This window comes from Streptomyces krungchingensis (assembly GCF_054729265.1).
In genome coordinates this window covers 1,818,124-1,875,794 of record NZ_JBPUKY010000001.1, presented here as the reverse complement: position 1 = coordinate 1,875,794, position 57,671 = coordinate 1,818,124, and the positions used below count along the sequence as shown (strand labels likewise).

The window sequence follows — 57,671 nt, the reverse complement described above, 5'->3', positions numbered from 1 at the left end:
GGTCCGACCCTGAGGTGGAGGCGGCCCGGCGCGTGCTCGCGGCCGCGGGGACCGGCGGGCGTGAGGAGGACGCCGACGCCGTCGTACGTTACTGGCCGCGTCCGGCGTCCGGCACGGAACCGGCCGCGGCCGCACACGAGTTGGCCGCGTCGGCGCTGGCCGAGCTGCGTGCCCTGATCACGCTCCCGCGGGGCGGCGCACCCGCGCGGACCGTGTGGGTGACCCGAGGCGCGGTCGCCGCCGCGGACGGGGACGAGGTGCCGGGCTTGGCCCAGTCGGTTCTGTGGGGTCTGGTGCGCAGCGCCCGCGCCGAGCACCCCGATCTGGGGCTGACTCTCGTCGACCTCGACGGCTCCGATCCCGCCGGGACGCTGCCGGCCGCCCTGGCGCGGACCGGCGAGCCCGAACTCGCCGTACGCGAAGGCGAGTTGCTCGTTCCCCGGCTGGTCCGTGCGGCCCGCCCCGAGGCGAGCGGCGCGGCCGGGGCCGTGCCCACGGACGGCACGGTGCTGATCACCGGAGGCCTGGGCGCCGTCGGCCGGCACATCGCCCGACTTCTCGCCGAACGCGGTGTCCCCCGGCTGCTGTTGACCTCGCGACGCGGTCCCGACGATCCGCGGGCGGCCGACGTCGTCGCCGAACTCCGTGCGCTCGGAGCCGAGGCCGAGGTCGCCGCGTGCGACGTCGCGGACGCGGCGGCCGTGGCCGACGTCCTGGGCCGCGTCGGTACCGAGTCGCCGCTGCGCGGCGTCGTGCACTGCGCGGGCGTCCTCGACGACGGGGTGGTCGCCGACCTCACCCCCGACCGCCTCGCGAAGGTGCTGCGCCCCAAGGCCGACGGCGCCGGCCATCTGCACCGGCTCACCGCCGACGCGCCGCTCGCCCTCTTCCTGCTGATCTCCTCCGCCGCGGGAGTCGTCGGCACCGCGGGACAGGCCAACTACGCCGCGGCCAATGTCTTCCTCGACCAACTCGCCCACCACCGGCGGGCCCTGGGCCTGCCCGGCACCTCCGTCTGCTTCGGAGCCTGGGCCGGTGAAGGCCTCGCCGCCGAGCACGCCGACCTCGCACGGATGGCCCGGACCGGCCACCGCGCCCTCACCGCCGACGCGGGACGGGAACTCGTCGAACTCGCCCTGTCCCAGGGCGCGCCCCACCTGGTCGCCTGGTCCCTGGACCTGCCCCGGCTGCGGGAGACCACGGCCGCCGCGGACAGCGCGGCGACGGCCCTGTGGCGCTCGCTGCTGCCCGCGCCCCGCCCCGGCCGCGGCGGCGAGCTCGCCGACCGCCTGGCCCGGCTGCCGGAGCCCGAACGTGCCGCCCGCGTCCTGGCCCTGGTCCGCGAGGAGGCCTCCCGCGCCCTCGGCCTGCGTGCGGCCGAGTCGGTCCGTCCCGACCAGCCACTGCGCGACCTCGGCATGGACTCGGTGACGGCGGTGGAACTCCGCAACCGGATCAGCACCCGCATCGGCGCCAGGCTCCCCGCCACCCTGGTCTTCGACCACCCCACCGCGGCCCGGCTCGCCGAACACCTGCTGGCCACCGCACTCGCGACGAGCGGGCCGGCGGCCCGGGCGACCGCGTCCGGCGCGCGGCCCGCCGGCGCGCCGACCCCCGGCTCCGACGAGCCGGTGGCCGTGGTCGCGATGGCCTGCCGCGCACCTGGCGGCGTCGACGACCCGGACGCCCTGTGGCGCCTGCTCGCCGAGGGCCGCGACGCGGTCGGCGCCTTCCCGGACGGCCGCTGGGACGTGGAGGCGCTGTACGACCCCGACCCGGACGCCCTGGGCAAGACGTACGCCCGCGAAGGCGGGTTCCTGGACGACGACGCCCTCAGGACCTTCGACGCGGCCTTCTTCGGGATCACACCGAGGGAGGCGGCAGCCATGGACCCCCAGCAGCGCGTCCTGCTGGAGACGGCATGGGAGGCGCTGGAGCGTGCCGGGATCGTGCCGGGAGAACTGGCGGGGAGCAGCACCGGTGTGTACGTCGGCATGTTCGGCAGCGACTATCTCGCGGGCTCCCGGCTCGACCAGCTCGACGGCTACGTCGGCACGGGATCCGCGCTCAGCGTGGCCTCCGGCCGGCTCGCCTACGCCCTGGGCCTGCACGGCCCCGCCCTGACGGTGGACACCGCCTGCTCGTCGTCGCTGGTGGCGCTGCACCTGGCGGCGCAGGCCCTCAGATCGGGGGAGTGCGACCTGGCGCTCGCCGGGGGCGTGACGCTCATGGTCACACCGCAGACCTTCGTGGAGTTCAGCCGGCTGCGCGGACTCTCCCCGACCGGGCGGTGCCGTTCCTTCTCCGACGACGCCGACGGCGCCGTCTGGGCCGAGGGCGCGGGCATGATCGTACTGAAGCGGCTGAGCGACGCACGGCGCGACGGCGACGAGGTGCTGGCCGTGCTGCGCGGCACCGCCGTCAACCAGGACGGCCGCAGCCAGGGGCTGTCCGCGCCGAACGGCCCCGCGCAGGAACAGGTGATCCGCCGGGCGCTGCACGCCTCGGGGCTGGAGCCCGCCGACATCGACCACGTCGAGGCACACGGAACGGGCACGACGCTGGGCGACCCGATCGAGGCGAACGCCCTGTCGCAGGTCTTCGGCAGCTCCCGCCCCGGCGGACGGCCCCTCCACGTGGGCTCGCTCAAGTCCAACATCGGTCACGCACAGGCCGCTTCGGGCGTCATCGGGCTGATGAAGGTCGTGCAGTCGCTGCGCCACCAGGTGCTCCCGCGCACCCTGCACGCCGACACCCCGAGCCGCCACGTCGACTGGGAGGGCAGCGGGCTGCGGCTGCTGCACGACGAGGTGCCCTGGCCCGCCTCCGCCGAGCGCGTCCGGCGCGCCGGCGTGAGCGCCTTCGGCATCAGCGGCACCAACGCACACGTGATCGTGGAGGAGGCATCTCGCACCGAGGACGCCGTACCGCAAGAACAACCCGCCCCGGGGCAGTCGCTGTTCGTGCTGTCCGCACGCGGCGAGACCGCCCTGCGGGGGCAGGCCGCACGGCTGGCCCGGCACCTCGGCGGCGGCACCGAGCTGCCCGCTGCCGCGCACACGCTGGCCAGGCACCGCAGTCACTTCGAGCGGCGCGCGGCGATCGTCGCGCACGACCGGGACGAGCTGCACGCCCGGCTCGACGCGCTGGCCGCGGGACGGGCGCCGCTGGCACCGCCACGCGAGGAGAGCGCCGGCAAGGTGGCGTTCGTCTTCGCCGGGCACGGCGGCCAATGGCCGGGCATGGGGCTGGAGTTGATGGCCGGGTCGCCCGCCTTCGGCGAGGAGCTCGCCCGCATCGACGAGGCCGTGCACCGGCACACCGGCTGGTCCGTCCTCAACGTGCTGCGCGCGCCCGAGGAGTTCTCCCCCCTCGACCGGACCGAGTACCTCCAGCCGGTGCTCTTCGCGGTGAACGCGGCCCTGGCCGCCGGCTGGCGCGCGCTCGGTGTCACCCCGGACGCCGTGGTCGGCCACAGCCTGGGCGAGATCGCCGCCGCCCACGTCGCGGGCGCCCTCACCCTGGACGACGCCGTGACGGTGGTGACCGGGCGCGCCGGAGCGGTCGCACCACTGGTCGGCGAGGGGGGCATGCTGTCCGTCGCGCTGCCGCGCGCCGAGGTCGAGGAACTGCTCGCTCCGTATGCCGGCCGGCTCTTCGTCGCGGCGGTCAACAGCGGCCGTTCCACGGCCGTCTCGGGCCGGGCGGACGACCTGGCCGAGCTGCGCCGGCGCCTCGACGAGCGGGGTGTTCCGGCCCGGCCCCTGTCGACGCCGTTCGCCTCGCACACGCCGTTGATGGAACCGCTCCGCGCGGACCTGCTCGACCGCATCTCCGGCATCCGGGGCACCATGGCGCCGACCACGCTGTACTCGACGGTGCGCGCGGAACCCGTACCGGGCGACCTGCTCGACGCCGCGTACTGGTACGCCAATCTGCGCGAACCCGTCCGGTTCGCCGACACCGTCCGCGGCATGCTCGACGACGGCTACCGCTGGTTCGTGGAGCTGAGCCCGCACCCCTCGCTCCTCCCGTCCATCGAGGCGGTGGCCGCCGAGGCGGGCACCGACGCGGTCGGCGTCGCCTCACTGCGCCGCGGGCAGGACCGACGCGACGTCCTGCTGCGCAGGCTGGGGGAGTTGTACGAGAGCGGGTACACCCCCGACTGGCAGGCGTTGTTCCCCTCGGGGCAGAGGACCGACCTGCCGACGTACGCCTTTGCCCGTGAACGGCACTGGCTGGCCCCGGCGCCCGCGAGCGGCGGCGGCTCACCCCTGCTGGGCACGCACGTCGAGTCCAGCGACGAGCCCGACCGGCACCTCTTCCAGAGCGAGATCGACCTGCGCGACAGCAGGTTCGCCTATCTGACCGACCACCGTGTCGGCGGTGAGGTGTGGATGCCCGGCGCCGCGTTCCTCGACATGGCCCTGGCCGCCGCGTCCGCCGTGCGGGACGGCCTCGACACGCGGCAGGCCGAAGTGAGCCTCGTCGACGTGCGGTTCCTCCACCCCCTGCGCCTCGACGACGACCGGCCGGTACGGCTGCAACTGGTCCTGCGGCCCGCCGCCGACGGCTCCCGGAGTTTCACCATCGCCTCGGCGACCGCGGGGGAACGGCCCGCGCGCTGGCAGCGGCACGTCGCCGGACGTCTCGTCGTCGACACCGGCGGGCCCACGGGGCAATCCGCCACCGAACCTGCGGCGGAGCCCGCCGCAGAAGCCACGGGGGGATCCACCGCCGAAGCCACCGCGGAGCACGACGCCGAAGCCACCGCGGAGCGCGCCGGCGAAGCCACCGCGGAGCGCGCCGGCGAAGCCACCGCGGAGCGCGCCGGCGAAGCCACCGCGGAGCGCGCCGGCGAAGCCACCGGCGAGGCCTACGAGACGCCCGGCGCGCTCCGCGAACGGTGCACGCGGGAAGCGGACCTGCCCGCCGTCTACGCGCGCCTCGCCGCCCTGGGCATCGAGTACGGCCCCGCCTTCCGCGGCCTGGAGGCGGGCCACCGCACCGACACCGCGGCGCTCGGCCGCCTCGCCGACCGGGCCGCCGCCGGCCATCTGCTGCACCCCGCCGTCCTCGACGCCGCCTTCCACAGCGCCGCCCTGCCGGCCGGTGCCCCGCAGGAACGGGCCTTCGTGCCCGCCGGCGTCGGACGGCTCCGTTTCACCGGGCTGCGCACCACCCCCGTGTGGGTCACCTGCGTCCTGCGGTCCCTGGACGGCGACACCGCGACCCTGGACCTGCGGCTCTGGGACCAGCACGAACAACTCGTCCTTGAAGCAGTGGATTTCGAGCTCACCGCACTGTCACCACTGGACGGCGCGCTGTTCGAGACCCACTGGCAGCCCCGGCCCGCCGCACAGGAACCGTCCCCGCAGGGCAGTTGGCTGATCCTGGCCGACGAGACCGGGACGGCCGACGCACTCGCCGAACGGCTCGGCACCTCCGTGCCCCATGTCATCGCCCGCCGCGGCGACACGTTCCGCAGGCAAGGACCGGGCCGGTACGTCCTCGATCCGGCCGACCCGCGTCAGCTGGACCGGCTGCTGGACGAGGCGTTCGCCGACTCACCACCCGAGCGGGTGGTCCAGCTCTCCGCCCTCGACGCCCCGCCCGTCACGGACGCCCGCACGGCCGAGGAGTCGGCCCGGCTGTGCTGCCTGAGCACGCTGCACCTGGTACGCACGCTCACCGGCCGCACCCGGGGCCCGGCGCCCCGGCTGTTCGTGATCGCACGGGGCAGCCAGGCCGCGGGAGGCAGCGAACAGGTGACGCACCCCGAACAGGCGCTCGCCTGGGGGTTCGGTCTCGCCGTCGCGCAGGAGTACCCCGAGCTGTCCACCACCCTCGTCGACCTGCCGTCCGAAGGCGGCACCGACGCCCTGTGGACACAGCTGAGGCACGCCGACGACGAACGCCTCGTCGCGCTGCGGGAGCCGGGCCGCCTCGTGCCCCGTCTGGCCCGCACCCGCGCCGACGAGGGCGGGCACGGCGCCGTCACCGCGGACGGCGTGTACCTCGTCACCGGTGGCCTGGGCGGTCTCGGCCGCGTCGTCGCCGAACGGCTGACCCGGCTGGGCGCCCGCCGACTCGCCCTGATGAGCCGGGGCACGCCCGACGCGGACACCCGGGACTGGATCCGCGGCATCGAGGAGCGGGGCGTCACCGTGCACCTCGCACGCGCCGACGTCGCCGACCGCGACAGCCTCTCGGCGGCCCTGGACGCCCTGCGACGCGAAGCCGGCCCCGTCGCCGGGGTCGTCCACGCCGCCGGTGTGCTCGACGACGCCACCGTGGCCCGGCTGACCGACGCACGCGTCCTGGGCGTCCTCGCCCCCAAGGTGCTGGGCACCGCCCTGCTCACCGAACTCGTCCCGGAGGCCGGGAACCTGGTCCTCTTCGCGTCCGCGGCCGGACTCCTCGGCTCGGCCGGACAGAGCCCGTACTCCGCTGCCAACGCCTTCCTCGACGCCTGGGCCCATCACCTCTCCCGCACCGACCGCCGCGCGCTGAGCCTGGACTGGGGTGCCTGGGCCGGAGTCGGCATGGTCGCCGAGTCCGGCACCCGGGCCGCGGAGACCGGCCGCTCGGGCCTGCTCGCCTTCTCACCGCAGGACGGCGGCGACATGTTCGAGCGCGTGCTCGGCACCGCACGCCGGCAGCTCGCGCCCATGGCCCTGGACTGGGAGATGCTGGCGCTCGCCCCGGACGTGGCGCGCTCCCGCCCGGTGCTCGCCGACCTCGTGGCCGCGCCGGCGCGCACGGCGGACCTGGACGGCCTCGTCAGGAAGGTGTTCGAGGCGACGCCGGGCCACGACCGCGCCACCTGGCTGGAGGCGTACGTACGCGCCCGGGTCGAGGAGGTCGCCGGCGGCGTCGTGGACGTGTCCGCCACCACGGCCCTGAAGGAACTCGGCCTCGACTCCCTGATGCTGGTGCGGCTGCGCAACGCCTTCGCCCGGGAACTGGGCGTCGAACTCCCGACGGCCGAGATGTTCTCGGCGAGCGACATCCGCTCTCTCGCACGCTCCCTCGGCGAGGTACTGCCGGAACGCCCGACCTCGGCGCCGGAGAACCGGGAGGGGACGGCCGCCCACCCGCCTGCGGGTGTGCCGGAGACCGAACTGCGACCCGTCACCCGTGACGTCGTACGCCTCCTGCGCAGCGCCCGGCCGGGCATGCCGGATGCCGCACACGCCGTGGGCCTCGCGGTCCGGCTCACCGCACCCACCGACCGGGAGACGCTGACCGGCATCGTCACCCGCCTCGCCGGACGGCACGCCGCCCTGCGCACGGCGATCGTCAGCGACAGCGAGGCCGGGAGGCAGCTGCGCGTCGACCGGGAGCTCGCCGCACCGCTGCTGCGCTGGACCGCCATGGACGACCCGGCCGGACTCGACGCCGCGGCCCGTCTGAAGGGGCTGCTGGAGCCGCCCTTCGATCTGGCCGCGCCGCCGCTGTGGCGGTTCGAACTGCTCGACGGCGGCGCGCACGGCCAGATCCTGGTGTTCGGCGCCCACCACGCCGTCAGCGACCTCCAGTCGCTGCTGCTCGTGGCCGGGGAGATCGACGCCGAGCTGTCCGGCACCCCGCTCGGCAACGACGTCACCAACCGCGACATCGACCTGCTGATCGAGGCCCAGCAGCCGGGCGGCGATGTCGCCGTCACCGAGTGGCGCGAGGCCTTCCACGGCAGCGAACGACTCGACCTCACCCTCGCCCGGCCCCGCCCGAGGACCCGCGCGTACCGTGCCGGCAGCGTCACCCTGGAGATCCCCGACGGGCTCACCGAACGCGTGGCGGAGGCGGCGGGCCGGCTCGCCGTCACCCCCGCCGCCTTCTGCCTCGGTGTCCTCACCGTGCTGCTCGCGAGGACGCGGCAGCGCGAGCGTTTCGTCCTCGCGGTGCCCGTGGACACCCGCATCCACGCCGACGCGCACGACGCCGTGGGCTTCTTCGGCGTGCCGGTGCCGTTCCCGGCCTGGGCCCGGGCGGACGAACGCGTCGAGGACGTGGTGCGCCGCACCGACAGCGGCCTCGACCGCATCCTCGCCCGGGGCGCCATGTTCTCCGACGTCCTGTCGGCCCTGGCCTCGCAGGGGCTGCACCGCCCCGAAGCCCCGCTGGTGGAGGTGTACTTCAACTACGTCCGCTCGTCGGCGGGCGGCCTCACCCACCTGGAAGTGCTCCCCGCCGGCACCGGCTACACCGACCTCGACCTGATGGTCACCCTGACACCCGACGCGCGCCGCGTCCGGCTCGACCACAACCTCGACATCCTCGACGCGGCCACCTCCACCGGGCTCGGGGAGGAGTTCCTGCGCCTGCTCGCCGAGGCGGCGCAGGATCCGACGACGACGGTCGATGCCGCGAGGGGCACGGTGACGGCGGACGGTGCGGGAGACACGGCGACGGCCGGTGCCGCGACGGGCACGGCGACGGCGGGCGCCGCGACGGGCACGGCGACGGCGGGCGCCGCGGCAGACACGGCTGCGGCACGCGAAGCGACGGGTAGGGGAAGCGGTACGAGCGCGGAGGCCACCGTGCCGCGTGCGTTCGCCCTCGCGGCCACCTTCGCCCTCGGTGACCTGCCCCGTCTGTGCGAAGCGGCGCTGTGGGACGACACCCCGGACGGCGGCCTCACGGTCACGGAAGCCCCGTACCACCAGGTCCTCGCCGCCCTGCGGGACCCGTCGGGCGTCTTCGCCGACCCCGCCGCGGAGATCGGTGTGGTGCTGCTGCGCGCGGCGGACCTGACACGGTTCGGGCCGGTGGACGACGAGCTGCTCGCCGAGCTGCGCGCCGCATACTCCGCCGCGGCGCGGGACCTGACCGAGCGGACCAGGAAGCCGCTGATCGTCGGTTTCCTGCCGTCCGCCCACGAGGAGGACGACCGCTTCGCCCGCTGGGAGCGCGAACTTGCCGCCGAACTCGCCGAGTCGTCCGGCGTCGCGGTGCTCCGACCCGACGACTGGACCCGCCGGCACGCCGTCGAGGACCGCCTCGACGAGCGCACCGAGCGCCTCGCGCACCTGCCGTTCACCCCACGCTTCCAGGCGGCGGTGGCCCTGAGCCTGGCCGACGTCGTCCGGGCCGTACGCCGTCCCGCGCCGAAGGTGATCGCGGTGGACGGCGACGAGACCCTGTGGGGCGGGGTGGCCGGCGAGATCGGCCCGTCGGCCGTGGACCTGAGCGGCCCGCGCGCCCTGCTGGCCCGGCGGCTGCTCGACTGGCGTGCCGCGGGCGCGCTGCTGGTGCTGGTGAGCAACAACGACGAGGACACGGTCCGGTCCGTCCTCGACCGGCCCGAAAGCCTCCTGAAGGCCGAACACTTCAGCGTGCTCTCCGCCACCTGGGGGCCGAAGTCCGGCCGTCTCGCCCAGGCGGCGCGCACGCTCAACCTGGGACCGGACAGTTTCCTGTTCCTCGACGACAACCCGGTGGAGATCGCGGGGATGCGGTCGGCGCTGCCTGAGGTGCTGTCGGTGACCTGCCCGCCGAGTGTCGAACTGGAGGAGTTCCTCGGTCGGTTGTGGCCGCTGGTCCCGGCCGCGGCCACCGCCGAGGACGCACTCCGGGCCCGCTTCTACGAACAGGAACGGGACCGCGAGACCGCACGTGACCAGGCCGGATTCGAGGAGTTCCTCGGCCGGCTGGGTCTGGAGGTCGACATCCACGAGCTGACCGGGACGGACGTGGCGAGGGCCGAGCAACTCGTACGCCGCACCAATCAGTTCACCCTCCGTGCGCGGTCCGCCGACGGCGGTGATCTCGCCCGCTGGCGGGAGCGCGGCGAGGTGTGGACGGCCGCTGCCCGGGACCGCTTCGGCGACTACGGCCAGATCGGGCTGCTCGCCGTTCGCGCCGAGGGCGACCGACTGGACGTACTGGCCTGGATGCTGAGCTGCCGCGCGCTCGGCCGGGGCGTCGAGGAACACCTGCTGCGCCGACTGGCCGACCACGCCGACCGGCTCGGCTGCGCCAAGGTCCGGCTGACCGCGGAGCGCACCCCGCGCAATGCGCCCGCCCGCCGGCTCCTCGCCGCGCTCGGCGGCGGCGATCCGGACGACGAGCGCCTGGAGAGCGTGGTCACACCGGAACAGCTGCGGGCCTTCCGCTCCTGGCGGCAGCAGTGAAGTCCCGGCGGCAGCAGTGAAGAACACGACCGTGCACACCGTGAAGGGTTCTCATGCCTGACGTGAACGACGACGCCCCGGCGCAGACCGGGCAGCGCGCGACCGCCGAGTCGATCGAGCGGGGCCGCGGAGCGCTCGACGTGGACGCCCTGCTGGCCAGGGTCCGGTCGGCCACCACACCGCCGGGGACCGGCCCGCACGCTCCGGCCGAAGCCACGGTGGCCGTGGGCGTACCCGCCCCCGAACGCCGCGGCGACACCGCCGGAGCGAGGGTGGGGGCGGACTCCGGCTCCGGCGCGGGTGCCGGCGCGCCCGGCAGCGGTACGGCTTCCGGCGCCCGGAAGGAGGGGAGTTCACCCGGCACGGCCTCCGACAGCGGAACCGGTGCGGCCTCCGGGGGCAGCACCGGCACAGCCTCGCACTGGAGCAGCGACGCAGCCTCCGGCCGTACCGATACGGAGTCGCCCGGCACCGGCGGGGCACCCGGCCCGGCGCCGCTCCGCGCAGGCGGCGCCGACGCGCTGTGGGACGTGGACGCGCTGGCCAGCGCCATCGCCGCCGCCGCGGCCCCGTACGTGCCCGACGGGCATCTGCCGCTCGACGCCGACTTCTTCGACGCCGGGGGCAGTTCCGTGGGCGCCGTGGAACTCGTCGCGGAGCTGGAGCGGATGCTCGGGACAGAGGTCGGTCTGGACGACGTGTTCGCCGACGCCCGGCCGCTCAGCCTGGCACGACGCTGGCTCTCGGCCACCGGGTCCGGAACCGCCCTCGCGATCCCGGTCACACCGGAAGCCCCGGTGGCCGAGCCGAGTCCTGCCGCGCCGTCCGCTCCGGTGGACGATCGGGCGGTCGGCGCGTCCACCGGCCCCGTGACGCCCCCCGACGGCCGGGCAGTCGCCGTGACCACCCGCCCTGCGGCCCCCGCCGACCCGCGCCCCGCGCCCCCCGCACGTCCGCTCCCCGTCCCGTCCCCGCGCACCGCGCCGCTCACGGCAGCCGCCGCCTCCGAACCCGACGGCCGCGCCGCAGCGTTCGCGACGGCACGCGCGGAGGATCTGGACCAGATCCTCGCCGACCTCGCTCTCGCTGACCGGCTCCCCTGGACCGGCGCCCCCGAACCGCTGCCGCCCCGCCGGGTCCTGCTGACCGGCGCCACCGGCTTCCTCGGCGGCCACATGCTGCTGGACCTGTTGCGGCACACCGACGCCCACGTCCACTGCCTGGTGCGCGCCGCGGACGAGGAGGCGGCCACCGCACGGCTCGGCGAGCAGCTCAGGAGCTACCGCCTGCCCTGGTCGTCGGAGGTGCGCCGGCGGGTGACCGTGCTGCCCGGCGACATCCGGAGCCCGCGGCTCGGCCTGTCCGACGAGCTGTGGGACACCCTCACCCATGAGCTGGACAGCGTCGTCGGTGTGGCGGCTGCCGTCGACTTCCTGCGCGGCTACCAGTCGCTGCGGCGCAGCAACGTCCTCGGCGCCCTGACCCTCGCGGAACTCGCCGCGACCGGACGGCCCAAACCGCTGCACCACATCTCCTCGATCGCCGTCTTCAACGAGGTCGGCATCGCCTCGATGGGCGAGGACGATCCCCTCGCCCGCATCGACCGCCTCGTCTCCGGCTACGACCAGAGCAAGTGGGCGGCCGAGGTCGCGCTCCGCCGGGCCCGCGACCACGGCCTCGTGGTCACCGCCCTGCGCCCGGGCGGCATCGGCGGTCACACCAGGACCGGTGCCCACAACCCCCAGGACCTCAGCAGCGGCCTCACCTCCGCCTTCGGCCGCTTCCGCACCGTGCCCGCCTTCCGGCACCTGAACGCGGCCCCGGTCGACTGGGTCAGCCGCGTCGCGGTCGCCGCCGTGTGCGACCCCGATGCCTGGGGCTACGACTACAACCTGACCGGTGTGCCCAACACCCTGGACGACGTCGTACGCGACATGGCCCTCGGCGGCATGCCGGTGCGTGTGCAGGGCTGGGACGAGTGGCGCGCCGACGCCCTGGCCCGACTGGAGGCCGACCCGGTGCCCGAACTCGCCTTTCTCGGACGGGTGTTGCGCAGCCCCACCGCCCTCAAGCTGTGCGAGGCGACCCTCACCGGACCGGCGGCCACCGACGACCGGACGGCGGCGCTCGTCGAGTCGCTCGGACTGCCGAGGGCGGCTCGCTACGACGCGCGGGCCCAGCTCAGCACGTTCGAGCGGCTCGCCGAGGACGGTCTCGCCCGGCTGCCCGGCAAGGAGGACCAGCCGTACCTCTGGTTCGCCGAGACGACCGAAGGAAGCGTCGGTCCGCTCGGTGCTCCGTCCGAGGTGCCCTGCTCCATGGCGCTCACCCTGTCCATCGCGAGCATGTACCAGCTCGCGAAGGAGCGCCGGGTGGACGTCGCCGGCACGTTGACCTGCGTTGCCCTGCACCCCGAGCCGCTCACGGTCGAGCTCGGCGACCTCTGGGTACGCCCAGAGGAGGGCATTCCGCAGGAGCACGGGATGCGTCATCAACTCCTGCGCTACAGGCTGTCGTTGCGGGACGCGGACGGCGGGAGCTGGTGGCTGGAGGGCCACAAGTACGCGCGGGCCCGCCGCGACGTCTGGCGGCAGGCCCGCACGCTGACCGTCGAGATCGGCCGCGAGGGCGAACCGGCCACTCTGGCCGGCGAGATGGTCGTACCCGCCGACCGATACGTGCGCGACCAGATCGACGGCATCAAGGTCGACCCACGCCTGACCGGCCCGGAGAAGCGCGCCGCCAAACTCACCTGGCTCGCCTGGTTCGGCGCGGAAGTGGGCCGCGGACTGCTCGGCCCCTTCGCCCGCGCCGCCGCGGACCTCCTCGACCTGCGCCGCACCCCCACCCTCACGGAGCACAAGCGATGATCTTCAGGACGACCGGCTCACCGGCCCGGACCGCCCGGCGCGGGGCGAGGACCGCCACGGTCCCGCGCCCCCTGCGCCACCGCCTCGATCCGGCGGCCGTCGAGGAGATCCCGTTCCATGCGGGCGACGGCGTCAGGCTCGGGCTGACCCGCGTCGGCGAAGGGCCGGGCGAGGGCCCCGCGGTACTGCTGCTGCACGGACACACCGCGTCCGCCGACATGTTCCTGCTGCCCGAGACCCGCAATCTGGTCGACGTCCTGCTCGACGACGGCTACGAGCCCTGGCTGCTCGACTGGCGGGGCAGCCGCCGGCTCCCGTACAACGAGACCGGCCGGAGGTACACGTACGACGATGTGGCCCTGTACGACATCCCCGAGGCCGTCGCGTACATCAGGCAGCGCATCGGGGACCGGCCGCTGTTCGTGGTCGCCCACTGCATCGGCTCCCTCGCGCTGTCGCTGAGCATGACGGCGGGGCTCGTGCCGGGACTCGCGGGCGTGGTGTCGCAGGGCGTGTTCCTGACGCCGAAACTCGCGGGGCGCACCTCGCTGCGCATGTCCGTGGCCGGGGAGCTGCTGAAGGGCCGGATCGACCACATCCCGGTCGACTTCCGCACGGTCGGCCTGAGATCGAAGTACACGCCGCTGTTCGCGCTGGCCGGCCGGAAGGCGAGCTGCCCGGACCCCACCTGCCAGATCCTGCACAACTCCGCCTGGGGCACCGGCGCCTCGCTCTTCGTGCACGAGCACCTCTCCGAGACCACCCACCACCGGCTCGCCGAGCTGCTGGGCCCCGCCCCGCTGTGGATCCTGCCGCATCTGCGCCGGATCGAACTGGCCCGCACCGTGGTCCGCTGGCACGACACCGACCACCGCTACCGGGCCCTGCCGGCGAACGCGCTGGACGCGGCGGCCCGCATCGACACCCCCGTCCTGCTCCTCGCGGGCAGCGAGAACGGCCTGTGGCTGGACTCCCAGGAGCTCTGTCGCGACGTCCTCGCCCGGCGGCAGCCCCAACTGGACGTGTCCTACACCGAGATCCCCGGCTACGGCCACCTGGACACGTTCCTCGGCCGGGGCGCCGCCCTCGACGTGTTCGGTCACATCCTCGATTTCCTCGGTGAACGCCGGTGACGTCGGGCTGGGCCGACAGCTACCGTACTCGCCAGTAACCGGACCTCACTCCAGGAGGAGCCCCATGCCGCAGCTCGAAGTCGACGGCGCAGCCCTGACGTACGACGACGAGGGCCCGCGCGACGGCGACGGCGTGCCCCTGGTCTTCGTCCACGGCTGGACGGCGAACCGGCACCGCTGGGACCACCAGGTGGCGCACTTCTCCGAGAGCAGGCGGGTGATCCGCCTCGACCTGCGCGGGCACGGGGAGAGCAGCGGGGCGGGGGTGCGGACGATCGCGGAGCTGGCGAAGGACGTCCTCGCGCTCCTCGACCATCTGAAGGTCGAGCGGTTCGTGCTGATCGGTCACTCCATGGGCGGGATGATCTCGCAGACCATCGCCCTGTCCCACCCCGAGCGGGTGGAGCGCATGGTGCTGGTGAACTCGATCAGCCGGATGACGTACAGCCGGGGGAGGGGACTGCTCATGGCGGCGTCCACCCTCGCCCCCTTCAAGCTGTTCATCGCGGCCAACATCCAGCGCGCGTTCGCACCGGGCCATCCGCGCGAGGAGATCCGGGAGTACGTCCGGGCCTCCGGCGACACCCCGCGCGAGGTGGTCATGACGCTCTACGGCGCCATGCGGGCCTTCGACGTCCTCGACCGGGTCGGTGAGATCCGCACCCCGACCCTGATGGTGCACGGCTACCACGACATCCAGCTGCCGGTGTCGCAGATGCTGCGGATGGCGAAGGCCTACCCGGACGCGGTGGTGCGGATCGTGGACGCGGGCCACGAACTGCCGGTCGAGAAGCCGGAGGAGCTCACGGCGGCGGTCGACGGTTTCGTGACCGGCCGGGGGTGACACCGCGGGCCGCCGCGGGTCCCGTGGCGGCCGAGTCCCGCTGAGCGAAGGGTGACGGTGTCCGCCCGGCGGGCGGGCACCGTCACACGGCGACGACCGCCACCCCGGCCTCCTCGAAGAGCCGCACCGTCTCCTGACGTACGGCCGAGTCGGTGACCAGCGTGTCCACGGAGTCCGCCGTGCAGATCCGCGCGAACGCCCGCTGGCCGAGCTTGCTGGAGTCGGCGGCGACGATCACCCGCTCGGCGCGCTCGCACAGGAGGCGGTTGATGGCGGCCTCCGCCTCGTCATGGGCGGCGGCGCCGTGCGTGGCGTCGAAGGCGACCACGCCGAGGACGGCCACGTCGAGGGTGATCTGGCCCAGCACGCCGTCCGCGAGGGGGCCGATGAGCTCGTACGACTGCGGACGGGCGACCCCGCCGGTGACCACGATCTTGAACTGGGGGCGCACGGCCAGTTCGTTGGCGATGTTCAGGGCGTTGGTGACGACGGTCAGCGCGGGGGACCCCGAGGCGAGATCCGGGCGCACGGCCAGGGCGCGGGCCACCTCGGTGGTCGTGGTCCCACCGGTCAGGCCCACCGCCTCACCGGGGGAGACGAGTCCGGCCACAGCCGTGGCGATGCGCTGCTTCTCGGAGGCGTGGCGGGCGGTCTTGTAGCGCAGCGGCAGTTCGTACGAGACGCCGTGCACCACCGCGCCGCCCCGGGTGCGCACCAGCATCTGCTGCTCGGCGAGCTGGTCGAAGTCGCGCCGGATCGTCGCGGCCGACACCTCCAGCTGGGCCGCGGCCTCCTCGACATCCAACCGGCCCCGCTCCACGAGCAGTTCCAGCAGCGCCTTCCAGCGGGCGTCGCGCGACATCCGCACTCTCCGTTCCTCGTTCCTCCGTGACCCTAGCGCACCCCACTCCCACCATGAATGCTTGATTGTGCTCGAAACATCGCTATATCTTGCATGAACAAGCACCAGTGGGAGGGGTACGACATGACCCATGTCGAGCAGGAGCTGACCAGCCAGCCCGAGTGCTGGATACGCGCCGCGGAACAGGCCACCGCACACGGGGCGGCACTGCCGGCGGCGGGGGAGCGCGTCGCGATCGTGGGATGCGGCACCTCCTTCTTCATGGCCCAGGCCGCGGCCGCGCTGCGCGAACAGTCCGGCCAGGGCGAGACCGACGCCTTCGCCGCCTCGGAGTTCCCCGGCGCCCGCGCGTACGACCGAGTCGTCGCCCTCACCCGGTCGGGGACCACCACCGAGGTGCTCGAACTCCTCGCGCGGCTGCGCGGGAGCACCCGCACCACCGCCATCACCGCCGACCCGCGCACGCCCGTGATGGAGTCGGCGGACGACGTCGTCGTCCTCGACTTCGCCGACGAACGCTCCGTCGTCCAGACCCGGTTCGCGACCACCGCGCTCACCCTGCTGCGGGCCCACCTCGGCCTGCACACCGACGCCGTCGTCGCCGACGCGCGCACCGCCCTTCGGACCCCGCTGCCCGCGGGGCTCGTCGACTGCACGCAGTTCACCTTCCTCGGCCGCGGCTGGACCGTCGGCCTCGCCAACGAGGCCGGCCTCAAGATGCGCGAGGCCTCCCTCGCGTGGACCGAGGCCTATCCCGCGATGGAGTACCGGCACGGCCCCATCAGCATCACCACCCGCGGCACCGCCACCTGGATGCTCGGCGACGCCCCGGACGGGCTCGCCGACCAGGTGCGCGAGACCGGCGGCCTGTGGGTGGACGGAGGCCTCGATCCGCTCGCCGAACTCGTCCGCGCGCAGCGGCTCGCCGTCGCCGTCGCCTCCGCCCGCGGCCTCGACCCCGACCGGCCGCGCCACCTCACCCGCTCCGTGATCCTCAGCCCGGCGAGTCACTGAACCGGCCCGACCGCCGCCAGCAAAGGAGGAGTTGTGCCACTCGCCGCAACCGGTGAACTGGTCGCCGAGGCCGCCACGGCACGGACCGCCGTCGCCGCGTTCAACGTCATCACCCTGGAGCACGTCGAAGCCGTCATCGCGGGCGCCGAGTCCGCCGGCTCGCCCGTCGTCCTCCAGGTCAGCGAGAACGCGGTCAAGTTCCGCTACGGAAGGCTGCTCCCACTGGCCCGGGCCGCCTCGGCGGCGGCCGAACGGGCCTCGGTACCCGTCGCGTTGCACCTCGACCACGTCCAGAGCGACGACCTGCTGCGGCAGGCACCCGGCGCCGGATTCAGCTCCGTGATGTACGACGCCGCGCGCCTGCCCTATGACGAGAACCTCACCGCGACCCGGGCGGCCGCCGACTGGGCCCACGCCCGAGGCCTGTGGATCGAGGCGGAGCTGGGCGAGGTCGGCGGCAAGAACGGCGAACCGGCGCTGGACGCGCACGCACCGGGCGCCCGAACCGATCCCGCCGAGGCCCGTGCCTTCGTGGCCGATTCCGGCGTGGACGCACTGGCCGTCGCGATCGGCAGTTCGCACGCCATGACCACCCGTACCGCGGCCCTCGACCACGAACTGCTCAAGCGGCTTGCCGCGACGCTCGGTGTGCCGCTCGTCCTGCACGGCTCCTCCGGGGTGCCGGACGACGAGCTCCGCGCGGCCGTCGCGGGCGGCATCACCAAGGTCAACGTCGGCACCGCCCTGAACCTCGCGATGACCGGCGCCGTCCGCGAGTTCCTCGCCGCCCACCCCGAGGCCGTGGACTCACGCAAATACCTCAGCGTGGGGCGGGAGGCGATGGCCCGGACGGTCGCACGGCTCATCGGCGTCCTACGGGCCTGACGTCACACGGGGCCGCCGCCCGGAACGGCGCCGGCCTCGACGAGCTTCTCGAAGAAGAACTCGTGCTTGAGGAACGACACGTCGTACTCGTGCCCTGGATGCGGCGGAAGCAGCTGCGCCGCCTGGAACAGCCGCCAGCCGTCCTCCAGGGCGTGCACGCCCGACTTGTAGGGCGGTTCGTCGCCGTCCCCGGTCGTGGGCGAGGTACGGCCCGTCCCGTCGTAGGACGACCAGCCCACCACCTCGGCATCGAGCGCCGAGGTGGCGAGGTACAGCACCAGAACCTGCTGACGGACACTCATACGGCTTCCTCCTGAGGGCGGTTGGAGACCCTGGTCACCCAGTGGTCCAGGTCGTAGGAGTCGTCCCCGGTCAGCGAACGCCACAGCAGGACGCGGTTGTAGACCTCCAGCCGGCCGGTCGCCGGCTCGTACCAGGGGAACGTCGTGGCGAGTTCCGCGGCGACCCGGGGGTCCGCGAGGTCCGAGGTGTCCCACAGCCGCCGCTGGCGTACCGCCGGATTGAAACGGATCTTGAACATGTAGCGCGCCGTGTCGCTGTCGTTGCGCCGCCCGCCGTGCCACAGCCCATGGTGCAGAAACACCACGGTGCCCGCCGGGCAGACGAGCCGGCTCTGCCCGCGCAGATTCTGGTAGCGCCCGGTGTCCGACTCGTTCGTGCGGCGCAGATGACTGCCCGGGACGCTGAGAGTGCCGCCCATGTCGAGCGTGACGTCCTGCGGGTAGTACATCAACTGGACGTCGAACGCGTCGGTGCGCACGTCGATGATCGCGTCACCGTGCAGCGGCTGCGCCTGCCCCTCGCGCGGCTCGCGGATGTGCACGGCATGATGGTCGACGGACGGGCCCGGGCCGACAAGACTCCGCAACGCACCGGCGACGACCGGTAGTTCCAGGAGACGGCGGACGAACGACCCCTCCGGGTAGGCGTCCGCGACGGGTGTGCCGTACGGCACGTCGGGAAGTCCCCCGCGCAGCACCTCCATCCCTTCGGCGTTCATCTCGGCGGGCACCACGGCGTCCAGTCGCAAGGAGCCGTGGGCCACGAAGTGCGCCATCGCGACCGAACTGAGAAGGGTGCTGCCTGTCGATTGCTCCCACGTGGTGGTCATGAGCGCCAACGTAGGTCCGCCCGCGTCCTCGGCGCGTTGGCCCCACTCACCACTACTGGTAATTTCTCACCATGCGGGAGACGCAGCTGCACCTCGGGGAGCCGCCCGCCGTCGTCAACGCGGGTGTCGGCGTGCACGGGGTCGCGAGCCCCACGGACGTCTTCCGGCTGCCCGAGCTGTGGCAACTGCACCTGTACCAGTACGACGCCGAACTGACCGTCGACGGCACCGCACACCTCGTCCGCCCCGGCCGGGTGAGCCTCGTACCGCCCGGCGCCACCGTCCGCTACCGCTACCAGGGCCGCTCCGAACACCTCTACGCCCATCTGCGCATCGCACCCCGCGGCCCTGCGCGAACGCTCCCCGTCGTGCAGGACACCGGGGCCGAACTGCCCGCGCTCTCCCAGCTGATGCGGCACGCGATCGCGGCGGCCCCCGGCACGCCCGAGCGCACCCGGGCCGAGATCTGGACCGCGCTGTGGCGCATCGCCGACCTCACCCCGCGCGCCGCCGCCGAAGCAGGCCCGCACCCCGCGGTCGGCACGGCGATCGCCCACATCGAGGCCCACCTCGCCGCCCCGCTCACCATCCCCCGGATCGCCCGGGCCGCCGGGGTGTCCCACAACCACCTCACCCGGCTCTTCCGCGCCGAGACGGGCACCACGGTCGTGGCGTACATCCGACGCCGCAGGCTGGAACGCGCCCATCACCTGCTGCGCGCCTCGACCCTGTCCATCCCGGCCGTGGCCGCCTCCGTCGGCATCCCCGACCTGCAGGCCTTCAACAAGGCGTGCCGCCGCGAACTGGGCGCCTCCCCGCGCGCGCTGCGCGGGACTACTTCCTGACGGCCCTGAGGATCACGAACTTCGCGTCACCGGCCACGAGTTCACTGTTGCCGAACAGCCGGCGCAGCTTCAGGTGGTAGCCGAGGTGGCGGTTGCCGATCACCCACAGCTCACCGCCCGGTCGCAGCGCCCGCCGGGCCCCGGTGAACATCCGCCACGCGGTGGTGTCCGTCGTCGCCATGTGCGAGTGGAACGGCGGGTTGTTCAGGACGAGGTCGACGCTCCCGGCGGGGACGTCCGCCAGACCGTCACCCACCCGGAACTGAGCCCTCCCGTCGGCGTTCGCCCGGTAGGTCGCCTCCGCCGACGCCACCGCCTGGTACGACTCGTCCACGAACAGCACCTCGGCCTCGGGGTTGGCCAGCGCGACCGCCGTGCCGAGCACGCCGTTTCCGCAGCCCAGGTCCGCGACCCGCTCGGCGCCGCGGCTGCGCGGCAGGTGCTGGAGGAAGAACCGGGTGCCGATGTCGAGCCGGTCGGCGCAGAAGACACCCGCGTGATTGACGACGGTGCGGCCCGAGACCGGCCCGACGCCGTCGGGGAGCCGGTAGCTGTACGGCCACGGGTTGGCTTCCCGTGCGATGCCCGGGTACGGGGTGCAGAAGATCAGCCGGGCCTTCTTCTCCGCGAGCGACGTGCGGGTCGGACCGATGATCCGCTCGAACAGGTGCAGCGTCGAGGTGTGGATCTCCTTGACCATCCCGGTGCCCACGACGACCGTGCCCTCGTGCACGCCGGGTGCCAGCCGGTGCAGCTGGTCCTCCAGGAGGGCGAGGCTCTTCGGCACCCGGACCAGCAGGACATCGATCCTGCCGGGAGGGGCGTCCTGCGTGGTGAGGAGCCGTACACCGGACTCCGCGGCACCGGCACGCGCCAGATTCGCCCGCGTCGCCTCCTGCCCGAGGAACGAGTCGGTGATCTGCGTCGGCCGGTGCGCCGACAGCGCCGTCGTGAGCGCGCCCCACCGGTCGCCGACGACCACGACCGACCCCGTCAGCGGGGTACCGCTCTCGGCGAGATGCCGCAGCAGATACGTGTCGGCGGCGTCCCAGGCACGCAGCCGGTCGCGGGGGTCCTCGGGGAAGCGGGCCAGCGCGTACTCGCCCCACGGAGTGGTCATACGGTCGTTCATGGTGCGTCAAGGCTAACGGAGTCGCGGCTCAGTACCCGTCCGCCGGGTGCGTGATGATGGGGTCCATGGACAGTGAGCTGTTTCCGCGCGCCCGTACGGAGATCGCGCCGGGCGCGGTGCACGTCCCGGACTGGCTCGACGCGGACCGCCAGCGGCAGCTCCTGGAGGCCTGTCGCGCATGGGCCCGCCCACCGGCAGGGCTGCGCACCGTCCAGACACCCGGCGGCGGCGCCATGACCGCCCGGCAGGTCTGCCTCGGCTGGCACTGGTATCCGTACGGGTACGCCCGCACGGTGGTCGACGGTGACGGATCCCCGGTCAAGCCCCTCCCGCGGTGGCTGGCCGCCCTCGGCCGTGACGCCGTCCACGCGGCCCTGGGGCCCGAAGCCGCCACGACAGCGCCGTACGACATCGCTCTGATCAACTTCTACGACGCCGACGCCCGCATGGGCATGCACCGCGACAGCGACGAGACGTCGGACGACCCCGTGGTGTCCCTGAGCCTCGGCGACACCTGCGTCTTCCGCTTCGGGAACACCTCGTCCAGGGCCCGCCCGTACCGGGACGTGGACCTGCGCAGCGGCGACCTCTTCGTGTTCGGCGGGGCGTCGCGGCTCGCGTTCCACGGAGTGCCACGGGTGCACGCGGGCACCGCGCCGCCCGAGTTGGGGCTGACCGGACGCCTCAACGTCACTCTCAGGGTCAGCGGTTTCCGGACACCGGAGCGCATGCGGCCGCCCGGCGACCGCACGGGCGACCGAACGAGCGGATCATGACAGACTCGCCCTCATGAACGGCAAGGCGGGCCCCCGGGCGACGGGGGAAGGGAACACGCGGACGCGGCTGGACCGGGGGCGCGGGGCGCTCGGCCCGGCGCTGGAGCTCGTGCACACCGGGCGTGCGCCGACGCGAGCCGTGCTCACCGCCGAGCTGGGCGTCACCCGGGCGACCGCGGGTGCGGTCGCCGCGGAGCTGGAGGCACTGGGGCTGATCCGGGTCGACGCGCGCCCCGGTGCGGCCGCGGGTTCGCAGGGCCGGCCCTCGCACCGGCTGGAGGTCGCCGAGGACGGACCCGTCGCGCTGGCGGCGCAGGTGCACGCCGACGGCTTCCGCGCCGCGCTCGTCGGCCTGGGCGGCCGGATCGTGGCGACCGCGCCCGGCTGCGAGACCGTCGACGCCGACCCGGCGAAGGTCCTCGGCTCGGTCGTCGAGGCGGGCGCGGAGCTGCTGCGCGCGACGGGGCGGCGCTGTGTGGGCGCCGGACTCGCCGTGCCGTCCGCCGTCGCCGAACCCGACGGGCTCGCCCTCAACCCCCTGCACCTCGCCTGGCCCGCCGGCTCCCCGGTGCGCCGGATCTTCGCGGAACGGGTGCGCGCCGCGGGCATCCAGGGGCCCGCGTTCGCCGCCAACGACGTGAACCTCGCCGCCCTCGCCGAGCACCGGCACGGCGCGGGCCGAGGCTCCCGCGACCTGCTGTGTGTGGCCACCGGCCACCGCGGTGTCGGCGGCGCCCTGGTGCTCGACGGGCGGCTGCACACCGGCAGTTCGGGCCTCGCCCTGGAGGTGGGCCACCTCACCGTGAACCCCGAGGGCCGCCCCTGCTACTGCGGCAGCCGCGGCTGCCTGGATGTCGAGGCGGACCCGCTGGCCTTCCTCACGGCGGCGGGCCGCGAACCCGGCCCCGAGGTGTCACTGCTCCAGCAGGCCAACGACCTGATCCGCGACGAGCCCGCCGATCCCGGTGTCCGTACGGCCGTCGAGGCGCTGATCGACCGGCTGGGTCTCGGACTCGCCGGTCTCGTCAACATCCTGAACCCGGACCGCATCATCCTCGGCGGACTGCACCGGACCCTGCTCGACGCCGACCCGGACCGGCTGCGCGCCGTCGTCGCCGACCGCAGTCTGTGGGGCCAGAGCGGTGGCGTACCCATCCTCGCCTGCACCCTCGACCACAACAGCCTGGTGGGCGCGGCCGAGTTGGCCTGGCAGCCGGTGCTCGACGACCCGCCCGCCGCGCTGGCCGGGGTCTAGCCTTCCTGCCCCGCGCGGCGGTCCGGGTGCGACGGTGCCCTCCCCCGAGAGAGGGCACCTCACCACGCGGTGGCGAACGCCCGCGCGGGGTTCTCGGTGAGAATGCGGTCCACCAGGTCCTTGCCGACGGCGAGTTCGAGCCGCGGACGCACCCGCCGCAGCAGATACGGCATGCCCGGACCGCCGTCGACCGAGCGTGCCGCGGCGGTCGTCGTGTCACCGCCGAGCAGCAGCCGGTGGCCGAAGCCGGCCTCGGCGAGGGCCCGCAGCGCGTCGGGCATGGCCCAGTCGGTGGCGTGATGGGTGCGGGAAGGGCCGTCGAAGGCGAGGAAGGCTCCCGACCCGGCGGCCTCCCGCTGCACCACGACGTCCGGTGAGCGGTTGAGGTGGCCCAGCACCACGCGGTCCGGCGGTACCTCCAACTCGCCGCACAACAGGTCGAGTACGTCGAGGGCCCCGGTGCCCAGCTCCAGGTGGACGGCGATCGGCGCACCCGTCGCGTGGTGGGCCTCGGCCGCCGCGCCCATCGTCCAGCGGGCGTGCGCGTCCAGGGCGTGGAAACCGCCCGCGACCTTGATCAGACCGGCCCGCACCCCCGATGTGCCGATGCCCGAGCTGAGTTCGGCGACGAACACCTCGGCCAGCCTGCCGCGCAGCTCGGCGAGCAACTCCGGCCTGTAGTGCACCGCTTGGTGGAGCCCGGTCGCGGCCACCACATGGACGCCGGTGTCGCGGGCGAGCAGCGGCAGGTCCGCGGCGCGCCGCCCGAGACCGTACGGCGTCCACTGCACCACGGCGGCCCCTCCCGTGTCGCGGAACGCGGCCAGCTCGGCGCGGGCGGCCGAGGCGTCGTTCAACTCCTGGCCGGGGAGCTGCGGGCTGGCGAAGAAGAGATGGTCGTGGGCGTCGCACACCCCGAGGTCCTCGGGGCGCACGTCACCGAGGACCGTGCGCACCGTCGCGCCGGCCGTGGCGGGAGGCATGCTCACCACTGCCGTCCGCGCGGCAGCCGGTCACGCCCCGGCGCCGACATGTGCAGCACCTGATAGGTGTCGCCCGCGACCTTGGGGGAGTCGTGGTCCCACAACGAGAAGTGGACGAGCTGCCAGTGCCGCGGGTCGACGGCCGCGGCGGCACAGACCGCCCCGTCCAGCGCGGCGGTCCGCCCGGCCTCGCGCACCGCCTCCTCCATGGCCTCGGACAGCTCCACTCCGGCCTCCAGGTGCTCCCTTCGGCGCACCGCGACCCGGGCGGGGGAGCCGGCGGCACCGCCCTCCTCGTACGCCAGACCGGTCCAGTGCTGGACCACGGGCCGGCCGAAGTCGTCGACGAGCCGCTGGAACGCGCCGCCCCAGAGGAAGCGGTTCATGCCTTCGGCGGTGTTCCACAGGTAGAAGGGCGCGTACTGGTTCACCGGCGAGCCGTCCACCCCGCGCTCGCGCATCAGATACGTCTTGAAGCCGAGTCCGTCCCAGTCGTCGAGCAGGTGCCCGACCCTGGCGACACGGCCGCGGATGATGCCCATGTCGTAGTCGGCGGGGAAGGTCAGCTCGTACTGCATGGCGTGCATGCGATGCCCCTTCGGGGAGAGGTGTCGGGTCCGGGGGAGAGCGTCCGCGCGCGGTGTCAGCGCAGCGGGGTGAGCAGGGCGAGCAGTCCTCGCACCGCTGTGTCGAAGGCGGCGGGCGATCCGGACGCGCGCGCCAGCACATAGCCGCCCTGGACGGTCGCGAGGATCGTCGCGGCGATCTCCTCCGCGTCGAGCGCCGGCGCGAACTTCCCCTGCTCCTTTCCCTCTTCGACGATCCCGGCCAGGCGCTCGCGCAGCCGATCGAGGGTCTCGTCGACGGGCGCGCGCAGTTCGTCGCTCGCGATCACCTCCGGATCCATCGTCAGCCGCCCGACGGGGCAGCCGCGCAGCACGTCGCGCTCGCGGCGCAGATACGCCTCGATGCGCTCGTACGGTGACCCCGGCGCGCTCAGCACGGCCTCCGCGCCCGCCCACATCTCCTCGGCGGTGCGCCGGATCGCGGCGAGGGCCAGGTCGGGCTTGCCCTTGAAGTGGTGGTACATGCTGCCCTGGCCGGCGCCCGCGCGCTCCAGGATGGCCTTGGGGCTCGTGCCCACGTAACCGCGCTCCCACAGCAGCTCGCGAGTGGACTCGATCAGTCGCTCCTGGGTGCTCATGACCTCACTGTACATACTGATAGGTACAGAGTCGAGGTCGTGCAGGGAGCAGCCGACGGCACCCCGCGTACTCCCGGGGAGGTACGCGTACGGCCGCTGGCCGTACGACGACTCGGACCCCCTCCCGGAGCCAGTCTCGATGCATCGCAACGAACCCATCGCATCCCACCGAGGAGATGACCCGAGATGCAGACCCTGGCGAACTGGGACGGCGGGCCCGGCCCGTGGATCCTCTTCTTCCCGCTGATCTGGGCGGCCGTCGTGATCGGCGTCGTGACCGTCCTGCGCCGCACCGCCTGGCGCGGCCGGCGTGGCCCGTGGCGCGGGACGGGCGCCTTCGGCCCCGCCGACGGCCGTCCGGTCGGCGACGAGCCGATCGCCGTGCTCGGCCGCCGCTTCGCCTCCGGCGAGATCGACGAGGACGAGTACTGGCGCCGCTTCTCCGTCCTCGACGAGCAGTTCGGCCGCACGGGCAAGGGCGGTGCGGCGTGACCACCACCACCGCCACCCGGGACGCGGCCCGCGTCACCGACGCCGTCAAGGTGTACGGCAGCGGGGACACCGCCGTGCGGGCCCTGGACGGGGTGAGCGTCGGCTTCCCGGCCGGCCGCTTCACCGCGATCATGGGGCCCTCGGGCTCCGGCAAGTCCACCCTCATGCACTGCGCGGCCGGCCTGGACACCCTGACCTCGGGCACCGCCCGCATCGGCGGCACCGACCTGGGCTCCCTCGACGACCGCCGTCTGACCCTGCTGCGCCGCGACCGCATCGGCTTCGTCTTCCAGGCCTTCAACCTGGTCCCGACGCTGACCGTCGCGGAGAACATCACCCTGCCCATGGACCTCGCCGGGACCAAGGGCTCGCGCGACTGGATCGACGCCCTCGTCGACGTGGTCGGGCTGCGCGACCGGCTCCACCACCGCCCCGCCGAGCTCTCCGGTGGGCAGCAGCAACGCGTCGCCGTGGCAAGGGCGTTCGCCGGACAGCCGGACGTCGTCTTCGCCGACGAGCCCACCGGCAACCTCGACTCCCGCTCCGGCGAGGAGGTCCTGAACCTCCTCGGCCGCGCGGTGCGCCAGATGGACCGCACCGTCGTCATGGTCACGCACGACCCGGTCGCCGCCGCACACGCCGACGAGGTCGTCTTCCTCGCCGACGGACGCCTCGTGGACCGCATGGAGGCGCCGACGGCCGACAGGGTCCTCGACCGGATGAAGGCCTTCGACGCCAAGGGGGCACCGTCATGAACGCCGCGCTCCGCATCAGCGTGTCCTCCCTGAGGGCACACAAGCGCCGCTTCGCCGGCACCTTCTTCGCCGCTTCCTCGGCGTCGCCTTCCTGGCCGGAACCCTCGTCATGGGTGACACGCTGCGCGCCGGCTTCGACTCGATGTTCGGCAACGCGGCCGCGGGCACCGACGCCGTCGTCCGCAGCGCCGACACCATCACGACACCCGGCGAGAGCCAGGGCGTACGCCGGCCCGTCGACACCGCCCTGGTGAAGACCGTCGAACGGACCCCTGGGGTCGCCGCCGCGGCGCCCGACATCCAGGGAGCGGGCCAACTCGTCGGCTCCGACGGCGAACCCGTCGGCGGCCAGGGCCCGCCCACCCTCGCGGGCAACTGGATCGCCGACCCGCGGCTCAACGCCTACCGGCTCGCCGAGGGTCGTGCCCCCGCGAAGTCCGGCGAGGTCGTCGTCAACCGGGGAGCCGCCGAGAAGGGTCACCTGAAGATCGGTGACACGACGACCCTGCGCACGCCCGACCCCGTCCCGGTCACGATCGTGGGCCTCGCCACCTTCGGCGGCGAGGACGGCATGGCGCAGGTGACCTTCACGGGAATGACGCAGGGCGACGCCGAGAAGTACCTCACGGCGAAGCCCGGCGAGGCGGCGAGCATCCGCGTGCGGGCGGGCCCGGGTGTCGATCAGCGCACCCTCGTCAGGGACCTGGAACCCGTCCTGCCCGAGGGAGTCGAGGCGATCACCGGCCAGGAGTCGGCGCAGGAGAACACCGACATGATCTCCAGTCAGTTCCTGACCCTCTTCACCACCTTCCTGCTCGTCTTCTCCGGCATCGCGCTCCTCGTCGCGACCTTCTCCATCCACAACACCTTCGCGATCGTCGTCGCCCAACGCGCCCGTGAGAACGCCCTGTTGCGTGCTCTCGGGGCCTCCCGCCGCCAGGTGACCGTCTCGACCCTCGCCGAGGCGAGCGCCGTCGCCGTGATCGCCTCGGTCGTGGGACTCGCGGGCGGCGTCGGCATCGCCGCCGGCCTCCAGGCACTGTTCCCGGCCATCGGATTCCCCTTCCCGGAGGGGGAGTTGGTGATCGGGACCCTGTCCATGCTGCTGCCGCTCGCGGTCGGCGTCGTGGTCTGCCTCGGTTCCGCGCTGCTCCCTGCCGTCCGCGCCGGGCGCACCGCGCCGCTCGCCGCCCTGCGGGAGACGTCGGTCGACCGGTCCGGGACCTCGCGCACGCGTGCCGTGGCCGGTGGCGGTCTGGCCGCGCTGGCCCTCGGCAGCACCCTCACCGGTGTACTGGCGGATCCGTCCCTGTGGCTCGCCGGGCTCGGCGCGGTGCTGGCCCTCGCCGCCTTCGTGGTGCTCGGCCCGGTCGCGTCCACGACCGCCGTACGGATCCTCGGCAGCCCCCTCGACACACTGCGCGGCGTCACCGGGGGACTCGCCCGGCGCAACGCCCTGCGCAGCCCCGGACGGACCGCCGCCACCGCGAGCGCGCTGATGATCGGCGTCGCCGTCGTCTCGCTCTTCACGGTCTTCGGCGCCTCCCTCAAGGCCACCATGGACCAGACCGCCGCCCGGTCCTTCGCGGGCGACGTGGCCGTGAGCACCCCGTCGTTCGGCGCCGGAGGCAGCGGCCTGAGCCCGAAGCTGGCCCCGGAGATCGCCCGGCAGCCCACCGTCGAAACCGCCGTCGGCCTGGGCCGCGGCGTCGCCGAGGTCAACGGCAGCGGACGTGCCCTCACCGTCACCGATCCGGTCGCACTCGGCAAGGTCTTCGACCTCGGCGAGGTCCGCGGCTCCCTGGCCGGCCTGGGCACCGACGGCATCGCGGTCACCGAGCAGGAGGCCGACCGGCAGCACCTCAGGACCGGCGGCACGGCCCGGCTCACCTTCACCGACGGCGAGCAGCGGGACTTCACCGTCCGCGCCGTCTACGGCCGGTCCGAACTGGCGGGCGACTACATCATCACCCGCGCGGCCTGGGCCCCGCACCGCATCCAGGACTCCGACACCCTCGTCGCGGTCTCGTTCAAGGACGGGGTGAGCACGGCCGACGGCAGGGCGGCGGTGGAAAAGGTCGCCCAGAGGTTCGGCAACCCCGAGGTGCAGACCCGCGACGAGTACGCGCAGTCCTCGGCCGGCGGCATCGACATGATGCTGACGCTCGTCTACGCACTGCTCGCCCTCGCCGTGCTCATCGCTCTGCTCGGCATCGCCAACACCCTCACGCTCGCGGTCCACGAACGCACCCGTGAACTGGGCCTGCTGAGGGCGGTCGGACAGACCCGGGCCCAGCTGCGCGCCATGGTCCGCTGGGAGTCGGTCCTCGTGGCCGCCTTCGGCACGGCGGGCGGACTCGCTCTCGGCGCCTTCCTCGGCTGGGTGCTCGTCAAGGCGTCCGACGGCGCGTCGGACAGCAGCTTCGCCTTCGCGATGCCGCCCGTGCAGCTGGTCGTGGTGGCGCTGGTGGGCCTCGCCGCCGGAGCCCTCGCGGGCCTGCGCCCGGCGCGAAGGGCCGCACGCCTGGACGTGCTGCGCGCCATCGCCACCGAGTGAGCCGCTGAAGGGCGTACGGCCCCGGCGGCGGGGTGTGCCGCAGGAGGCCGAACGGCGCACGTGCTCCCGCGATGTGCGAGAGGTTGTTCACCGCCCGGTCAGCCGGCAACGGCTGACCGGGCGGGAGTGTGTTCCGGCCGGAGCCCGTCGACGGTCTGGCGGAGCGCGGTCGCGCGGGCGGCGTCGTAGGGGGTGCGGGCGGGCGCGGCCACCGCGGGCGCCGCGATCACGGGCGTCGTCGCCGGCGCCGCGGGCGCCGGGAGCGTGAACCACACGACCTTGCCCGACTCGCCCTCGGGCCGCACACCCCAGCTCTCGCTCACCGCGGCGACCATGGCGAGGCCACGGCCACAGGTGGAGGTGGGGTCCACGTCCCGCACCTCGGGCAGGCGGGGGTCGTGGTCGTACACCGAGACCGTGAGCCGGTCGAGCAGCAGCTCGATGCTCACGGTGCACAGCTTGTCGGGCTGGGCGTGCTGATGGACGTTGGACAGCAGCTCGGTCACGCCGAGCGCGGCCCGGTCTATCAGGGCGTCCATATGCCAGTAGCGCAACTGCGCAGATACGATTCTGCGGACCTGGCCGATCCGCGACGGCAGGGCTTGGAGCTCCACCGTGCAATGCCTGCTTGGCTCGCTGATCACGGCTGCGACTCCCCGAATTGAGGTCCGGAAGAAGGCGGAGATCGGATCCAGCAGAGTGGCTGAGTGGAACGGCCGCCTGCTGTGGTGGCCGGCGGGCTGGTTCGCAGCGTTATCGCCGGTAAACCCAGAGTGATGTGAGAACAGCGTGACTCAGGGGGTGCGGTCCCGCAACTCGCGGCGCTGTCAGTCGCCTACGCCGTGTGCGTCCACCTGGGCCGACCGCCCTCGTGTACTGCTTCGGATGCTGTGTCCTGAGGTGCCGACCGGCTCGGGTCCCGCGGTGCCGCCGGTCCGTTCCGGGTGCCCTTTTCGTTCCTCTGTCCCGAGGCTGCGGAGCCCCGCGGCCGCGCGGCGGGAGGAGACCGGGAGCCGTGCCCTGCGGCCGTTCGGCCCGCCGCGGCCGGGCTGCTGCCGTCCGACCGCTGTGCGCTCCGGGTCGTGGCCCGGGTGTGCCGCCGGGTGCCGCTTCAGCCGCTGCGCCCTGCCGCCTTGCGCACCGCCTCGATGAAACGGCGCGCCGAGGGCGGCCCCGGAGCGCCGGGCGCGGGGTCGTGCTCGCCGAGGGTGAGCGAGTAGCGGGTGCCGTTGACGTCCGCCAACGCGCGGTCCTCGTGCGCGAACCACGGCTTGGACGCGCGCACCGCCTGCACGGGAGCGCTGTCGATCTCGCTGCCGTAGCTGGTGAGCAGTTGCAGCCTGCCGTCGCTGATCCGGACCTGTCCCGCCCGGGTGAGCGAGCGCAGCCTCTTCCCGATCCGCACGCCCGTGGCCGTGAACTCCGGCTCCGCCATGTGCCCCGCCCCCTTGTGCGCTTCGGCTCTGCCCTGTCGCGGTCCCGCGTCGATCCGTGATCCAGTGTGCACCGCACCGGACCGTGGTCCCGCGCCGCGGGCGGCACGCGGGACGCTTCCGTGCGGTGCAGTCTGCCCGCAGGTTGCGGCGAGCACCAGTGCGCATGACGGTCCGGTGGTCGCGACGGGAGCGCGCGCCGGTGTGCGCCCCCATGACCGCACGGCCCGCTCCCCAGGCCCGTCTTTGAGGTGCTCAAAGGTGTGTTTATGCAGGTGAGAAGCGTGTGGAAGCTGATTATGATCGAGGTGTCCGACACGGTTGAACGGCGTCGGCGCGATGCGTAAGGAGCCCCGCCGTGAGCACCCCTCCCCAGCAGATCCGGACCGGCGCAACCCTCGACGTCGACCGTAGCGACGCGGACTACCGGGCCTGGCTGAAAGAAGCCGTCCGCAAGGTCCAGGCGGACGCGAACCGCTCGGCCGACACACACTTGCTGCGCTTCCCGCTGCCCGAGAAGTGGGGCATCGACCTCTACTTGAAGGACGAGTCGACCCACCCCACCGGTAGCCTCAAGCACCGGCTCGCCCGCTCGCTGTTCCTGTACGGGCTGTGCAACGGGTGGATCCGTCCAGGCCGCCCCGTCATCGAGGCCTCCAGCGGTTCGACCGCCGTCTCCGAGGCCTATTTCGCCAAGCTCATCGGGGTGCCGTTCATCGCGGTCATGCCGCGCACGACGAGCGCGGAGAAGTGCCGCCTGATCGAATTCCACGGCGGGCAATGCCACTTCGTGGACGACTCGCGCAAGATGTACGAGGAGTCGGCCGCGCTCGCGGTCGAGACCGGTGGTCACTACATGGACCAGTTCACCTACGCGGAACGGGCCACGGACTGGCGCGGCAACAACAACATCGCCGAATCCATCTTCCGTCAGCTGGAGTTGGAGCGCTTCCCGGAACCCGCGTGGATCGTCGCCACGGCCGGCACGGGCGGCACCTCGGCCACCCTCGCTCGCTACGTCCACTACATGCAGTACGACACCCGTATCTGCGTCGCCGACCCGGACAACTCCTGCTTCTTCGAGGGCTGGACCACCGGTGATCCCGAGGTCACCTGCGACTGCGGCTCGCGGATCGAGGGCATCGGCCGGCCGCGCATGGAGCCGAGCTTCGTGCCCGGCGCCATCGACCGGATGATGAAGGTGCCGGACGCTGCGAGCGTCGCCGCCGTACGCGCCCTGGAACAGGCCATCGGACGCAAGGCCGGCGGCTCGACCGGCACCGGCCTGTGGAGCGCCCTGAAGATCGTCGCCGAGATGGTGGCCGAGGGACGGAAGGGGAGCGTGGTGACGCTCCTGTGCGATCCCGGGGACCGGTATCTCGACAAGTACTACTCCGACGAGTGGCTGGCCGAACAGGGACTGGACATCGAGCCGTACACGGCGGCGATCACGTCCCTGCTGGAGACGGGCGTCTGGCCGGACTGACGGCACGGGGCCGCGCCGGCGGCATCGGGAGCCAGGGCGGGCGTGGGGGCCGACCCGACGGCACGGGTGGCGGGGCCCGCGGCACGGGCGGGCCGGCCGGACCGCGGCACCGGGCGCGCCGCCGGTGGATGTCGCACCGTGGGTGGCGAGCGGGGCGCGGCCGTCAGGCCGGGGCACGTCAGCCCCCTACGGTGCTGTCGCCGCGTCCGGCCGTCACGGCGTAGGCCTGGGCTTCGCGCCGATCGGCGGCACGGCGCACCTCGAACCTTCGGCTCCGCACTGACGGGCGGCACGGCGCACACCGAACCCTCGGCTCCGCACTGACGGGCGGCACGGCGCACACCGAACCCTCGGCTCCGCACCGACGGGCCGTACAGCGGACACCGTCGCCCCGCCACCGCGTCGGGCGACGTCCGTCGACGTCAGGCGGGCGCCGACGCCAAGCGGCGGTCCAAGGCCGTCACCGCGTCACGGAAGGCGCGGCCGAGACCCGCGCGGCCGAGCGTGAGAGCCGCTCTGAACAGAGCCGTCCCGTCCGCCGCGAAGGTCCACTGCACCCGGGTGCCCGACGGGTCGGGGGAGAGCAGCCACTCCTCGACGAGCGCACGCAGCCCCGGCGCGTTCGTGGTGTCCACCCGGTACGCGTACACCTCCGGCGCCCGGGATGTCAGGACCGACTCGATGAAGCGGATGCCGCCCCTGAGCCGGACCTCGCGGCCGGCGCCGTCCGCGACGGGCCGGGCGAGCGTCACCGCCGAGAACCACTCGCTCCAGCCGGGCACGTCCTTTGAGAGTGCGTGGAAGACGGCTTCGGGAGGAGCCTTCACCACCCGCGCGAACACCAGACGCAGCGGTGCGGTCTCGACGAAGTCGGGTCCCACGGGACGCAGACGGCGTGCCATGAACGAAACCCCCTAGCGGGAACGGAGTCCCGGGTGGCAGTCAGCGGGCGATGACCAGTGCGCACCCGCCCCACCGGCCGCTCGGGCGGCGGCGTCCGCCGTGCGATCGGCACAGCGGCGGCGGCGTGGGCCACGTCACCATAGCTGTCGGACCGTCAGATGTCTGTACCGTCTCCGGGCTCACCGGCCACCACCAGGCGCCTGAGGTGTTCCGCGATCTCCACACGCGCCGCCGCGGGCATCCCGGCATCGGTGACCAGCGTGTCGACCTGATCGAGCGCGGCGAACGAACTCAGGCCCACCGTGCCCCACTTCGTGTGGTCGGCGACCACGACGACGCGGCGCGCGGACTGTACGAGCCGCCGGTTCGTCTCGGCCTCCGCGAGGTTCGGAGTCGACAGACCCGCCTCGATCGATATGCCGTGCACGCCGAGGAACAGCACGTCGAAGTGGAGAGCCCCGATGGCCTGATCGGCCACGGGCCCGACCAGGGAGTCGGACGGTGTACGCACACCACCGGTCAGGACGACCGTCGCGGCCCCGGGCCGCTGGCCCGACGTGCGCTGCGCCGTGTGGAACACGTCCGCGACCCGCACCGAGTTGGTGACCACCGTCAGGTCCGGGACGTCGAGGAGCTGATGCGCCAGCGCGTACGTCGTCGTACCGCCCGAGAGCGCGATCGCCGAGCCCGGCGCGACCAACTCGGCGGCGGCGCGCGCGATGTCCTCCTTGGCGGTCAGTTCGAGTCCGGACTTGGCCTCGAAGCCAGGCTCGTGCGTGCTCGCCTCGACCACCGGCACGGCACCCCCGTGCACCTTCTCCACGACCCCCTGGCGGGCGAGGGCGTCGAGGTCGCGGCGGACCGTCATGTCGGAGACGCCGAGCCTGCGCGTCAACTCGTTCACACGGACGCCACCGCGGCGGCGCACCTCGTCCAGGATCAGGGCGCGGCGCTGCTCCGCGAGGAGGTTCTGATTCTCACTCACGTCCGCTCCGGTCCTTTCGCCGCACACTGTCCGACACTCCGTCCGAACCCACTCCCACGTGGACATTCTCCTTGTCCGAGGTCTGGAGGACGCCCCATCCTCGCACGGGTCACCGACAGTCGCTCCACTGCCCGCACGGACATCGGGAGCGCACCCCGCGGCGCGACTGTCACACGTATCGGGGAGATTCGGTGACTACGCGTGTGCACACCCCGCGGAGTGGAGATCCTGGTGCCGGCACACGACGCATGCGACACACGCGGCACGGGGGAAGTGCGAAACAGTGGAACGTGCAAGGGAACATGCCTCGACGGGGGAGCCGGACACCCCCGCGCAGCGGACCGCGGCAGGCGGAGCCGCCCTGGAACTCCTGGTCCACGGGGTGGGCGGCACGACACCCGAGGTGATGCTGAACGATCCACGGACGGTCCGGGTCACCGGGGACGAGACGGCCGCCGTCTACCGCCGCGTCGACGACGCGGATGCGGAACGGCGTCCCGACGAGCATCGGGACGGGCCGGTGCGCGAGGCCTACGTGTGGTGCAACCTCACGTCCGGCAACGGGACCCGCGCCCTGTGGCTGTTGCTGCTGCCGTTCATGGTCGTCAACCTCGCCCACTGGATGCGGCCCGCCACACGCGGACGCACGCGTACCGTCCGCCTCTACGGCCTCCTCGTGCGCCTCGCCGCGCTGAGCCTGACCGTGCTCCTGGTGGCCGCCGTGTGCGAGGTCGCCCTCGACCTCACCGCCTGGCAGTGCGCGGGCACGCGCGCGTGCGCCCGCGAGCACACATGGCTCGGGTTCCTCTCACCGACCGTGTCAGGCGGCGGATGGTGGAGCCAGCCGGGCCGCCGGCTCGCCCTCGCCGGTCTCGTGCCCGCCGCGCTGACCGGGCTGCTGTGGTACCTGTCGCACCGCACCTGGAGCGCCTACGAGTCGCACCGGCCGATGAGCCGCACCGCGGAGCCCGCCGAGGAGACCGGCCGTACGGGACTCGGCCGTCCCGGCTTCTGGTACGGGCGCCGTCTGGTGGCCCGACTGCGCGCCGCCCACACGGCGGCGGGCTTCCTGACCGTCGCCGCGGCGGTCGGCAGCTCCGCCGCCCGCCACGACCGAAGGCCCGGCGGGCCCGCCGTCCTCGACGCGCTGGGCACGCTCCTGGAGGCCACGCTCGTGGTGGGCACCTTCTTCGTGCTGTGGGTGGTCTGCCGACGCGGACGCAGCGAGAACCGGCTCGACAAGGAGCTGGACCACGTGCTCGTGCGCAGGCTGCCCGTCGGATCGCTCGTCCTCCTCGTCCTCACCTCGGTGTACGCCGGCTGGTCCCGGCCGGCTGGCGTTCCACGGGACGGCTGCCCGGCGACCTGACGTTCGGCGCCATCGCCTTCCTGCAGGGCCTGATCGTCATCGCCCTGTGCGGGGTGGCCCACACCCTGTACCGCACACGTCCCGACCCGCGCACCGCGATGCACGGCATCGCCGGACCCGCCGTCGCGATGCTCGCCTGCGCGCTGGGCGGCGTCATGTCCGGAGGGGTCTCCCAGCGCGTGGCCGACTGGCTGGACGGCACCCGTGACGCGCTCCCCGGCCCGCCCGTCCTGCTGACCTGGCAGGCCTCGGCGATCCCGCCGCTGCTCCTGGTGCTCCTCGTCCTCGGCGGCCGGCTCGCCCGGCACACCTGGCGGCTGCGCGACCGCGAGATGGCCGACGTCGCACTCGACCACGAGGGACAGCCACGGGACATCGCCCGTACCCGCCGCATCGCCGGCGCCCGCGCGATGGCCACGCTCACCGACCTGGCCCCCGTCATGACCGCCGTCCTGTCGTCCGTGACGCTGCTGCTCGGCGCCGCCGCCCTCGTCGGGGCCTTCGCCACCGGCGACGCCCCGGGGGACGCCGCGCAAGGTGCGTACGGCTTCGTCCGGGGCGGAGCGCAGACCGCGCAGGCGCTCGGCTCCTGGCTGATCGGCGTCGGCTTCATACTGTTCGTCACCTGGGGCCGCCGCGCCTACAAGGACCCGGCGGCCCGCCGCACCATCGGCATCCTCTGGGACGTCGGCACGTTCTGGCCGCGCGCCGCCCACCCCTTCGCACCGCCCTGCTACGCCGAGCGCGCCGTGCCCGACCTGACCTGGCGCATGGCCACGTGGATCCGCACCACCGGCGGACGGCTCGTGCTGTCCGGACACTCCCAGGGCAGTGTGCTGGCGGCCGCGGCGGCCTGGCAGCTGAAACCGTCGGTCCGCAAGCGGATCGCCCTGCTCACCTACGGCTCCCCGCTGGAGCGCCTGTACGGCCGCTGGTTCCCGGCCCACTTCGGCCCGGCCGCCCTGACCGCTCTGCATCACGAGGTCGCCTGCTGGCGCAATCTCTACCGTCCGACCGACCCCATCGGCGGCCCGGTCCTGCTGCCGGGCGACTGCGGCCCCCAGGTCGACCACGCACCCCTGAAAGACCCGCTCGCCTACGGACGGACCGAACGACACCCGCTGCCCGCGCCGATCCTCGGCCACTCCGACTACCAGGCGGACCCGGCCTTCGACGTCGAGCGGGCACGGCTGCTGAGCCGGCTGAGGCCCGATGTCCCCGCTCCCCGTCCGCAGGACGGCGGTCCTCAGGGCAGCTCCGGCAGGTCCTCCGGGTAGAGCAGCGTGAGGTCGTCGGTGTCCGGCTCCGCCAGCTGGGCGACCCGTCCCGCGTGCCGCTCGACCATCGCCTCGAAGGTCTGCCGCGCGGTGCGGCCGTTGCCGAACGCGGGGCCCTTCGGGATCGCGGTGAAGTACTTCCGCAACGCCTCGGCCGCGCCCGGGGCGAGCCGGTACTCGTGCTCCTCGGCCTGCTGCTCCACGATCCGCAGCAGCTCATCGGGCGCGTAGTCGCCGAAGGTGATGGTGCGTGAGAAACGGGACGCCACACCGGGGTTGACCGAGAGGAACCGCTCCATCTCCTCCGTGTAGCCGGCGACGATCACCACGACCGCGTCCCGGTGATCCTCCATGAGCTTCACCAGGGTGTCGATGGCCTCGCGGCCGAAGTCCCGCCCGGAGTCCTCCGGCGCCAGGGCGTACGCCTCGTCGATGAACAGGACACCGCCGCGCGCCCGGTCGAACGCCTCCTGGGTGCGGATCGCGGTGGAGCCGATGTGCTCGCCGACCAGGTCCACCCGGGACACCTCGACGAGATGGCCCTGTTCCAGGACGCCCAGCGAGGCGAGGATCTCGCCATAGAGCCGGGCCACCGTCGTCTTGCCGGTACCGGGGGAGCCGGTGAAGACCAGATGGCGGCGGACCGACGCGGCCTTGAGGCCCGCCTCCTGCCGGCGCCGTCCCACCTCGATCATGTCGGTGAGCGCCCGCACCTCCCGCTTGACGCTCTCCAGGCCCACCAGCGCGTCGAGTTCACCGAGGACCGCCTTGGACGTGCGTGCGGGCTGCGCCGGCACCTCCGCGGTGACGAGCGGCTCGTGCTCGGTGGACCGCTGGCCCGGGATGGCACCCAGCAGACCCGCCGACGGACTCGACGTCTGGACGGCCGTCTCGGGCACCGGCGGACGCAGCCCGGCGCTCTCGTCGCTCGTGCAGTCCTCGACGACCGGGCCCCCGCCGGGCGCGCCGCCGTCCGCGAACTCGTAACCCCCGCGCGCGCACCGCTCGGTGCGGCACTTCCTCAGCGTCGAACGGCAGCCGTCGATCACATGGAAGCCGTAGCCCCCGCTGTCGGTGACCCGGCAGTTGAGGAAACTGCCCCGGCCGTCGGCCGACACGTAGAAACCCGCCTCGGCGGTCGAGGTGACCGTGCAGCGCTCGATGGTGGGATCGGCGCCCTTGGTGACGATCACACCGGTCTGTGTGCCGTCGACGGTGCAGCCGGACAGGGTGCCGCCGCTGCCGTGGTCACGGAACCACGCACCCGTCGCGGCGTCCCGGATCCGGCAGTCGTCGAGTTGGGCGGTGGCGCCGTCGCTCACCGAGACCGCGGTGTTGCGTACTTGGGAGATGTCGCTGTCGACGACGTCCGCGCGGGATCCGCGGTCGAGGACGAACAGGGCGTCGGGCACGTCGTGCACACGGCAGGAGTCGAGGACCGCGGTCGCGCCGTCGCTGACCCAGACCGCCGGATAGTCGCCGGTGCTGTCGAAGATCTCGCACTGGTTGGCGTCGACGCGGGTGCCGGGGTCCCACACCGACAGGCCGTTGCGCCCGAACTGCCGCACGGTGGTGCGCGTCAGCGTGAGCACGGAACGCGAGCGCAGGTCCACCGCGTTCTCAGGGATGTCGTGGATGCGGCAGTCGGCGAGCGTGAGGACCGCGTCCGTGTCGAGCGTGACGCCGTCCGCCGTCGTGCGGTGCACGTCGCAGTCGGTGAGATGGGCCGTGGCCCGCCCCGTGATCTGCACCCCGGAGCCCTTCACCTCGTACACCTCGCAGCCCACCGCTTCGAGCGAGGAGCCCTCGCCGGTGGCGGACAGACCGGCACCGGAGGCGTGGTGCACCCGGCAGCGGTCCAGGCGCGGACGGGCGCCGCCGCGGACCGCGATCCCCGACTGGCCGGCCGCGACGACCTCGCACTCCTCGAACACCCCACCGCCGCCGTCCAGTACGGCGATGCCGATGCCGGCGGGGTTGTCGACCGTGCAACGGCGCGCGGTGGGCCGGGCACCGGACCGCACCTCGATCCCCGCCGCGGACCGCGTGACGATCCGGACGTCCAGCAGCTCGGGGGTGCCCTCCTCGACGAGCAGCGCGGGGGCGGCCGAGTCCTGGCCCTCCACGTGCAGGTCCTGGACCACGGCGGCGGCGCGCACGGTCAGCGGCACCCCGTCCACGGGGGCGATGCGCACGGAGCCGGGGGAGCCCTCGGGGCCGCGCAGTGTCACCGCGCGCTGCACCACCAGGTTCTCCCGGTAGGTGCCGGGAGCGACGGTGAGGACGTCTCCGTCGGCCGCGGCCTCCAGGGCGGCGGCCAGCGATGCGTACTCACCCGTGCGGCGCCGCCACCGCGAGGTGCCGGTGTGCGTCACCTGGACCGTGCCCTGTGCCATGGCGCTGTTGTGTCCCCACCTCGTCGTACGCGGGTCCTGCGAGGCCCTGCTGACAGCCCGTCGCCCAGGTCCCTGCCGGACAGCCTCTCACGACGGTGCCGAACTGCTCGGCCGGTCCACCGTAGCGTGCGCGGGGACACCGGGATGACCGTAGCGGGAAGGCCGTCAGCTGCCGGTGCCGGCCTTGCCCCAGTCGGGACCCGCCTTGTCCCATGCCTGGTCCCAACGGGCGTACCGTCCGCGGACCATGCGCCAGACGATCATGCGCCTGGCCCCTTCGACAAGTCCCGCGCACAGCAGTCCCGCTCCGATTCCGGCCAGCACGGCGTGCGTCGTCGCGGTGGCGCCGTCCAGCGGGCGGCCGACCATGTTGCCGTGGGCGTCGGTCCAGAGCTTGAAGTGGTCCCCGTGACGGGGGGACTTGAGGTCGGCTATCACCGCGCCGTGCTGGGCCGTGCCGTCCGGTGCCGTCCAGTCGGCCAGGACGCGGCTGTGGGCGTCCCGGGAGGACGACGTCTCGGGATCGGGCTCCAGGGGACTGCGGGACAGCTCCTTGACGACGGTGGCCGCCACCAGGTGGTGCGTCCTGTGCTGGTCGCGAACGGACTGCTGCAGGGCGTCCTGGGCCGAGGCGCCGACCGCGGCTCCGACAAGCGGCGCGACGGCGAGGATCAGCAGCACGGCCGCCAGGCCCAGCCAGGCCTCCATGAGATCGGTCGTGCGGCGCAGCGGATTGTGCCGCCAGCGCCAGAGTCCGCTGATTGCTCGCACCGTCCCGCACCCCCCTTCCGCGTCCGTGATAACCCGCAGCCGGTCCGTCCACGCGGCAGCCCGGGGAAGAGAGAGCGAAATCACCCTCCCCGTGTCCCTCTCATGGACTTCTCATACTCTCAACGCTCGTGCCCCGGGCAGGGGTTCCCCCTCGGCGCCCCCACTCACGGAAGTCGGCCGCGAGGCTATTCGAGGACGGTGACCGGATCCCCGACGCGCAGCGTGCCGCGGGACTCGGGCACGAGATTCTGACCGAAGATCAGCTGGTTCCCCACGCGGCGGTGGCGCCCGAGGGTGCGCAGGGGCTCCTTGCCGCGCTCCGCGGAGCTCTGGTCCGTGGTGGTGACGACGCATCGGCCGCACATCTTGGCCACCCGGAAGGTGACCTCGCCGATGGCGATCCTCGACCAGTCGTCCTCGGCCCAGGGGTCGGTTCCGGACACGACCACGTTCGGCCGGAAGCGGTTCATGGGGAGCGGGCCCTCGTGGGCGTGGTCGCCCTGCGCGACGAGTGAGTTGAGGGCGTCCAGCGAGGCGAGCGTGGTGACGAGCAGGGGATAGCCGTCGGCGAAGCTGACGGTCTCACCCGGGCGTGCGAAGTCCGGATCGACGGGGCGGCAGGTGGCCGGATCGTCCATGTGGACGAGGCGCACGTCGGCGCCCAGATAGGCGCTGCACCACGCATGTGCGGCGTCGTCCGCGAGGACGCCCTCCACCTTGTCCCCGAAGATGTCGAGCACGGTCGTGCCGACCGGCGCGGGCACGGTGACGTCGATCGGCTCGCGACCGGGCCCGGACAGCCGCAGGCCGCCGCCGGGCAGCAGCTCGGCGGCGGCCAGTGCGAGACGTGGCTGCTGGCGTTGCGTGACGACCTTTCCCCCGTCGTCGATCAGTACCCAGCGGCGGTCTCCGGCCAGCCCCCAGGGCTCCACGACGGCCTCCCGGGGCGACTCGCCCCGGAACGCCTTGACCGGATGGACATGGATCGAGTGCAGTTGCGCGTTCCCCATGACCGCCATGGTGCCAGCAGGCACCGGTGAAACGTCGCGGATACCTCAGTAGCCGCGGTACTGCTGCCCGTTGTACGGATCCTGGTAGGGAGCCGGTGCGGGGCGCGGGGCCGCGGGGCGCATCGCCTCGTAGCCGGTGCCGGGCGCCATCGGGCGCTGCTGCTGCGGCTGGGGGCCGGGGTAGCCACGCGGGCCGGCCGCCTGCTGCGGGATGTAGGGAGCGGGGGCCTGTTGCAGCGGAGCGGGCTGCTGGGCCTGCGGGTACCCGTAGGCGGGTGCCTGCTGGGACGGGCCGGCGGGCAGTGCGGGGAGTGCCGACGGCAGGGCAGGGAGATGGCTGCCCGTCTCGTAGGCGGAGGGGACCCGGATCGGTGCGATCTGGGGAGTGCCCCGCTCGGCGACGAGAGAGTCGTAGATCGGGGTGTCCGGGAAGAAGGACGGCGCGGAGTAGTAACCGCCGCCGTATGTGGAGCGGGGGGAGGTCATGGCACATAAGTTAAGCCCACGATGTGCTGGTTGGGGAGACCGATAAGAGGGTTGTTTTCCGTGTCCGCAGTGACGCGGGATCCCCAATCCGAGCGAACTCGGCAAAAAAGGACGTCGAACGGCGCTCGGATCGTGTAAAGGCCGAGTTCGCGGCGGGTTACCGGCGGTTGACCACGGATCTTCCTGCACGGGTCATGGGAGTTCTCCGGGGTGGGGGATTAGGTTGTGCGGGAAACGGAGCCGGCGGACCGGCCGCGCGGCGGCCCGGTGCGGAGACACGTGATGGGGGCGTACATGTCAATGTCAAAGGGAGCGAATGTTCCCGTGCCGACGACCGCGCTGCGCGTCGAATTGGGGTGGCGTTCAGGACCCGGTGTGCCGGACGCGGATGCCTCGGCGCTGCTGCTGGTCTCGGGCAAGGTCCGTTCGGACGGGGACTTCGTCTTCTACAACCAGCCCGCGCACGCGTCCGGCGCCGTGCGGCACGAAGGCAAGCGGGACGCGGGCGGGCAGGTCACGGACGCGCTGCTCGTCGACCTGACGCGGGTGGAGCCCGCGATCGAGACGGTGGTGCTCGCCGCCTCCACCGACGGGGGCGCCTTCGGACAGGTGCCCGGCCTCGGCATCCGCGTGCTCGACGCACAGCGCGGCACGGAGATCGCGCGGTTCGACAGCGCCGACGCCACCGTCGAGACCGCCTTCGTCCTCGGCGAGTTCTACCGGCGCCAGGGCGCCTGGAAGTTCCGCGCCGTGGGGCAGGGTTACGGCAGCGGGCTCGAAGGACTGGCCACCGACTACGGGATCACCGTGGACGAACCCCAGCACGCCGCGCCCCCGGCCCCCACCGCACCGCCGGTGGCCCCGCCCGTGACCATGCCGCCGCCGGTCCCGCCCGTCGCCCCCTCGCCCTACGCGACCACTCCGCCGCCCGCGCCGTACGGCAGTACCCCGCCGCCCGCTCCGTACGGGAGCACGCCCCCGCCCGCTCCGTACGGCAGCACTCCGCCGCCGGCCCCCTACGGCAGCCCGCCGCCCCCCGCCCCGTACGGGAGCACGCCCCCGCCTCCCACGGTCCCGGTCAGCCTCTCCAAGGTGACGCTGACCAAGGAGGCTCCCTCCGTCTCGCTGACCAAGCAGGGCGGCACCTCCGGCGCGATGCGCGTCAACCTCAACTGGCAGGTGCGCAAGCAGTTCTCGGGATGGGGAAGCAAGCGGGGCCGTGCCGTCGCGATGCACTCGGACCTCGACCTCGACCTGTGCGCGCTGTACGAGCTGTCCGATGGACGCAAGGGCGTCGTACAGGCCCTGGGCAACGCCTTCGGGGCGCTGCACCAGCCGCCGTACATCCATCTCGACGGGGACGACCGCACCGGGGCCGTGGCCAGTGGGGAGAACCTCACGATCAACCTCGACCACAAGCAGAGCTTCCGGCGCATCCTCATCTTCGTCACCATCTATGAAGGGGCGCGCTCCTTCGCGGACCTGCACGCCACGGTGACGCTCCAGCCGTTCAGCGGCGCTCCGGTCGATTTCTCCCTCGACGAGTGCACCGTGCCCTCGACCGTGTGCGCCCTCGCCCTCATCACCAACACCGGCAACGACCTCATCGTCCAGCGCGAGGCCCGCTACCTCGTCCCGGAGCGCGGAGTGAGCCCCCAGCGCACCGTCGACTACGCCTACGGGTGGGGCATGAACTGGACTCCCGGCAGGAAGTAGGTACTCAGCTCTCCTCGAGCGCGGTGTCGGGGCGGGCGTAGGTGCGGCCCTTCCAGGCGGCACCGCGCCCCCTGTAGTGCTGCACCGCCGAATCGACCGTCATGAGGAGGTACAGGAAAGCGGTGACCGGCAGCAGCGGGGCCTGCCACGCGGGCTGCCGGTAGTAACGGAGCATCGGCACGTACGTCGCGCCCATCACGATCCACGCGAGCCCGCCGGCCACCGCCGCCCACACGCTCCCGGCGGCGAGGCCGGCCACGAAGGCGACCGGCGGCATCAGATACACGACGGCGAGGCCCAGGACCGTCCCGGCCAGCAGCAGCGGGCTGTGCCGCAGCTGCGCGTAGGCGCTGCGCGAGACCATGCGCCACAGGTCGTGCAGTCGCGGATAGGGACGCACACTGTCCACCCGGTCGGCGAGACCCAGCCAGATGTGACCCCCGCTGCGCTTGACCGCCCGCGCGAGCGCGACGTCGTCGATCACGGCGTGCCGGATGGCGTCCGGGACCTGTGCCCGCTCGGCGGCGTCGGCGCGCAGCAGGACGCAGCCGCCCGCCGCGGCCGCCGTGCGCGCCCTCCACACGGAGATCCAGCGGAACGGGTAGAGCTGGGCGAAGAAGTAGACGAACGCGGGCACGACGAGTCGCTCCCAGGCGCTCTCCACGCGCAGGCGCGCCATCTGCGAGACGAGGTCGTACGCTCCGGTGCGGGCCGCCGCCACCAGCTCCCGCAGGCTGTCGGGAGCGTGCGCGATGTCCGCGTCCGTCAGCAGCAGGTACTCGGGCTCACGCGCGCGTGCCAGGGCGATCCCGTGCCGCACGGCCCAGAGCTTGCCCGTCCAGCCCGCGGGCGGCTCCCCGGGAGAGCCCACGGTGAGCGGCAGCCCGCCGTGGCGCTCCGCCAGCTCCCGGGCCAGCTTCCCGGTGCCGTCCGAACTGCCGTCGTCGACGAGGAAGACCTCGGCCCGCCCCGGATAGTCCTGGGCGAGGAGGGACGGAAGGCTCTGGGGCAGGACGCCGGCCTCGTCGCGCGCGGGCACGACGACACAGACGCTCGGCCATTCGTCCGGGTCCCGGCGTGACGGCAGTCGTACATCCGTACGCCAGAAATAGCCCTGGCCGAGCAGCAGCCAGAGCCACGCGATCAGCGATATCACAGCGACAAACACCACGGCGCTCACCCACCGCAGTCTGCCCCACGACGGGTGACGAGGCGGATCGTCTATGGTGACCGGGTGAAGATCGCGCTGATGGACTCCGGAATCGGACTGCTCGCTGCTGCCGCCGCGGTACGTCGACTGCGGCCCGACGCCGATCTCGTGCTCTCCTCGGACCCCGGCTCCATGCCCTGGGGACCGCGCACGCCGGAGGACGTCACCGCGCGCGCCCTCGCCGTCGCCGAGGCCGCCGCGCGACACCGTCCCGACGCCCTGATCGTGGCCTGCAACACGGCCTCCGTACGCGCCCTGCCCGCGCTGCGGGCCCGCCTGGAGCCGGAGGTGCCCGTCATCGGCACCGTGCCCGCGATCAAGCCGGCCGCCGCAGGCGGCGGACCCGTCGCGATCTGGGCCACGCCCGCCACGACCGGAAGCCCCTACCAGCGCGGACTCATCGCCGAGTTCGCGGACGGGGTGAGCGTCACCGAGGTGGCCTGCCCGGGCCTCGCCGACGCGGTCGAGCACGCGGACCAGGACGCCATCGACGCCGCGATCGCGGCGGCCGCCGCGCGCACCCCCGAGGACGTAAGGGCCGTCGTCCTGGGCTGCACCCATTACGAACTGGTCGCCGAACGCATCCGCGCCGCCGTGCAGCGGCCCGGACGCCCGCCCCTCGTCCTGCACGGCTCGGCCGGTGCGGTCGCGGCGCAGGCACTGCGCAGGATCGGTGAGGCGCCGAGGCCGGAGGCCCCCGCCGACTCCGTCGTCACGGTGCTCCTCGGCGGCGAAGAGGGATCGCTGCTCGCGACCGCGCTCAGCTACGAGGAAGGGCGCACGCTCGCGGCCGCCGCTCCCGCGCTGACCGAAGGTCACCGTCCGGCACGCTGAGTAGGGCCAACTGCCGCGACCACTCCTGGTCACGGACCGGACGCGCTCCGTGCGACGTCCGGGCACTGCCGGTCACGGTGTGAACCCCCTCCGCACGGAGACCGCCCGCCGGGGCCGGTGACGCTCCGCAAGCCCGTGCCCGCGCAGCGGAAGCTGAGTACCCTCATAGACATGAGGGACCACCCCCACGGCGAAGGCACCCCGCATCCGGAGATCTGGACCGGGCGTGCGACGAACCGCGTCCAGTGGCTGCCCGCCCTCGGCGGAGCCGCCTGTCTGGCGCTCGGTATCGAGCTGGCCGTCGACTCCGCGTGGACGTCGGGATCGGCCCCGCTCATCATGTCCGTCGTCGGCTGCATCGCCGCCGGACTGCTGATCATCTTCGGCACGCTCGCCTTCCTGCACGTCGCCGTGAAGGTGGACAAGGACTGCCTCGAAGTGCGCTGCGGTCACATCGGACTGCCGCGCCGCCGCATCCCGCTCTCCAGCGTCGTCGGCGCCGAATTCGCGCCCAAGGTCACCCCGCGCCAGTGGGGCGGCTTCGGCTACCGCTGGCGGCCCGAGAAGGGGACCGCGGTGATCGTCCGGCGCGGCGAGGGCGTGGTGCTGCGTCTCGGCGACGGGCACACCTTCACGATCACGGTGGACAACGCCGAGGCGGCGGTACGCATCATCCGTGACCGCCTGCGGCCCGGCTCGCCGGGCACGGCGCACTGACGCTCCCGCCGGTCGGCGCGGCCCTCACCGATCCGACGGCCGCCGGATCAGCGGACGGTGTCCTGGAGATCGTCCGGCCCCTCGGCGGCCAGCGGCCGTGCCGTGGCCAGGCCCGCCAGCAGACCCGCACCCGCCGTCACCGTGGTGAAGCTCAGCGCGTTGCCGATCGAGGCGATGGCCGCCAGCGCGGTCAATGACGCGCCCGCCGTCAGCGCGACCGGAGTGGAGCGCGGGGTGCGCCACAGCGCGTACAGCATCCAGCAGAACGCCGCCGCGAGCAGCGCCACGCCGATCACGCCCTGCTCGGCCGCCTGCTGCAGCGGAGCGGAGTGGGGCTTGCCGTCGGGGAGCAGCGACTGCGTGACCGTCGGGCTGAGCTCTCCGTAACGTCCGGGTCCCACGCCCAGGACCAGGTCCTGGCGGGCCAGCCGGAGCGCGTCGTGCCAGAGCAGGACCCGGTGCCGGGTCAGCTGCCCCTCCAGGGAGGCCGTCGGACCGTCGGGCAGGGCGTCCTCGGCGATCGCCCAGGTCAGGCCCGTCACCAGCGCCGCCGCGCAGGCGAGACCCGCGAGTCCCAGAGCCCGGTGGTGCATCCGGGTGGCGGCGAGCGAGCACAGCAGGACCCCGGCGCAGGTGGCGAAACCGGTGGTCGATCCCAGGACCGCCGCGGCCACGGTGATCCCGGCGGCGAGCAGACGCAGGGCGAGGCGAGGTCTCGGAGTCTGCGCCGCCCAGGCCGCGCAGCAGGCCGCTCCCGTGGCGAGTGTCAGCAGAGCCGCCGTGGCGCCCGAGTGCCCGAGCTGGAGGGTGATCTGCGGGCCGGGCGTGGCGATCGCGAGCCCGAGTCCGGCGAGCGCGCCCGCGCACGGGGCGGCGACCGGAAGCAGCACCCCGAAGATCCGCCCCGCCGCGTAACCGGCCGCCACGGCGAGCACCGCCAGCAGGACGCCCTCGGGCCGGCCGCCGTGCGCGGTCGCCGTGACCAGTGACCAGACGGCGCAGGCCGCGAGCACGACGACGCCCAGGCCGTCCGAAGCGCTGCGTCTCTCGCCCGCGGCGGCGGGATCGGCCGCGGACGCCATCCCGGTGGATCCCACTCCGTCGACCCCCCGACTCTGCCGGGCCCCGGCCGTCGTGACCACATCCGGCCGCACGTCAGAGGCTCGGGCACACCGTAACGGGTGATGCGCCGGTTTGTGGACATGTTGCGCAGAAACGTTGCGGCGTGTGTTCGAGGAGAGCTCCGGCGGCCGGTCGGACTCCCTCGGGGCGGACGAGACCGTGCTGTCGGCGCCCTGGTCACGCGCCGTACACTCCCCGGGTGACCGCCACCGCAACCACCGTAGACGAGCCGGACCAGCTCGAACCCCAGGCCGCGCCCGCCTCGCGCGGGGCCGCATGGGTGCGACGCCTCGTCCCGGCCGCCGTAGCGGCGCTCTCCGGAGTGCTGCTGTACGTCAGCTTCCCGCCCCGCACGCTGTGGTGGCTCGCCCTTCCGGCCTTCGCGCTCTTCGCCTGGGTCCTGCGCGGTCGCACCTGGAAGGCGGGACTGGGCCTCGGCTACCTGTTCGGCCTCGGATTCCTGCTGCCGCTGCTCGTCTGGACCGGCGTCGAGGTCGGCCCCGGTCCGTGGCTGGCGCTCGTCGCCGTGGAAGCCGTGTACGTCGCACTCGTCGGCGCGGGCATCACGCTCGTGTCCCGGCTTCCCGCCTGGCCGCTGTGGGCGGCCGCCGTGTGGATCGCGGGAGAGGCGGCACGCGCGCGTGCCCCCTTCGGCGGCTTCCCCTGGGGCAAGATCGCCTTCGGCCAGGCCGACGGAGTCTTCCTGCCGCTCGCCGCGGTGGGCGGCACCCCGGTGCTGAGCTTCGCGGTCGTCCTCTGCGGATTCGCGCTGTACGAGATCGTGCGCCTGGCCGTCGAGGGCCGGCGCACCGGAGCGGTCCGCAAGGGTGCCGCGGCGGTGGCGCTGCTCGGCGTGGCCGTGCCCGTCGTCGGCGCGCTCGCCGCGCGGACGCTCGTCAGCGACAAGGCGGAGAAGGGCACGACGACCGTCGCGGTCATCCAGGGCAACGTGCCGCGCGCGGGACTGGATTTCAACTCCCAGCGGCGTGCCGTTCTCGACCACCACGCGCGCGAGACGGAACGACTCGCCGCCGAGGTCAGGGCCGGTAAGGTCGCCAAGCCCGACATCGTCCTGTGGCCCGAGAACTCCTCCGACATCGACCCGTTCACCAACCCCGACGCGCGCGCCGTGATCGACGGTGCCGCCCGGGCGATCGGTGCCCCCATCTCGGTGGGCGGCGTCGTCGAACGGGACGGCAAGCTCTACAACGAGCAGATCCTGTGGGACCCCGAGAAGGGTGCCGTCGACACGTACGACAAGCGGCAGGTGCAGCCCTTCGGCGAGTACCTCCCGCTGCGCTCGCTCCTCGGTGCCATCAACAAGAACTGGACGACCATGGTGCGCCAGGACTTCAGCCGCGGCACCGAGCCGGGCGTGTTCACCATGGACGGCGCCAAGGTCGGCCTCGCGACCTGCTACGAGGCGGCCTTCGACTGGGCCGTGCGCGACACCGTCACGGACGGCGCGCAGATGATCTCGGTCCCCAGCAACAACGCCACCTTCGACCGCAGCGAGATGACCTATCAACAGCTCGCCATGTCCCGCATCCGCGCCGTCGAGCACAGCCGCACGGTCACGGTGCCCGTGACGAGCGGCGTCAGCGCCGTGATCATGCCGGACGGCAGGATCACCCAGAGGACCGGGATGTTCGTGGCCGACTCGCTCGTCCAGAAGGTGCCCCTGCGCACCTCCGAGACCCCGGCGACGAAGCTCGGCATCCTTCCCGAGATGGTCCTGGTCGCGCTCGCCGCGGGCGGGCTCGGCTGGGGCGCGGCCACGGCGGTCCGCGGGCGGCGCGACTCCGAGGCCTGACAGGAGGCGGCCGAGCCGGGCCGTTAGGGTCGGGGCATGGCTACTCCCGACTTCATCCGCACGATCCGGGCCTCCGCGGGGCACCAACTGCTCTGGCTCCCCGGAGTCAGCGCCGTGGTCTTCGACGACGACGGCAGAGTGCTGCTCGGGCAGCGTTCGGACAACCACGAGTGGGCGCTGATCTCCGGGATCCCGGACCCGGGGGAGCAGCCGGCGGCCTGCGCCGTGCGCGAGGTCTACGAGGAGACCGCCGTGCGCTGCGTGGTCGAGCGCGTGGTCCTGGTCAGGGCCGGGAAGCAGGTCACCTTCGACAACGGCGACATCTGCCAGTTCATGGACACCACGTTCCGGTGCCGTGCGGTCGGCGGCGAGGCCCGGGTCAACGACGACGAGTCGCTGGAGGTCGGCTGGTTCGACGTGGACGCCCTGCCGGAGCTGCGGGACACCGCGCTCTTCCGGATCAAGCAGGCCCTGTCCGACGGACCCACATGGTTCGACCCTATGACCTGACACCGAACTGTGTGTGGTGACCACATCGGTCGGCGCGTGGGCGCTGCTTAGGGTCAAGTCATGACCGCGCCCAGCGCCCACCAGGGCCCCCACGCCCCCGCACTCGATCTCGGCGGCCGCACCGCGCTCGTCACCGGCGCCGCGGGCGGCATCGGCCGCGCCTGCGCGCTGCGGCTGGCCGCCGCCGGAGCCAAGGTCAGAGCGGTGGACCGGGACTCCGCGGGCCTGGACGTGCTCGCCGAGCACGCACACGGCCTCGCCGGGACCGTCGAGCCGCACGTCCTCGACCTCACCGACCTCGACGCGGCGGAACAGGCCGCGGCGGGCACCGACGTCCTGGTCAACAACGCCGGACTGCAACTGGTGCGCCCGATCGAGGAGTTTCCGCCCGACGTCTTCCACACCGTGCTCACCGTGATGCTGGAGGCGCCGTTCCGGCTGATCCGCGGCGCCCTGCCCCACATGTACGGGCAGGGCTGGGGCCGCGTCGTCAACGTCTCCTCGGTCCACGGGCTGCGCGCCTCGGCGTTCAAGTCGGCCTACGTGGCCGCGAAGCACGGTCTCGAAGGGCTCTCCAAGACCACCGCGCTGGAAGGCGCGGCCCACGGGGTCACCTCGAACTGCGTGAACCCCGCCTACGTGCGGACCCCCCTGGTGGAGAAGCAGCTCGCCGATCAGGCGAGGGCGCACGGGATCCCGCGCGAGCAGGTCCTCAGCGAGGTGCTGCTCCAGGACAGCGCGGTCAAGCGGCTGATCGAGCCGGAGGAGGTCGCCGAGGCGGTGGCCTATCTGTGCAGCCCGCAGGCGGCCTTCATCACCGGTACGTCCCTGGTGCTGGACGGGGGCTGGACCGCCCACTGAACCGTGATTCCCCCTCCCGCACGCCTGCCGCACCGCCACCCGTGCTGTCCGCCGCCGGTCGGAGCGCCGCCCGCACCGGTGTCCGCCCTGTCGGCCGCCTGTCGTAGCGCCCTGCGCGCCGTCGGCCGCCGGTCGCGGGCAGCGACCCGAGCCGAGCCGTGCCGGTCGCGACCGGCCGGGGTCCGGTGCGGGCCGGGAGTTGTCCACAGGCCGGTGGCACCGGCCCTGAGATGCGCAATCCTTTGACCATGTCCCGCGATCACGTCCCCTCCGTCGAGTCCTTCGCCGACAGCGCCGAGGCGCCGTTCCTGGAGCTCCTGGCCCGCGGCGCGTCCGCCGACGCGTACGAGCAGCCGGTGCTGCTCGCCCGCGCCGAGGGCCGGTCCGCCGAGCGCGTCGCCGCGCTCGACCGGGCCCGGCTGCTCGCCCTGCGCGTCCGGTCGGACATGGAGGGCCGGCGCCGGCGTGAGGCGGAGCTCTCGGCGCTGTTCGAGACGGCGCACGACCTGGCGGGCCTGCGCGACCTCGATGCCGTGCTGCAGGCGATCGTCCAGCGGGCCCGCTCACTGCTGAGCACCGACGTCGCCTACCTCAGCCTGAACGACTCGGACCGCGGCGACACCTATATGAGGGTCACCGAGGGCTCGGTCGCCGCGCGCTTCCAGCAACTGCGCCTCGGCATGGGCGAGGGCCTCGGCGGGCTCGTCGCGCAGACCGCCCGCCCCTATGTCACCGACGACTACTTCAAGGACGCGCGCTTCCAGCACACCCACACCATCGACGCGGGCGTGCGGGACGAAGGGCTCGTCGCCATCCTCGGTGTGCCGCTGATGATCGGATCCCAGGTCATCGGCGTCCTGTTCGCCGCGGACCGTCGTGCGCGGGTGTTCGAGCGCGAGCAGATCGCCCTGCTCGGCTCGTTCGCGGCCCTGGCCGCCGCCGCCATCGACACGGCGAACCGGCTCGCGGAGACCCGTTCCGCACTGGAACGCCTCGGTCGCGCCCACGAGATCATCAGGGACCGCAGCGGAGTGATCGAGCGGGCGTCGGACATCCACGACCGGCTCGCCGAGCTCGTGCTGCGCGGCGGCGGAGTGCACGACGTGGCCGCCGCCGTGTCGGAGGTCCTCGACGGAGCCGTCGAGTTCAGCGAGGCGGACGAGGCACCGGCCGCCGCGGTGGAGGCGTCCCGCGCCGACGGCCACGCCGTGCGGCACAAGGACGACTGGGTCGCCGCGGTCGCCGCCGGTGGCGAGCTGCTCGGCGCGCTGGTGCTGCACGGGCATCCAGGTCTGGACCCGGTCGACCAGCGCACCCTGGAGCGCGCGGCGATGGTCACCTCGCTCCTCCTGCTCGCCCGGCGCTCCGCGTCCGACGCCGAGCAGCGCGTCCGCGGCGAACTGCTGGACGACCTGCTGGACGCACGTGACCGTGATCCGCGTCTGCTGCGCGAGCGGGCCGCCCGGCTCCAGGCCGATCTCGACCGGCCCCATGTCGTGCTGGCCGCCCGGCTGGACACCGCCGCCCTGGACGCCGACCGCGAGGCGGCCGGGCGCAGACGTCTGTGGGCCGCCGCCTCCCACCTCGCCACCACCCGGCACGGACTGGCCGCCGCCCGGGACGGCGGCACCGTACTGCTGCTTCCCCTGGAGCCCGGTGACACCGGGACGGACCTGGCCCGGCGCACGGCGCGGCACCTCGGCGGCGCGGTGAGCGAAGGGGTCACCGTGGGCGCCTCCGCGCCCGTCGAGCAACTCGCCGCCCGCCCCGACGCGGTGGCGTCGGCGTACGCGGAGGGGCAGCGCTGTCTGGAGGCCCTGCGGCTGCTCGGCCGCACCGGGGACGGCGCGGCCGCCGAGGACTTCGGGTTCCTGGGACTGCTGCTCGCCGGGGACCGGGACATCTCGGGATTCGTCGAGCGCACCATCGGCGGCGTCGTGGACTACGACGAACGCCGCGGGACCGATCTGCTGCGCACCATGGACGCCTATTTCGCCTGCGGCATGAGCCCGGCGCGCACGAAGGACGACCTGCATGTGCATGTGAACACGGTGGCGCAGCGGCTGGAGCGGGTCGGACGGCTGCTGGGGGACGACTGGCAGAGCCCCGCGCGCGCCCTGGAGATCCAACTCGCCCTGCGGCTGCACCGGTTGTCGACCACCGCACGCCACTGACCGTTCCTAAAGACTGAGCGTGAATTGCACAGGCTCAGCCGAACGCTCCGAACGGTCTTGGGCGTTCTGGGTCACCGCGTTCGCTCCGTGTCCGGCGCCATCGGATCGTGTCCGTGGTCCGGGTACGCGGGGGCGGTTTCCCTCGCTTTCTCGGTCACTGGGTCGGGCCTGGGCGATCCGATGCCCCGCACCATCACCCTGGTGGTGCGGGGGCGGTGTCGTCCGTCGCCTGATCCGGTGGCCGAGGGAGCGTCGTCCGATCGCCACCGAGGCGGCGGCGTGTCGGCTGGTCTTGCGGTTCTTGCTGGTGAGGGGCTTTTGCCAGTGCTCGGCGCCCCACATTGAGGTGTAGGCGGGATCGACGGCGATCACGCTGATACCGGTCTCGGCGCACATGCTCAACAGGCGTGCGCGGAGGCGGCCGGTGGGGATGGTGGAGATCAGCTGCCGAAACTTCTTCTTCCGGCCATGCTTCTCCCGGGTCTTGGAGTCGGTGAAGTCGAGGTCTTCGATTGCGATGGCCTTGACGTCGCAGGCCTTGGCCCAGTGCAGAAGGCGGGTGAGGGCGTGGCGGAGCTGGGCGTCACGGTGGGCGGCGGTGCCGGTCAGGTCGTAGTCGAAGCGGCGCGGGCTGCCGATCGGGTTGCCGTGTTCGTCCAGTAACCAGGCGGCCAAGTGGTCGGCGTTGGTGTCCACACCGATCACGCCCTTCGCCCGCAGCGCATCGAGCGGGATCACGGGGAGGTCTTTGCGGGTCCAGGACGCGTCCAGGTACCAGCGTCCAAGGGCGGTGCCCCCGTGGATGCGGTAGGCCACGGCCCGGTTCGCCTGGATGCGGTCGCGCCACTCGTCTCCCCGGTGCGGGAAACTCACGCGGGCGGCGAGGACGTACCGGCCGTTCTTCGCGTTGGCCATGCCGGCGAGCGGAGCGGGCAGCTTGATGCTGATCTCGCCGCCCGGGGTGACGCGGATCGTCTCGTTGCCGTGCCGCTTGCCAGACTCGCCGTCAGCGCTCAGGAACCAGCGGGCCGCTTCCCACTCCGTACGCCACTGCGCCTCTGTCTTCTGCGCGGCGTCCAGATTGTGGCGCTGGTGGAGCAGCCGACGGCCGCCGCGCACCACCGAGACGCGCCCGGCCTCACGCTGCTTCGAGACACGCTCGTACTCGCTTTCCAGGATCGCCAGTCGACGGCTCTTGTGGAACCACTCGTGGCGGGAGCGGTAGCCGCCGGGCTTGCCCCGGCTGCCCCTCTGCCCGACCGGCAGGGACAGGCGGTGCCGGATCATGCGGATACCGGCGTCCAGGGACTTCAGGTGCTGGTGCTGGGCACGGCGGGACAGGCCCCACTGGTCGTGGGTGTTGGAGGTGACCGACCCGGCCCACCGCGATGACGACAAGGCGGTCAGGTCCCGCTTCCGCTCGGCCCACGTGTCGGTGCAGTGGTCCAGGCCGTCACGGCACCTGCGGGCCAGATCGGCGCAGGCGAGACGGCCCATGTGCTCGCCCACGGCGCGCAGGACCTTCTCGTCCTGGCCGGTCAGATTCTTCAGACGGTCGCGGATGCTGACTCCGGACGGCCCCTCGGCGACGAACGATCGGGCGATCTGCCGCAGCGGTTCACGCTTCTGGTCAGCCATGCTGCGCCGCCTCCAGCGCCTTGCGGGCACGGTTCTTCGCCGACCGTCGCCCGTACAGGCGGGCACAGAACGACGTCAGGACCTCCACCACATCGCGGACCAGGTCGTCTTCCACTTCGCCGTCGTCCACGACGACGAGGCGACGCTCGTTCGCGGACAGCGCGGCCTCAACGAGTTCGACGTTCATACGTCCAAGGCGGTCTTTGTGCTCGACCACAACCGTGGTCACTGCCGGGTCGGCCAGCATCCGCTTCGCCTTCGACCGAGCGCCGTTCATCCCGGAAGCGATCTCAGCCTCCACGCGGACCACACGGTGACCGGCCTTGGCTGCCCACTGCGAGAGCCGGGCGACCTGGCGTTCCAGATCCGACTTCTGGTCGCCAGAGGAGACACGGGCATACAGGCCCAGGCCCCCGATCACCTCCCCAGCTGCGGCGGCGTCGATGTTCACCAGGATCGTGCGCGGCCCCACACGCTGAGCGGGAACAGGGAGCGTCCCGTTCTTGAACCAGCGATACGCGGTGTGAGGGCTCACCCCCTGGGCTCGTGCCCACTCAGTCAGATTCACGCGAAGAGCATAATGCGACTGGAGACAGGGCGTACACGCTTATGCACACTCAGTCAGCGACAGTTCCTGACCCCCGTGCGCGTCGCGCGCACGGGGGTCGGCGAAGGGGTTCCTCTTCTGCGCGGTGCGAGGACCGCGCCGAAGGCCGGGGCTCAGGCGGTGCGGGCGTCCGCCTTCTCCGCCGGGGCGGGACGGTCCTCGACCGGCGCGTCCACATCGGCCAGATCGCGGTGCCTGGTCTCCTTGGCGCAGCCCACCGCGACCAGCGTCAGGACGGCCGCCGCGATCACGTACAGGGAGATCATGGTGGAGCCGCCGGTGGAGTCCAGCAGCGCGGTGGCGATGAGGGGCGCGGGCGCACCGGCGGCGACCGAGGCGAACTGCGCGCCGATGGAGGCGCCGGAGTAGCGCATCCGCGTCGCGAACATCTCGGAGAAGAAGGCGGCCTGCGGCGCGTACATCGCGCCGTGCAGCACCAGGCCGACCGTGACGGCGAGGATCAGGTTCCCGAAGCTGCCGGTGTCCACGAGCGAGAAGAAGGGGAAGGCCCACAGGCCGACGCCGGCGGCGCCCAGCAGATAGACGGGCCTGCGGCCGATCCGGTCCGAGAGCGCGCCCCAGGCCGGAATCACCGCGAAGTGCACGGCGGACGCGATGAGTACGGCGTTCAGCGCCGTCTGCTTGGAGAGGTCCGCGGCGGTCGTCGCGTACACGAGGACGAAGGCGGTGATCACGTAGTAGCTGATGTTCTCCGCCATCCGGGCGCCCATCGCGATGATCACGTCCCGCCAGTGGTGCCGCAGTACCGCGACCAGCGGCAGCTTCTCCACCTCCGGGTCGTCCGGGGTGCGGGCCGCCTTGCGGGCCTCGGCCTGCGCCAACGCCTGCTTGAACACCGGGGATTCATCGACAGAAAGACGTATCCACAAACCGACCATCACCAGGAGGCCGGAGAGCAGGAACGGGATGCGCCAGCCCCAGGAGCCGAACGCGTCGTCCGACAGGGTGGCGGTGAGCAGCGACAGCACACCGGTGGCCAGCAGCTGCCCCGCCGGTGCGCCGGTCTGCGGCCACGAGGCCCAGAAGCCGCGGCGCTTGGCGTCTCCGTGCTCGGACACCAGCAGGACGGCGCCGCCCCATTCGCCGCCCAGCGCGAATCCCTGGACGAGGCGCAGCGTGGTCAGCAGCACCGGTGCGGCCGAGCCGACCGTGGCGTGTGTGGGCAGCAGTCCGATCGCGAACGTGGCTCCGCCCATCATCAACAGGCTGATCACCAGCAGTTTCTTGCGCCCGAGCCGGTCGCCGTAGTGCCCGAAGACGAGCGCGCCGATGGGCCGGGCCGCGAAGCCGACCGCGTAGGTCAGGAACGAGAGCAGCGTGCCGACGAGCGGGTCGGAATCAGGGAAGAAGAGCTTGTTGAACACCAGGGCGGCGGCGGAGCCGTAGAGGAAGAAGTCGTACCACTCGATGGTCGTGCCGATGAGGCTCGCGGCGACGATGCGCTTGAGATTGGCGGGAGTGCCCGGGGATGGGGGAGCGGTTGCTGCGGAGGCCATGTGCGCCACTTCCTCGTGTGCGGTGGGGACGGGTACGTGTCGGCACACGGTAGGAACATGCAGGTCGGGCGCACATGTGGTGGGACAACATACTTCTGGGGCGGTCTGTGCGTGCAACCTCCATGCCGGCGTGCGGAAGGGCGGTTCAGGGGCCAGCGCAGTGGACACGGAGGGGCAGGGCGGGCGCGACGCTTTTGCGGGGTGGCCTCGCGCGTCCTGTCCCTCGACCGCTCGACGAGCACCGGACGCTACCGTCGGGCCGTGCGCCTCGCCCTGTCCTGGGTCTTGTCGGGGATCGCGCTTCTGATCGCTGTGCAACCCTCACTCGCCGGGACCGCCTTGATGTCCGAGCAGGCCGAGCGCCGTCAGCACGGTGACACAGAGCGACATCCAGCCGACGAACGCGCCGCCGCCGTACAGCACCGCACCGGCCGGCGACGCCCCGGTTTCATGCGAAAGCACTCCCGCCACCACTGCCGCCAGCAGCGACGACACGAAGGACAGGAGTGCGAGAAGTACCTGGACGGGAAAAGTCGGCCTCATCAGTCAACCCCTTCACGAAGGTGGTCGACCGGTCGGCGGGCAGCCTCAGCTCGACCACCGCTTGCGATGGCCTGCTGAGGCTCCGCGACGATCAGAGACTCATCGTGCTCATTGCCTGTCGAGATGAGAGCGCTGTCCCCCATCGGACACGTCGCCAGCGCTCTGTGGCTCTCGAATGAGCAACTGGGAGCCTAACGGGGGGCGTTGAAGATCGCCACCGCCCTGGGCGACATGGCAGGCCAGAGGTCAGACTGAGGCGGCGGGAAGGGGTTGTTCGGTCCAGATGGACTTGCCGGCGGGGGTGTGGCGGGTGCCCCAGCGCTGGCAGAGCGCGGAGATGAGCTGCAGGCCGCGGCCGCCCTCGTCGGTGGCGGAGGAATGGCGGATGTGCGGTGTGGTCAGGCTGGCGTCGGAGACCTCGCAGATCAGTGCGCGGCTGCGGAGCATGCGCAGCCGGATGGGCCCGTAGGCGTGCCGGACGACGTTCCCGACCAGCTCGCTGACCAGGAGTTCGGTGGTCATGATCAGATCCTCGTCGGCGAGGTCCCAGTCGGTGAGCTGGGCGCGGACCAGGCTGCGGGCCTGGCCCGCGGCCACCGGGTCCTCGGGCAACGGCCACTCGGCGACGTTCTCCGCGTCGAGCGAATGGGTGCGGACCAGCAGCAGGGCGGCGTCGTCGATCAGCGCGCCGTGGGCGGGGAGGAGCGCGGAGGTGAGGGCGGCGCACAGGGCGTCCAGGTCGGACGCGTCCGCCGTCGAGTCCGGCATGGCCTGCACGGAGTCGCGGAGGAGCTCGGCGAGGCGGTTCATGCCGGTGGTGACGTCCCTGTCCTTGCTCTCGACCAGGCCGTCGCTGTAGAGGGCGAGCAGGCTGTCGGCGGGCAGGAGGGTCTCGCGGGTCTCGAAGGGCGGAGCGGCCACGCCCAGGGGCGGGTCGGGGGTCATGGACAAGAAGGTGACGGTGCCGTCGGGGTGGGCCACCGCCGGGGGCGGCTGACCGGCGCTGGCGTACGACAGACATCGGGTCACAGGGTCGTAGATGCCGTACAGACAGGTCACGAAGGCATCGGTGCCCAGTTCGCCGACGATGTCGTTGAGGTGGCCGAGGATCTCGTCGGGCGGCAGCTCCAGCTCCGAGAGGGTGCGGACGGCGGTGCGGAGCCTGCCCATGGTGGCGGCCTCGGCCATGCCGTGGCCCATCACGTCGCCGATCACGAGCGCCACGCGGGCCGCGGAGAGCGGGATGACGTCGTACCAGTCGCCACCGACGTCGGCTCCCTGCTTGGCCGACTGGTAGCGCGCCGCCGTCGTCACCTCGGGCAGCTCGGGGAGCGCCTGCGGAAGCAGGCTGCGCTGGAGCGTACGGGCCCGGGTCGTCGCGTCGTCGTAGAGCCCGGCTCGCTCCAGGGCCTGTGCGA

General features: G+C 73.0%; 41 protein-coding genes and 2 pseudogenes (2 of these 43 only partly in view). 21 read left to right on the top strand and 22 right to left on the bottom strand.

The window, feature by feature from the left end:
* The 4 genes from ACSYGO_RS08495 to ACSYGO_RS08480 form a co-directional block, all read left to right on the top strand.
* Positions 1-10,136, top strand: partial view of an SDR family NAD(P)-dependent oxidoreductase gene (locus ACSYGO_RS08495; RefSeq protein ID WP_460386392.1) — the 3' portion only. It extends 4,204 nt beyond the left edge of the window; only the last 10,136 of its 14,340 coding nucleotides appear in the window; the start codon falls outside the window, past its left edge; it ends in the stop codon at positions 10,134-10,136.
* 53 nt (positions 10,137-10,189) lie between these two features.
* Positions 10,190-13,006: a thioester reductase domain-containing protein gene (locus ACSYGO_RS08490; protein ID WP_460386391.1), complete on the top strand. Its 2,817-nt coding sequence runs from the start codon at positions 10,190-10,192 to the stop codon at positions 13,004-13,006.
* Entirely contained in the window at positions 13,003-14,139 is a 1,137-nt protein-coding gene (locus ACSYGO_RS08485) for an alpha/beta hydrolase (protein WP_426679263.1), read from the top strand. Before ACSYGO_RS08490 ends, ACSYGO_RS08485 begins: the two co-directional genes overlap by 4 nt.
* A gap of 64 nt (positions 14,140-14,203) precedes the next feature.
* The gene (locus tag ACSYGO_RS08480) at positions 14,204-14,983 is read left to right on the top strand and encodes an alpha/beta fold hydrolase (RefSeq protein ID WP_432173862.1); all 780 of its coding nucleotides are present in this window, start codon (positions 14,204-14,206) and stop codon (positions 14,981-14,983) included.
* 82 nt (positions 14,984-15,065) lie between these two features.
* Here the strand turns inward: ACSYGO_RS08480 and ACSYGO_RS08475 are convergent, their stop codons facing one another.
* Positions 15,066-15,845, bottom strand: coding sequence for a DeoR/GlpR family DNA-binding transcription regulator (locus ACSYGO_RS08475; RefSeq protein WP_432173863.1), 780 nt, complete (start codon positions 15,843-15,845; stop codon positions 15,066-15,068).
* A 123-nt stretch (positions 15,846-15,968) separates the two neighbouring features.
* On the opposite strand from ACSYGO_RS08475, the gene ACSYGO_RS08470 reads away from it, so the two are divergent.
* Positions 15,969-16,859, top strand: a complete 891-nt coding sequence (locus ACSYGO_RS08470; RefSeq protein ID WP_460389689.1) for an SIS domain-containing protein — start codon at positions 15,969-15,971, stop codon at positions 16,857-16,859.
* Positions 16,860-16,892: 33 nt separating this feature from the next.
* On the top strand, positions 16,893-17,744 hold the full coding sequence (locus tag ACSYGO_RS08465) for a class II fructose-bisphosphate aldolase (RefSeq protein ID WP_435222480.1): 852 nt from the start codon (positions 16,893-16,895) through the stop codon (positions 17,742-17,744).
* Between the two features lie 2 nt (positions 17,745-17,746).
* Here the strand turns inward: ACSYGO_RS08465 and ACSYGO_RS08460 are convergent, their stop codons facing one another.
* Together ACSYGO_RS08460 and ACSYGO_RS08455 are read right to left on the bottom strand one after the other, a co-directional pair.
* Positions 17,747-18,046, bottom strand: a complete 300-nt coding sequence (locus ACSYGO_RS08460; protein ID WP_426679259.1) for a hypothetical protein — start codon at positions 18,044-18,046, stop codon at positions 17,747-17,749.
* Entirely contained in the window at positions 18,043-18,876 is an 834-nt protein-coding gene (locus tag ACSYGO_RS08455; RefSeq protein WP_432173865.1) for a phytanoyl-CoA dioxygenase family protein, read from the bottom strand. The genes ACSYGO_RS08460 and ACSYGO_RS08455 overlap by 4 nt, the downstream gene beginning before the upstream one ends.
* Before the next feature lie 71 nt (positions 18,877-18,947).
* Here ACSYGO_RS08455 and ACSYGO_RS08450 point away from each other — a divergent pair, with 71 nt between their 5' ends.
* Positions 18,948-19,721 (top strand): helix-turn-helix domain-containing protein, encoded by a 774-nt coding sequence (locus ACSYGO_RS08450; protein ID WP_432173866.1) that lies wholly within the window; start codon positions 18,948-18,950, stop codon positions 19,719-19,721.
* Here ACSYGO_RS08450 and ACSYGO_RS08445 read toward each other — a convergent pair.
* Complete coding sequence (locus ACSYGO_RS08445; protein WP_460386390.1) at positions 19,711-20,853, bottom strand: methyltransferase; 1,143 nt, start codon at positions 20,851-20,853, stop codon at positions 19,711-19,713. The two genes, ACSYGO_RS08450 and ACSYGO_RS08445, sit on opposite strands and share 11 nt — an antisense overlap.
* 65 nt (positions 20,854-20,918) lie before the next feature.
* Between ACSYGO_RS08445 and ACSYGO_RS08440 the strand changes: the two genes are divergently transcribed.
* The gene (locus ACSYGO_RS08440; RefSeq protein ID WP_460386389.1) at positions 20,919-21,629 is read left to right on the top strand and encodes an alpha-ketoglutarate-dependent dioxygenase AlkB family protein; all 711 of its coding nucleotides are present in this window, start codon (positions 20,919-20,921) and stop codon (positions 21,627-21,629) included.
* A 13-nt stretch (positions 21,630-21,642) separates the two neighbouring features.
* Positions 21,643-22,884, top strand: a complete 1,242-nt coding sequence (locus tag ACSYGO_RS08435; RefSeq protein WP_426679254.1) for an ROK family protein — start codon at positions 21,643-21,645, stop codon at positions 22,882-22,884.
* Positions 22,885-22,943: 59 nt separating this feature from the next.
* Here the strand turns inward: ACSYGO_RS08435 and ACSYGO_RS08430 are convergent, their stop codons facing one another.
* Genes ACSYGO_RS08430 through ACSYGO_RS08420 form a run of 3 tightly spaced genes read right to left on the bottom strand, consistent with a single transcriptional unit; the run spans position 22,944 to position 25,086 of the window.
* Positions 22,944-23,867 (bottom strand): phosphotriesterase family protein, encoded by a 924-nt coding sequence (locus tag ACSYGO_RS08430; RefSeq protein WP_460386388.1) that lies wholly within the window; start codon positions 23,865-23,867, stop codon positions 22,944-22,946.
* Positions 23,868-23,869: 2 nt separating this feature from the next.
* The gene (locus tag ACSYGO_RS08425) at positions 23,870-24,454 is read right to left on the bottom strand and encodes a DUF4865 family protein (protein WP_426679252.1); all 585 of its coding nucleotides are present in this window, start codon (positions 24,452-24,454) and stop codon (positions 23,870-23,872) included.
* Positions 24,455-24,510: 56 nt separating this feature from the next.
* Positions 24,511-25,086 (bottom strand): TetR/AcrR family transcriptional regulator, encoded by a 576-nt coding sequence (locus tag ACSYGO_RS08420; RefSeq protein ID WP_460386387.1) that lies wholly within the window; start codon positions 25,084-25,086, stop codon positions 24,511-24,513.
* A gap of 171 nt (positions 25,087-25,257) precedes the next feature.
* Here ACSYGO_RS08420 and ACSYGO_RS08415 point away from each other — a divergent pair, with 171 nt between their 5' ends.
* From ACSYGO_RS08415 to ACSYGO_RS08405, 3 genes and pseudogenes are all read left to right on the top strand, one after another.
* Positions 25,258-25,563 (top strand): SHOCT domain-containing protein, encoded by a 306-nt coding sequence (locus ACSYGO_RS08415; protein ID WP_460386386.1) that lies wholly within the window; start codon positions 25,258-25,260, stop codon positions 25,561-25,563.
* A complete protein-coding gene (locus ACSYGO_RS08410) occupies positions 25,560-26,318 on the top strand; it encodes an ABC transporter ATP-binding protein (RefSeq protein WP_432187581.1) in 759 nt (252 codons plus the stop codon). The genes ACSYGO_RS08415 and ACSYGO_RS08410 overlap by 4 nt, the downstream gene beginning before the upstream one ends.
* Positions 26,315-28,875, top strand: a pseudogene (locus tag ACSYGO_RS08405) (ABC transporter permease). The gene ACSYGO_RS08410 and the pseudogene ACSYGO_RS08405 overlap by 4 nt, the downstream one beginning before the upstream one ends.
* Positions 28,876-28,973: 98 nt before the next feature.
* On the opposite strand, the gene ACSYGO_RS08400 reads toward ACSYGO_RS08405, so the two are convergent.
* Together ACSYGO_RS08400 and ACSYGO_RS08395 are read right to left on the bottom strand one after the other, a co-directional pair.
* Positions 28,974-29,519, bottom strand: coding sequence for an ATP-binding protein (locus tag ACSYGO_RS08400; RefSeq protein ID WP_460386385.1), 546 nt, complete (start codon positions 29,517-29,519; stop codon positions 28,974-28,976).
* A gap of 467 nt (positions 29,520-29,986) precedes the next feature.
* Positions 29,987-30,310 (bottom strand): hypothetical protein, encoded by a 324-nt coding sequence (locus ACSYGO_RS08395; RefSeq protein WP_028799621.1) that lies wholly within the window; start codon positions 30,308-30,310, stop codon positions 29,987-29,989.
* A gap of 356 nt (positions 30,311-30,666) precedes the next feature.
* Here ACSYGO_RS08395 and cds1 point away from each other — a divergent pair, with 356 nt between their 5' ends.
* On the top strand, positions 30,667-31,794 hold the full coding sequence (cds1, locus tag ACSYGO_RS08390) for an L-cysteine desulfhydrase Cds1 (protein WP_095932545.1): 1,128 nt from the start codon (positions 30,667-30,669) through the stop codon (positions 31,792-31,794).
* A gap of 422 nt (positions 31,795-32,216) precedes the next feature.
* Here the strand turns inward: cds1 and ACSYGO_RS08385 are convergent, their stop codons facing one another.
* Positions 32,217-32,696, bottom strand: a complete 480-nt coding sequence (locus ACSYGO_RS08385) for an SRPBCC family protein (RefSeq protein ID WP_460386384.1) — start codon at positions 32,694-32,696, stop codon at positions 32,217-32,219.
* Between the two features lie 155 nt (positions 32,697-32,851).
* Positions 32,852-33,682, bottom strand: coding sequence for a DeoR/GlpR family DNA-binding transcription regulator (locus tag ACSYGO_RS08380; RefSeq protein WP_426679245.1), 831 nt, complete (start codon positions 33,680-33,682; stop codon positions 32,852-32,854).
* A gap of 283 nt (positions 33,683-33,965) precedes the next feature.
* Here ACSYGO_RS08380 and ACSYGO_RS08375 point away from each other — a divergent pair.
* Positions 33,966-36,328: pseudogene (locus ACSYGO_RS08375) on the top strand (hypothetical protein).
* Here ACSYGO_RS08375 and ACSYGO_RS08370 read toward each other — a convergent pair.
* The 4 genes from ACSYGO_RS08370 to ACSYGO_RS08355 all read right to left on the bottom strand — a co-directional run bounded on the left by ACSYGO_RS08370 (position 36,298) and on the right by ACSYGO_RS08355 (position 40,991).
* Positions 36,298-38,724, bottom strand: a complete 2,427-nt coding sequence (locus ACSYGO_RS08370) for a right-handed parallel beta-helix repeat-containing protein (RefSeq protein ID WP_460386383.1) — start codon at positions 38,722-38,724, stop codon at positions 36,298-36,300. The pseudogene ACSYGO_RS08375 and the gene ACSYGO_RS08370 overlap by 31 nt on opposite strands.
* Before the next feature lie 165 nt (positions 38,725-38,889).
* Positions 38,890-39,495: an Rv1733c family protein gene (locus ACSYGO_RS08365; RefSeq protein WP_432187577.1), complete on the bottom strand. Its 606-nt coding sequence runs from the start codon at positions 39,493-39,495 to the stop codon at positions 38,890-38,892.
* A gap of 185 nt (positions 39,496-39,680) precedes the next feature.
* Complete coding sequence (locus tag ACSYGO_RS08360; protein ID WP_426679241.1) at positions 39,681-40,505, bottom strand: MOSC domain-containing protein; 825 nt, start codon at positions 40,503-40,505, stop codon at positions 39,681-39,683.
* Between the two features lie 45 nt (positions 40,506-40,550).
* Positions 40,551-40,991, bottom strand: coding sequence for a DUF6643 family protein (locus tag ACSYGO_RS08355; protein WP_426679240.1), 441 nt, complete (start codon positions 40,989-40,991; stop codon positions 40,551-40,553).
* 294 nt (positions 40,992-41,285) lie between these two features.
* On the opposite strand from ACSYGO_RS08355, the gene ACSYGO_RS08350 reads away from it, so the two are divergent.
* The gene (locus ACSYGO_RS08350) at positions 41,286-42,707 is read left to right on the top strand and encodes a TerD family protein (RefSeq protein WP_460386382.1); all 1,422 of its coding nucleotides are present in this window, start codon (positions 41,286-41,288) and stop codon (positions 42,705-42,707) included.
* Positions 42,708-42,711: 4 nt separating this feature from the next.
* Here the strand turns inward: ACSYGO_RS08350 and ACSYGO_RS08345 are convergent, their stop codons facing one another.
* Complete coding sequence (locus tag ACSYGO_RS08345; RefSeq protein ID WP_432173880.1) at positions 42,712-43,887, bottom strand: glycosyltransferase; 1,176 nt, start codon at positions 43,885-43,887, stop codon at positions 42,712-42,714.
* A gap of 54 nt (positions 43,888-43,941) precedes the next feature.
* On the opposite strand from ACSYGO_RS08345, the gene ACSYGO_RS08340 reads away from it, so the two are divergent.
* The gene (locus ACSYGO_RS08340; protein WP_426679237.1) at positions 43,942-44,751 is read left to right on the top strand and encodes a glutamate racemase; all 810 of its coding nucleotides are present in this window, start codon (positions 43,942-43,944) and stop codon (positions 44,749-44,751) included.
* Positions 44,752-44,922: 171 nt separating this feature from the next.
* Positions 44,923-45,468: a hypothetical protein gene (locus tag ACSYGO_RS08335; RefSeq protein WP_432187572.1), complete on the top strand. Its 546-nt coding sequence runs from the start codon at positions 44,923-44,925 to the stop codon at positions 45,466-45,468.
* A 47-nt stretch (positions 45,469-45,515) separates the two neighbouring features.
* Here the strand turns inward: ACSYGO_RS08335 and ACSYGO_RS08330 are convergent, their stop codons facing one another.
* Complete coding sequence (locus ACSYGO_RS08330; RefSeq protein ID WP_460389688.1) at positions 45,516-46,550, bottom strand: O-antigen ligase family protein; 1,035 nt, start codon at positions 46,548-46,550, stop codon at positions 45,516-45,518.
* 239 nt (positions 46,551-46,789) lie between these two features.
* Here ACSYGO_RS08330 and lnt point away from each other — a divergent pair, with 239 nt between their 5' ends.
* The 4 genes from lnt to ACSYGO_RS08310 all read left to right on the top strand — a co-directional run bounded on the left by lnt (position 46,790) and on the right by ACSYGO_RS08310 (position 51,948).
* Positions 46,790-48,403, top strand: coding sequence for an apolipoprotein N-acyltransferase (gene lnt / locus ACSYGO_RS08325; protein ID WP_460386381.1), 1,614 nt, complete (start codon positions 46,790-46,792; stop codon positions 48,401-48,403).
* A gap of 36 nt (positions 48,404-48,439) precedes the next feature.
* Positions 48,440-48,913 (top strand): NUDIX hydrolase, encoded by a 474-nt coding sequence (locus tag ACSYGO_RS08320; RefSeq protein WP_460386380.1) that lies wholly within the window; start codon positions 48,440-48,442, stop codon positions 48,911-48,913.
* Positions 48,914-48,973: 60 nt separating this feature from the next.
* Positions 48,974-49,774 carry a 3-hydroxybutyrate dehydrogenase gene (locus ACSYGO_RS08315; protein ID WP_460386379.1) on the top strand — a complete coding sequence of 267 codons (801 nt, stop codon included), beginning with the start codon at positions 48,974-48,976 and terminating at the stop codon, positions 49,772-49,774.
* Positions 49,775-50,022: 248 nt separating this feature from the next.
* Complete coding sequence (locus tag ACSYGO_RS08310) at positions 50,023-51,948, top strand: helix-turn-helix domain-containing protein (RefSeq protein WP_460386378.1); 1,926 nt, start codon at positions 50,023-50,025, stop codon at positions 51,946-51,948.
* Positions 51,949-51,954: 6 nt separating this feature from the next.
* Here ACSYGO_RS08310 and ACSYGO_RS08305 read toward each other — a convergent pair whose 3' ends face one another.
* The 5 genes from ACSYGO_RS08305 to ACSYGO_RS08285 all read right to left on the bottom strand — a co-directional run.
* Positions 51,955-53,586 carry an IS200/IS605 family accessory protein TnpB-related protein gene (locus ACSYGO_RS08305; RefSeq protein WP_426679232.1) on the bottom strand — a complete coding sequence of 544 codons (1,632 nt, stop codon included), beginning with the start codon at positions 53,584-53,586 and terminating at the stop codon, positions 51,955-51,957.
* A complete protein-coding gene (locus ACSYGO_RS08300; RefSeq protein WP_460386377.1) occupies positions 53,579-54,154 on the bottom strand; it encodes an IS607 family transposase in 576 nt (191 codons plus the stop codon). Before ACSYGO_RS08300 ends, ACSYGO_RS08305 begins: the two co-directional genes overlap by 8 nt.
* Positions 54,155-54,306: 152 nt before the next feature.
* On the bottom strand, positions 54,307-55,710 hold the full coding sequence (locus ACSYGO_RS08295) for an MFS transporter (protein ID WP_460386376.1): 1,404 nt from the start codon (positions 55,708-55,710) through the stop codon (positions 54,307-54,309).
* Positions 55,711-56,031: 321 nt separating this feature from the next.
* Complete coding sequence (locus ACSYGO_RS08290) at positions 56,032-56,253, bottom strand: hypothetical protein (RefSeq protein WP_426679229.1); 222 nt, start codon at positions 56,251-56,253, stop codon at positions 56,032-56,034.
* A gap of 246 nt (positions 56,254-56,499) precedes the next feature.
* A protein-coding gene (locus ACSYGO_RS08285; protein ID WP_426679228.1) for a SpoIIE family protein phosphatase crosses the window boundary here: on the bottom strand, positions 56,500-57,671 show its end. The gene runs 1,861 nt beyond the window's last position; the window shows 1,172 of its 3,033 coding nt (coding positions 1,862-3,033); its start codon lies off the right edge, out of view — the gene reads right to left on this strand; the stop codon is at positions 56,500-56,502.

Excerpts from the sequence above, each read along its gene's own strand:
- ACSYGO_RS08490 (WP_460386391.1), top strand. The coding sequence starts at position 10,190 with ATGCCTGACGTGAACGACGACGCCCCGGCGCAGACCGGGCAGCGCGCG.
- ACSYGO_RS08485 (WP_426679263.1), top strand. The coding sequence starts at position 13,003 with ATGATCTTCAGGACGACCGGCTCACCGGCCCGGACCGCCCGGCGCGGG.
- ACSYGO_RS08480 (WP_432173862.1), top strand. The coding sequence starts at position 14,204 with ATGCCGCAGCTCGAAGTCGACGGCGCAGCCCTGACGTACGACGACGAG.
- ACSYGO_RS08475 (WP_432173863.1), bottom strand. The coding sequence starts at position 15,845 with ATGTCGCGCGACGCCCGCTGGAAGGCGCTGCTGGAACTGCTCGTGGAG.
- ACSYGO_RS08470 (WP_460389689.1), top strand. The coding sequence starts at position 15,969 with ATGACCCATGTCGAGCAGGAGCTGACCAGCCAGCCCGAGTGCTGGATA.
- ACSYGO_RS08460 (WP_426679259.1), bottom strand. The coding sequence starts at position 18,046 with ATGAGTGTCCGTCAGCAGGTTCTGGTGCTGTACCTCGCCACCTCGGCG.
- ACSYGO_RS08455 (WP_432173865.1), bottom strand. The coding sequence starts at position 18,876 with ATGACCACCACGTGGGAGCAATCGACAGGCAGCACCCTTCTCAGTTCG.
- ACSYGO_RS08450 (WP_432173866.1), top strand. The coding sequence starts at position 18,948 with ATGCGGGAGACGCAGCTGCACCTCGGGGAGCCGCCCGCCGTCGTCAAC.
- ACSYGO_RS08445 (WP_460386390.1), bottom strand. The coding sequence starts at position 20,853 with ATGAACGACCGTATGACCACTCCGTGGGGCGAGTACGCGCTGGCCCGC.
- ACSYGO_RS08440 (WP_460386389.1), top strand. The coding sequence starts at position 20,919 with ATGGACAGTGAGCTGTTTCCGCGCGCCCGTACGGAGATCGCGCCGGGC.
- ACSYGO_RS08435 (WP_426679254.1), top strand. The coding sequence starts at position 21,643 with ATGAACGGCAAGGCGGGCCCCCGGGCGACGGGGGAAGGGAACACGCGG.
- ACSYGO_RS08430 (WP_460386388.1), bottom strand. The coding sequence starts at position 23,867 with ATGCCTCCCGCCACGGCCGGCGCGACGGTGCGCACGGTCCTCGGTGAC.
- ACSYGO_RS08425 (WP_426679252.1), bottom strand. The coding sequence starts at position 24,454 with ATGCACGCCATGCAGTACGAGCTGACCTTCCCCGCCGACTACGACATG.
- ACSYGO_RS08420 (WP_460386387.1), bottom strand. The coding sequence starts at position 25,086 with ATGTACAGTGAGGTCATGAGCACCCAGGAGCGACTGATCGAGTCCACT.
- ACSYGO_RS08415 (WP_460386386.1), top strand. The coding sequence starts at position 25,258 with ATGCAGACCCTGGCGAACTGGGACGGCGGGCCCGGCCCGTGGATCCTC.
- ACSYGO_RS08395 (WP_028799621.1), bottom strand. The coding sequence starts at position 30,310 with ATGGCGGAGCCGGAGTTCACGGCCACGGGCGTGCGGATCGGGAAGAGG.
- ACSYGO_RS08385 (WP_460386384.1), bottom strand. The coding sequence starts at position 32,696 with ATGGCACGCCGTCTGCGTCCCGTGGGACCCGACTTCGTCGAGACCGCA.
- ACSYGO_RS08370 (WP_460386383.1), bottom strand. The coding sequence starts at position 38,724 with ATGGCACAGGGCACGGTCCAGGTGACGCACACCGGCACCTCGCGGTGG.
- ACSYGO_RS08360 (WP_426679241.1), bottom strand. The coding sequence starts at position 40,505 with ATGGGGAACGCGCAACTGCACTCGATCCATGTCCATCCGGTCAAGGCG.
- ACSYGO_RS08355 (WP_426679240.1), bottom strand. The coding sequence starts at position 40,991 with ATGACCTCCCCCCGCTCCACATACGGCGGCGGTTACTACTCCGCGCCG.
- ACSYGO_RS08350 (WP_460386382.1), top strand. The coding sequence starts at position 41,286 with ATGTCAATGTCAAAGGGAGCGAATGTTCCCGTGCCGACGACCGCGCTG.
- ACSYGO_RS08335 (WP_432187572.1), top strand. The coding sequence starts at position 44,923 with ATGAGGGACCACCCCCACGGCGAAGGCACCCCGCATCCGGAGATCTGG.
- ACSYGO_RS08330 (WP_460389688.1), bottom strand. The coding sequence starts at position 46,550 with ATGGCGTCCGCGGCCGATCCCGCCGCCGCGGGCGAGAGACGCAGCGCT.
- ACSYGO_RS08320 (WP_460386380.1), top strand. The coding sequence starts at position 48,440 with ATGGCTACTCCCGACTTCATCCGCACGATCCGGGCCTCCGCGGGGCAC.
- ACSYGO_RS08315 (WP_460386379.1), top strand. The coding sequence starts at position 48,974 with ATGACCGCGCCCAGCGCCCACCAGGGCCCCCACGCCCCCGCACTCGAT.
- ACSYGO_RS08310 (WP_460386378.1), top strand. The coding sequence starts at position 50,023 with ATGTCCCGCGATCACGTCCCCTCCGTCGAGTCCTTCGCCGACAGCGCC.
- ACSYGO_RS08305 (WP_426679232.1), bottom strand. The coding sequence starts at position 53,586 with ATGGCTGACCAGAAGCGTGAACCGCTGCGGCAGATCGCCCGATCGTTC.
- ACSYGO_RS08295 (WP_460386376.1), bottom strand. The coding sequence starts at position 55,710 with ATGGCCTCCGCAGCAACCGCTCCCCCATCCCCGGGCACTCCCGCCAAT.
- ACSYGO_RS08290 (WP_426679229.1), bottom strand. The coding sequence starts at position 56,253 with ATGAGGCCGACTTTTCCCGTCCAGGTACTTCTCGCACTCCTGTCCTTC.